Origin of the sequence: Telluria aromaticivorans (assembly GCF_013003915.1) — a bacterium.
GTDB lineage: Bacteria > Pseudomonadota > Gammaproteobacteria > Burkholderiales > Burkholderiaceae_D > Telluria > Telluria aromaticivorans.
Map to the genome: position 1 here is coordinate 171,474 of NZ_JABAIV010000008.1, position 57,147 is coordinate 228,620.

The following is a 57,147-nucleotide window of genomic DNA, read 5'->3' on the forward strand; positions in this document are numbered from 1 at the left end:
GTCGGGCCGAGCAGGCCGAGCTCGCCCATTTCGCGGAAGATCGAGTTATCCATGCGCTCATGGCGGAAGGCCTCGAGGATGCGCGGCTTCAGCTTGTCCTGGCAGTAGGCGGCGGCAGCGTCGCGCACCATGCGTTCCTCATCGGTCAGCTGGCTGTTCAGCAGCAGCGGGTCATCCCAGTGGAAGGCGGCTTTGCGGGGCGAATCGGAACGGTTCATGGGGATCATCCTGTCTCGGTAAGTTCTTGTATCTTGAACGTAAGGCGCACGGGCATGGCCACGGGCTGCGCACAGTCTGGCCATTATAGGGAAGGAGGCGGCGCCGCATCTTTTGAAATGGCGACAATGATTTTCATTTTTGGCCGGGGCGCGTAGCCCGGGGCGCGTAGCCCGGGGCGCGCAGCCCGTCGACAGCGGCGCCCGGCACGGAACCGGCTACTGGCTGAACGACACCGCCTGGGCGAGGCCGGCATTGCGCAGGCGCGACATGTCCCGCGTCGGCGTGTTGCCGAAATGGCGGGCGTATTCGCGGCTGAACTGCGAGGCGCTGACATAGCCGACCCGCTGGCCGGCCAGGTTCGCATCCATGCCGGTGGAGAGCATCAAGCGCCGCGCTTCCTGCAGGCGCAGGGTTTTCTGGAATTGCAATGGGCTCATCGAGGTCAGCGACTTGAATTGCCCGTGCAGCGAGGACGGGCTCATGTGGGCGAGCCCGGCCATGTCGTCGATGCGGATCGGCTGGTCGAAGTTGGCGCGGAGCCAGGCCACTACCTTGCCGATACGGCGCGTTTCGATCCGGCCAAGCTGGGCCAGCCGGGCGCCGAAGGGGCCGCGCAGCAGCCGCAGCATGATTTCCTCGGTGGCCAGCGGCGCCAGCAGCGGGGCGTCGTCCGGCGTCGATGCCAGCGCCAGCAGGCGCGCCGCGGCGTCGACGATCGCTTCGCCCGCCTGGGCCACGTATACGGCCCGCCCTTCGCGTACGGGCGGCACGCCTTGCGGCCATGCTTTCAGGATCAGCTCGGCAAGCCGCTCCTGGTCGAAGTCGAGCCGGAACGAGAGGTAGGGTGCGGCCACGCTGGCTTGCCTGATCATCGCAGCAATCGGCAGGTCGAGCGAGAAGATCATCATGCGGGAAGGGTCGTAGTCGTAGGACTCGCCGCCGAGCATGACGGTCTTTGCGCCCTGCGCGACGATGCACAGCGCAGGCCGGTGCAGGCCATGGACCAGTTCGGTGCTGGCAGTCGAGGTGCGGATGGCGTGCACACCGGGAATGCAGGTCTCGAATGAGCCGTCGTACGGCGCGTTGGCGGCGAGCAGCGTGGCCAGGCGCGCCAGCGGGTTGCCTGGCGCGCCCGGGATAACAAGGGGCGGGACAAGGGTGTTCATGATGGTATCGGAACAGGATACATCATTGCCTTGTCCATGATTCAGGCCGCGTGGTCGGTCGAGCGCGACAGCGCGGACAAGGCAGTCAGCTCGGCGCGCCTGGCATCGATCGCGCCCGTCGCCATCGCCAGTGCGTCGCTGCCTGCCAGGAATTGGCGCGGCGGTTCGGCCATGCCGGCCAGGCGCACCACCGCGGCAGCCAACTTGGCCGGGTCACCGGGTTGCTTGCCCTTGTAGGCGCCATAGGCCGCTTCCACCGAGCCATGGGACGCGTAATCGTCGATCACTTTCTGGCCATAGCGCACCGAGCTCTGGTCGAGGAATTCGGTACGGAAAAAGCCCGGCTCGACCACCGTGACCCTGATGTCGAACTTGGCGACTTCCAGTGCCAGCGAGGCGGACAGGCCTTCGATCGCGTACTTGGTGGCGCAGTAGACCGAGGCGCCGTCGAAGCCGGTGACGCCGGCGATCGAACTGATATTGATGACATGGCCGGAGCGCTGGCTGCGCATCACCGGCAGCACGGCCCGCAGCACATGCATGACGCCATACACGTTGACGCCGAACTGGCGCTCGATCTCGGTGGTCGACACTTCCTCGAAATTGCCCAGCAGGCCGTAGGCCGCATTGTTGACCAGCACGTCGATGCGTCCGAAGCGCGCGACCGCCGCCTGCACGGCCTGTGGCGCATGCGCCTCGTTGGCGACGTCGAGTTCGACCAGTGCGACCTGGCCGGGATTGATCCCGCCGAAGGTATCCCGCAGCTGCGCCAGGTTGCGGCCTGCCGCAACGACATGATCGCCGGCGGCAAGGGCAGCGTGGGCGATCTCGGCGCCGATGCCGCGGCCCGCGCCCGTAATGAACCAGACTTTACGCATGATGTTCTCTCCAGGTGATGCCACGTGAGTGGCGTTAAGGTGGAGAGAATGGTAGGACGTGTGCCGCCCGCGGACTTGCCTGAAACTCCAGGGAGCTGGCGTATTCCTGCAGGTGTGCTCAGCCGGTCTTGCCGAAGCGGCCGCCATGGAACAGCAGCGCGGCCTGCGGGTGCACGGCGCATTGCTCGACCTCGCCGACGAAGATGACGTGGTCGCCTTCGGGGTAGCGGCTGCGGTTATGGCATTCGAACCAGGCCGAGACGCCCTTCAGGATCGGCTGGCCAGTGCGCGAGAGCTCGTAATCCACGCCCTCGAATGGGTTGTCGGTGCGGCGCGAGAAGCGCATGGCCAGCTCTTCTTGCCCGGCGGCGAGGATGTTGATGACGTAATGCGAGTTGCCGCTGAAGATAGGCAGGCTGTTGGCGCCGGCGCCGAGGCTCCACAGCACGAGCGGAGGCTCGAGCGAGACCGAGTTGAAGGAACTGGCGGTCAGGCCGCGGAAACTGCCGTCGGCAAGGCGCGTGGTGATGACGGTGACACCGGTGGCGAATTGCGACAGCGCATGGCGGAAATGCGCCGAATCGAAACCGCGCGACGCGGCGTGGGGGGCACGTGTATTCATTGGAACCTTGAAGGATGGCGCCATTATGCCACTGTCGGGCCCCGGGCCGGTTCCGTATCCCTGCTGCACTGCAGAGGGAGCGGGTTTGCGTTACATTATGAGCTATCAAAACTGACAAACCAAGGTGTGTGATGAGCGAGCAAACAGCAACCGAAGTGGCCATCCTGGGCGGCGGGTGCTTCTGGTGCCTGGAGGCGGTCTACCTGGAAGCGCGCGGCGTGACCCGGGTCGAATCGGGCTATATGGGCGGGCACGTGGTGAACCCGAGCTACGAGCAGGTGTGCGCGGCCACCACCGGCCACGCCGAAGTGGTGCGGGTGGAGTTCGACCCCGGCGTGATTTCCTACCGCGACATCCTGGAGGTGTTCTTCACCATCCACGACCCGACCACCCAGGACCGCCAGGGCAACGACGTCGGGCCGCAATACCGTTCGGTGATCTTTACCACCTCGCCCGAGCAGGAAGCGACCGCGCGCAAGGTGATGGCCGAGATGGCCTCGGTGTGGGACGCGCCGATCGTCACCCAGTTGTTGCCGCAGGAGACCTGGTACAAGGCCGAGGACTATCACCAGAACTATTTCGCGCAGCACCCGTTGCAGGGGTACTGCGCGTTCGTGGTGGCGCCGAAGGTGGCGAAATTCCGGAAGACGTTTACGGAGCGGCTCAAGTAGGGCGAACGTTGCCTGGCCTGATACCATAGCGTGGGCAGGTTTCCTGCCCACGCGGTGAATCGGCGAGATCATCGTTTGCAGCTCAGCACCCGATAACTATCACCGCGTGGGCAGAATCTGCCCACCCTACGATGATCGTGGTATTCAACCGCCAGGGTGCAGTTGTCAGGGGTACATGTAATTGCGTGACCACGGTATCGCCTCCGCATCCCCACCCGCCTTGCCGCACACGATCTGGTACAAACTGATCCTGTCATGCGCGAACGCATACGCGCAGCCGGCCAGGTACAGATGCCAGATGCGGAAGCGCTTCTCGTCGGTCAGCGTCCGGATATGCTCGGCATTGTTCTCGAAATTGTCGGTCCAGAGTGCGCAGGTTTTCGCGTAATGGCGCCGCAAATTTTCCACGTCGCGCACTTCCAGGCCGCCTTCCTGCATCGCCTGCACCACCGTGGCGAGGTGGGCCAGTTCGCCGTCGGGGAAGACGTATTCGTCGATGAAATCGCCACCGCCATACGGCGTTGCGCTGTTGTCCGCATTGGTGGTGGTGATCCCGTGGTTCATCACGACGCCCCCTGGCGCCAGTAATTTGTCCACTTGTAAAAAATACGCCTTCAGGTGCTGCACGCCCACGTGCTCGAACATGCCGACGCTGGTGATACGGTCGAACTGCCCTTTCACGTCGCGGTAGTCCTGCAGCCGGATCTCGACCTGATCCTGCAGCCCGGCGCGCGCGATCCGTTCGCGTGCCAGCGCCGCCTGGTTTTCCGAGAGCGTGACGCCGACGCAGCGTGCCCCGAACTGCTGCGCCGCGCGCAGCACCAGTGCGCCCCAGCCGCAGCCGATGTCGAGCAAGGTCTGGCCGGGCCGCACGTCGATCTTGCGCAGGATGTGGTCGATCTTTTTTTGCTGGGCCGTGGCCAGGTCCTCCATGCCGTTTTCGAAATAGGCGCAGGAATAGACCATGCCGGGATCGAGCCAGGCGCTGTAGAAATCGTTGGAGACGTCGTAGTGGTAGCGGATCGCTTCGGCGTCTTTTTCGCGCGTGTGCGGGGCACGGGGGAAGCCCAGGCGCAGGGCATCGGCGAAGCGGTTGCTTGATCCGGCCAGGTTGGCAGCCAGGGTGTTGCCGACGCTGATGATGTCGGCGGCGCGTCCCTTGATGTCGATGGCGCCTTCGACATAGGCCCGTCCCAGGCTGTAGAGCGAGGGCGAGCGCAGGTAGCGCAGGGCGGAGCGGTCGGGCACGCGGATGGTCACGCGCGGCGTAGCGACGCCCGGAGCGGCACCGCCCGGCAGCTCGGAGGAAAATTCGAGCTGCCGGCCATCCCACAGCTCTACCCGCAAGGGCAGGGACAGCTTGTTACGCAGGCCTGAACTCCAGGCCGACAACATCATCTGTTCGAACACGATCCACCTCCGGCATTGAAGGCCGGCTGCAGTGTCGTGCTGCGACCGGCCTTACGGTTGCAAACGCAGGCGCGTCCAGCTGCCGTCTTCCTGCCGCTCGTAGACGATGCGGTCGTGGAAGCGCGAGCGGCGTCCCTGCCAGAACTCCAGGCGCTCGGGCACGAGGCGGAATCCGCCCCAGTTGCCAGGTCGTGCCGGATCCTCGCCAGCCTGCCGCGCGGTGGCGTCAAAGTTCTCTTCGAGTTCGGCGCGGCTGCCGATGGGAGCGCTCTGTTGCGAGGCGATGGCCGACAGGCGGCTTTTCAGTGGCCGGCTGCGGAAATACCGGTCGCTTTCCTCGGTAGACGTGCGCTCCACGCGTCCTTCAATGCGAACCTGGCGTTCGAGTTCACTCCAGAAGAATAGCAAGGCTGCATGTGGATTATTTTGCAACTCCTCAGACTTTCGACTGTTATAGTTTGTGTACCAGGTGAAGCCGCGCTCATCGAATTGCTTGACCAACACAATGCGCGAACTTGGCCGCCCATCGAGGCCCACGGTGGCCACCGACATCGCATTCGGCTCGTTCACCTCGGCCTTCAAGGCCTGCTCGAACCACTGCGTGAACTGCAGCATCGGGTCGTCCATCACCTCGTTTTCGTTCAGGCTGGCCTGGCCGTAATCCTTGCGCAGGTCGGCCACCGCCTCGCCGACGGAGGAGGCACCGGCTGGGGCTTCGCCGATGCCGCGACGCGCCTGCATCGCCTTGCCCAGTTGCGCCATTTGTTGCGGGCTGAACAGGCGCATGGCCATCGGCGCCATCGTGCTTTCTTCTCGGTCCATGTGGGAAGAATAGCGCTGGCTGAAGCGCTGCACCGCGCTGGCCGACAGCACGCTTGACCTGCCTTCGGCAATCGCCACCAGCTGCTCGTGCAAGTCCTGCCACAGCGCATCCATATCCTTGTGGTCCTGCAGGATCACCGGCGCCAGCGCCTGCAGCGTGGCGGCGTCCTCGCCCTGGGCCACGGCGCGCAGCATCGGGATCAGGTCCTGCTCTTCGTCCTCATGGTGCAGGTGGGCCGCCTTGTCGAAATATTTCAGCACCGCCGCTGCCGCCTGGCGCGCCTGCTCGTCGGCGCCGAACTCCGGCAGGTGGGCCAGCAGCTTGTCGAGGGTGGCGAGCTGCTTGCGGATGCGTCCATGGCAATGCTTGAGGACGGCGATCGGCTGGTCGAAATCGGGGGCGGTTTCGTGGGGGAGTTGGGTCATGGGGCGTTTTGTTAACAGGCGAGAATAATTTGATTGACGAGAAGTTATTTTAGTGCAGATGCGAAACGATCGTCCGTTAAAATGGCGGGATGACGCTTACCGACACCCCCGCTTTCGCAGCCACCCTCAACGATGAAGTCGACTTCGCGCGCCGCTTCGGCGGGATTGCGCGCCTCTACGGCGAGCGTGCACTCGAACGCTTCCGCGCGGCGCACGTTTGCGTGATCGGCGTCGGCGGCGTCGGCTCCTGGATCGTCGAGGCGCTCGCCCGCAGCGCGGTCGGCCACCTGACCCTGATCGACCTCGATAACGTGGCCGAATCGAACATCAACCGCCAGCTGCAGGCGCTCACCTCGACCATCGGCATGGCGAAGATCGAGGCCTTGAGGGAGCGCATCGCGCAGATCAACCCGTTCTGCAAGGTGACCCTGGTCGAGGATTTCATCGACCCGGCGAATATCGAGGCGATGGTGGCCGGCAAGGGGTTTGACTATGTGGTCGATGCCATCGACGGCGTGAAATCCAAGGCGGCCCTGATCGCCTGGTGCAGCGCCAACGCGATGCCCCTGATCGTCATCGGCGGCGCCGGCGGGCAGGTCGACCCGACCAAGATCGAAGTGCGCGACCTGGGCCGTACCGAGCAGGAGCCGCTGCTGAAAAAGGTGCGCAAGCTGCTGCGTTCGCAGTACGGCTTCGCCCGCGGCGAGAAGAACAAATACCACATCGACGCCGTGTTCTCGATGGAGCCGCTGCGCTATCCGGACAGCGGCGACGCCTGCGCGGTCGACCCGAACGGCGTCACCGGCCTGAACTGCGCGGGCTTTGGCTCGAGCATGGTGGTGACGGCAACTTTCGGGATGGTGGCTGCCGGGCACTTGCTGCGCAAGCTGGCCGATGCGGCAAGCGCCGAGCCGCTTGAGAGCGCGCAACTGGAAACTGTGCAAGCGGAAGAGGCCTTGCTATCATAGGATCAGTTAATGATCTTTTGATTGGAAGAGCCCCTATGATCCGTCGTACCGCATTTGCCGCCCTGATGCTGGTGGCCACCGCAGCCAGCGCCCAGGACACCACCGCCCAGGACGCGTCCAAGCCGACTACCCAGCCTGCGCCCGAGCAGCAAACCGTGCCACAGGCAACCCAGCCGCAGGCAGCGCCACAAGCTGCACCGACCCTGCCGCCGCTGCCGACCCCGCAGGTCGAGATCGTCGACCGCGTCGTCGGCAAGGGCAAGGAAGCCACGCTTGGCAGCAATGTCGTCGTCAACTACACCGGCTGGTTCCACAAGCCGCTGGCGCCGAAGCAGCGCGGCCGCAAGTTCGATTCCTCGCTCGACGCCGGCCGCGAGCCGCTCGAGTTCCAGCTGGGCGCGGGCCGCGTCATCAAGGGCTGGGAGCAGGGCGTGGCGGGCATGAAGGTAGGCGGCAAGCGCACCCTGATCATCCCGAGCGCGCTGGCCTACGGCAAGCGCGGCGCCGGCAACGGCGAGATCCCGCCGGATGCGGATCTGATCTTCGACGTGGAACTGCTCAACGTTAAGTAAGTCCACCAAATCATGAGCTTGTGAAAAAAACTCCAGGGCAAGGCGCATCGTCGCTGCGGCGGACCGCGAAGACCGTACGCTAGTACGGCGAGACGAATGCAACGCAGCCATGGAGGAATTTTCCACAAGCTCCAAGGGAGAATGGTATGCGAATTGCAAACGATGTCACTGAGCTGATCGGCAACACCCCCCTGGTCCGGATCCGCAGGCTGGCGCAGGGCGCCGGCGCGGATATCCTTGGCAAGCTCGAATACCATAATCCCGCACACAGCGTGAAAGACCGCATCGGCCTGGCCATGATCGAAGCCGCCGAGCAGGCCGGGCTGATCAAGCCCGATACCGTCATCGTCGAACCCACCAGCGGCAACACCGGCATCGCGCTCGCGATGGTGTGCGCCGCACGTGGCTACCGCTGCAAATTGGTGATGCCCGAAACCATGAGCAGCGAACGCCGCATGCTGCTGCGCGCCTATGGCGCCGAGCTGGTGCTGACCCCGGGCAGCGAAGGCATGCTGGGCGCGATCCGCCGCGCCGAAGAGCTGGTGGCATCCGACCCGACCTATTTCATGCCGCAGCAGTTCAACAATCCGGCCAACCCGGACATCCACCGCCGCACCACCGCCGAGGAAATCTGGGCGGACACCGACGGCAAGGTCGATATTCTCGTGGCCGGCGTCGGCACCGGCGGCACCATCACCGGCGTGAGCGAGATCATCAAGTCGCGCAAGCCGGGCTTCCAGGCGATCGCCGTGGAGCCGGAAGCCTCGCCGATGCTCTCGAAAGGCAGCAAGGGCCCGCACCCGATCCAGGGCATCGGCGCCGGCTTCGTGCCGCAGGTGCTCAATACCCATGCCTACGACGAAGTCATCACCGTGAAGAACGAAGATGCTTTCGAAACGGCACGCGCCGCGGCGCGCGAGGAAGGGCTGCTGGTGGGGATTTCATCGGGAGCTGCCCTGTGGGCGGCGATCCAGGTGGCGCGCCGGCCCGAGAACGCGGGCAAGCTGATCGTGACGATCATTCCGTCGTTTGGGGAAAGGTATTTGAGTACGGCGCTTTACGCGAATCTGGCGGGGTGATTGCGCGCGCTAGCTTGACGCAACGAACTTGGATCCCGGCCTTCGCCGGGATGACGTGCTGATGATATAGGCCTAACGGTAACTCCAGCGCTAATCACCTGCCCAAAAACCGTCGTTCCGGCGAAGGCCGGAACCTAAGTTCGTGGCCTACCCCTAGCCTAACCGCAATCAGTGCGCATGCGCGTGTTCATCATGATGATGCCCATGCCCATGCCCCTCCAGCGCACAATCATGATGCGTCGTGCCTTCCTCCACCTGCAGCGTGCAGTGGTGGATGCCGAAATCGCTCCTCAGCCCGGCCACCATCGCATCGAGCACGCCGTCTCCCGGGTACCCGCCCGGCATCACCACGTGCGCCGTGAGCGCGTTCTCGGTCGTGCTCAGGGCCCAGATGTGCAGGTCGTGCACTTCCTTCACGCCCGGCTGGCCGGCCAGGTAGCCATGCACCGCGCCGGCGTCCACGCCGGGCGGCACGGCAGCCATCGACAGCTGCACCGATTCGCGCAGCAGCGACCAGGTGCCGAGCACGATCACCACCACGATCACCAGGCTCACTGCCGGGTCGATCCACGCCCAGCCGGTGCTCATGATGACCAGGCCCGAGATCACCACGCCCAGCGACAGCGCCGCATCGGCCGCCATGTGCAGGTAGGCGCCGCGCAGGTTCAGGTCGCCCTTGCTGCCGGCCAGGAACAGCCAGGCCGAGAAGCCGTTGACCACCACGCCGATTGCCGCGACGATCGACACCGTCATGCCCTGCACTGGCGCCGGTTCGGTGAAGCGGTGCACGGCTTCCCAGGCGATGGCGCCGCAGGCCACCATCAGCAGCAGGCCGTTGCCCAGCGCCGCCAGGATCGACGAGCCGCGCAGGCCGTAGGTGTAGCGGCCATGCGGAGCGCTTTTCGCCAGCACCGCGGCGCCCCAGGCCAGCATCAGGCCCAGCACGTCGGACAGGTTGTGGCCGGCGTCCGCCATCAGGGCGGTGGAGTGAGCGATGAAGCCGTAGACGAATTCGATGACGACGAACAGTGCGTTGACGCCGATCGCCAGCGCAAAGGCGCGCCCATTGCCGGCCGGGTCGGGCATGTGGTGGTGGTGGCCGAAGCCATGCGAATGGCCATGGTCGTGGTGATCGTGATCGTGGTGGTCGTGTTTGTGGTCGCTCATGCGTCCATCCCGGTGGCTGGTTCGGCGATATGCTCGAACATGTTGGCGAGCAGGCTGCTGATGTGGGCATCGGCGGCCGAGTAGAAGACCTGCTTGCCCTGGCGTTCGGCCTTGACGATGCGGGCCGCGCGCAGCAGGCGCAGGTGATGGCTGACCAGGGAACTGGACAGCACGAGCGAGGCGGCGATGTCGCCCACCGCGGTCGGCTGCGCCAGGCAGGCCAGCACGATGCGCAGGCGGGTGGCGTCGCCGAGCAGGTGGAACAGGTCCGCCAGCTCCTCGACCGCGCCAGCGCCGGGTTCGAATTCAGGATTGTGGGTCATCGGTTCGGCCATATCGTTAAACATATGAAGAGTTGTTCATATGTTAGTCCAAATTGGCGGACGCGGCAAGCGCCGCGTCAACCCAGGCTTATTGCCGGATCAATTGCCCATCACTGTCGCGCAGCTCGGCCGCTCCCAGCCCCAGCGGCTTCAGCTGCGGCAGGATACGCTTGCTGTCGCCCACGGCGACCACGATCATCCGCTCCGGGTCCAGGTGCTTGCGCGCCGCTTCCTGCACCTGCGCGGCGGTGACCGAGGCAATCTGGCTGGGCAGGCGGGTGTAGTAGTCCATCGGCAGCCCGTACAGGAAAATCTCGGCCAGGCTGGCGCCGATGTCGGCATTGGTCTCGAACTGTCCCGGCAGCGACAGCACCTGGGCATCGCGCGCTGCGGCGAGCTCCGCCGGCGGCAGCGCCGCATCGCGCATGGCCTTCACTTCGCGGAAGATCTCGCGCACCGAGGCGCCGGTGGCGTTCTGCTGGACGCTGCCGGCGATGACGAAGGGGCCCGGCGTGCGGTCGTAGCGGAACTCCGAAAACACGCCATAGCTGTAGCCCTTGGTCTCGCGCAGGTTGTTGTTCAGGCGGCTGGAGAACATGCCGCCCAGCGCGCCGTTCATGACCTGCAGCGACGCGAAGTCCGGGGTGTCGCGCGCGACGCCGATGCTGGTCACGCGCAGCACGGTCTGGCCCGCCTCCGGGTGGTCCACCACGATCAGGCGCGCGCTGGTGCCGCTCGGTACGCCCGGGTTGCCTCCGGGGGCGACGGCGCCGGCCCATGCGCCGAAGCGCGCCTCCACCAGCGCCTTCAGTTCGCCCACTGCGATATCGCCCGACACCACCAGCGCCGCATTTTCGGGTACGTAGTGGCGGCGCCAGAAGCCGGCCAGGTCGTCGCGCGTGGCGCTGCGGATCGCCGGCTCGGTACCGAGCTGGCCATAGCCCTTGGGGTGCTTGCTGCCATATAGCGCGCCGGCGCCGGCCACCGAGGCCACGCTCTCGGGGTCGTCGCGCTGCTGGATCAGTTCACCGATGCGGTCGGCGCGCTGGCGCTCGATTTCGGCGACCGGGAAGGCCGGGCGCTGCACGATATCGGCCAGCACGTCCAGCGCCGGGGCGAAGGTCGAGCGCAGCGACAGCAGCGAGACGATCGAGGCGTCGGCGCTGGTGCCGGTTCCCAGGAAGGCGCCGAGCTGCGCGATTTCGTCGGCGATCTGCGGCGCGCTGCGCGTGGCAGTGCCTTCTTCGAGCATCTGCGCGGTGAAGCCGGCCAGGCCGGGCAGGGCGCTTGGGGCGGCGGCGCTGCCGCTACGCACCACCAGCTGGGTCGAAACCAGCGGCAGCGCCGGATTGTAATGGTGGATCAGGGTGAGGCCGTTGGCCAGCCGGAACGACGCGCCCTGCGGCAGCGTGAAGGCCGGGGCCGGACCAGCTTTCGGCGCCTGCGCGCGCCATGGCTCGGGCGCATTGATGCCGCCGCTGTCGCCGCTGCCGGCTTTCGGCGGCTTGGGGGCGCGCGGGTCGTTCACGACCTGCTTGCCGGGCAGGCCCGTAACGACCGCGCGCGCCTGCTGGCCGAGGTAGCTGCGCACGGCGCGCTGCACGTCCGCCGGGGTCACGCGGCGCAGGCGCTCCAGGTCTTTCGCCAGGTAGCCCGGGTCGCCGGTGTACTGGTTGTAGTGGTTGAGCTGGTCGGCCAGCCCGTCGCCGCCCAGCTTGTCGATGGAGCTCAGCAGCGCAGTTTCCAGGCTGTTGCGGGCGCGCTCCACTTCGCGCGCGGTCGGCCCCTGTTCGCGCAGCAGCGCCAGCTCGGCATCGACCGCCGCCTCGAGCTCGCGCGCCTCTACCCCGCTGCGCGCAGTGACGTCGATGACGAAGGTCGAAGTGAGGCCATACGAATTCTGCGAAGCGCCGACTTCCTGCGCGATCTGGCGTTCGTACACCAGCTTCTTGTACAGGCGGCTGGCCTTGCCGCCGCCGAGGATCTCGGCCGCCAGCGCCAGCTCGGCGTCGCCGGCGTGGTAGGCGGGCGGTGTGAGCCAGCCCATGAACACGCGCGGCAGCTCCACCCGGTCGCGTACCACCACGCGCCGTTCGCTGGTGATCGGCGGGGTGACGATGCTTGGGCGCGCCACCGGCGGGCTGCGGCGCAGGCTGCCGAAGTACTTCTCGACTAATGCACGCGCTTTCGGCTTGTCGATGTCGCCGGCGATCACGAGGCTGGCGTTGTTCGGGCCGTAGAAACGCTCGAAGAAGTCGCGCACGTCCTTGAGCCGCGCATTCTGGATGTCGGCGTGCGAGCCGATGATGGAGGCGTGATAGGGGTGGTTCTTCGGGAACAGGGCTTGTGCCAGTGCTTCCTCGACCACGCCATAGGGCTCGTCCTCGACCGTCTGGCGGCGCTCGTTGCGCACCACGTCCTGCTGGTTGGTGAGCGCCTTCTGGTCCAGCACGTCGAGCAGGTAGCCCATGCGGTCGGCGTGCACCCACAGCGCCAGCTCCAGCTGGTTCGAGGGTACGGTGTCGTAGTAGCTGGTGCTGTCATAGCCGGTGCCGCCATTGCTGTCGGTGGCGCCGGCGCCTTCCAGCAGGCGGTCGGCCATGCCGCGCGGGACGTGGCGGGTGGCGTTGAACATCATGTGCTCGAACAGGTGGGCGAAGCCGGCCAGGCCCGGGGTCTCGTTGGCGGGGCCGACGTGGTACCAGAGGTTGACGGCCACGATCGGCAGGCGCTTGTCTTCGACCAGGATCAGCTGCAGCCCGTTGGCGAGGGTGGTTTTTTCGAAGGCGATGGTCGGCAGCGGCGTGGCGGCAGGCTGGGCCTGCGGGTCCTGGGGAATTGCGGTCATGAGTGTGATAAGCAGGGTGAAACGAGCAAAAAATAGGTGGGAAGGCATGCCGGACTCCGGTCGGTGGCAGCTAGTGGTAACTCAGCGACAACTCAGTGACAACTGCTGCGCCCCTGGTCGAGCCGCGCCCCGGCCGGCACCTTGCCCGGGTCGGCCGGCAGGAAGCGCCACTCGTAGGCGCCCTCCAGCAGGCGCAGGGCCAGGACGCCATCATAACTGGCCTCGCGCATTTCGCTGTTCGGCGCGAAGAAAACGAAGGGCGTCGCATAGGCGCCGCCGGTGCCGACCACGAACTGGCGCACGCCGCGCTTGCGGTCGATCCGGCCGTCGGCATCCTGCGGCGCGAAGCGTTCGTAGTCGTGGTCGTGGCCCGACAGCACCAGCTCGGCGCCGGCCGCGTGCAGCAAGGCGTAGGCGTCGCGCATCCGGCCCGGTGGCGGATGCCCGCCCGAACTGTACAGGGGATGGTGCCAGAAGGCGAGGGTGCAGGCGTCCTGCCGTTGTTTCAGTTCGACGCGCAGCCAGTCGATCTGGGCCGCATGCCGCGCGCCCTTCAGGTTGCTGTCGAGCGAAATCACCAGCCAGCTGCCGAGCCGCAGGCTGTAATAACCGCGGCCGGCGCGCTCTCCGAAATAATCGAAATAGGGCCTGGCGCCCGCCGTCGCATATTCGTGGTTGCCGGGCGTCGGCCAGGTGCGCTCGCGAAAGCGCCCCCAGGTCGGGCCGTAGCAATCACGGAATTCGGCCGCGGTGCCGCGCGGATAGGTATGGTCGCCCAGGCTCAGCACCGCCGATTGCGGGTCGGCGCGCAGCAGGCCTTCCACCAGCGTGGCGGTGGCGGCGGCGCCGGACCAGCGCGGGTCCGGGTGCTTGCAGCGCGCGATGTCGCCGGCGGCATAGACGGTGTAGTCAGCCGCCATCGCCGGGCCGGCGCCGGCAAGCAGCGCGAGGCCGGCAAATGCGCCCGACAGGACCCATGAGCGCCGCGCCATGCGCGACATCGCGCGGCCCGCGCTTATTCGATGAAGCGCAGCAGGCCGCGCAGGGCATGCGCCACGGCCTGTTCGCGCACGGATTGGCGGTCGCCCTGGAATACCAGCCGTTCGGTAAAGGTGGTGTCGCCGCGCGCCCAGCCGAAGCAGACCGTGCCCACTGGTTTACCCGGCACCGCGCCGGTCGGGCCGGCGATGCCGGTGGTCGACAGCGAGACGTCGGCCGTGCTGCTGGCCAGCGCGCCCTCGGCCATCTTGCCGGCGACTTCTTCGCTGACCGATCCGAACTGCGCCATGAGCGCGGGCGGCACGTCGAGCAGCTCGGCTTTCGAGGCGTTGGAATAGGTAACGAAGCCGCAGTCGAACCAGCCGGTGGAGCCCGCGATTTCGGTGATGGCCTGCGACACGCCGCCGCCGGTGCAGGACTCGGCGGTGGCCAGGACCAGGCGCTTGGCCTCGAGTGCGCGGCCAACTTTGCTAGCTAGATCGAGAATATCGTTCGTCACGTGAGGCTCCTTTGGGTGCGGGTCCAGGCCAGTTTGAAGGTGAGGCGCACACGAGTGCGCGCAGCTTCATTCTAGCGCGCTCCGCCCCGTCCTGGCACGGCAAGGATCGACAAAATGCTACCCTTCCCGCATAGGTGCCCGACGAAGCGCGATAGCGCGAATCATTAAAAGTTCCGTGCGACATGACACACAACGGTAGGCTATGCTGGGACGCGCGCTGTCCAACCCGGCAGGCGCCACTTTTTCGTCTTTCGTAGGACCCTCGATGCCGCTCGAACGAACTGCGCGTGACCGGATGGGGCCGGCGCATCCGTGCGGCGCGGCTGCCATGGCCTGCCCCGCTTTCCAGCCGATGGACAGGTGCCCAAGGCCGGAGGCCGCATGAGCGCGCGCCATTCGATCCGCACCAAGCTGGTGGCGGCGGTGATGACGACCACGCTGGCCGCGCTGCTGGTGTCGATCGCGATCATCATCGGCTACGACCTGCGCAGCTACCACCGCACCCTGACGAATGACCTTGCGACCCAGGCCGAGCTGGTCGGCCACATGACCTCGGCCGCGCTGACCTTCGACGACCCGCGCCTGGCCAACGAGAACCTGGCGCTGCTGAGCACCCGGCCGCAGGTGCGCGCCGCCGCCATCTACGACGCCAAGGGCGAACTGTTCGCGTCCTACCAGGCGGCCGGCGAAACGCGCGCGATGCCGGGTGTGCTGTCCGGCGCGCCGGGCACCGACGGCGACGACCTGGTCATCCACCAGAGTATCGTCGAGAACGGCGACACCCTCGGCACCGTCTACCTGCGCGCGGAAAACCAGCTGATGGAGCGCACCCTCAACTACCTCAGCATCGCCGCCGGCGTGACCCTGCTGGCGATGGGCGTGGCCTACCTGCTGGTGCGCCGCATGGGCCGCGTCGTGACGGAACCGATCGTCGCCATCACCGAGATCGCGCGCGACGTCGTCGCCACGCGCGACTATTCGCGCCGTGCGCCGCGCATCAGCGACGATGAAGCCGGCGAGCTGGTCGATTCCTTCAACGCGATGCTGACCGAGATCGAGGGCCGCACGCGCGAGCTCGAAACCTCCAGCGCCGAGATTGCGCACGAGGTGCAGGAACGCTCGCGCGCCCAGCAGGAAGTCATGCGCCTGAACGAGCAGCTCGAGCACCGGGTGGACGAGCGCACGCTGCAGCTGGCGCTGGCCAATGCCGAACTGGCCAATGCCATCGAAGAAGCGAGGAGCGCGAACCAGGCCAAGTCGGCCTTCCTGTCGTCGATGAGCCATGAGCTGCGCACGCCGCTGAACGCGATCCTCGGCTTCGCCCAGATCCTGACGTCCGACACGCTGCCCTCGACGCTCGAGCAGAAAAAGGAATTCGCCAACCATATCCTCAAGTCGGGACGCCACCTGCTCACGCTGATCAACGAGATCCTCGACCTGGCCAAGGTGGAATCGGGCACGGTGACGCTGTCGATGGAACCGGTGGCGCTGAGCGACACGCTGCTCGAATGCCGCGCCATGGTGGCGCCGATCGCCGCCGCGCGCGGCGTGCGCGTGCTGTTCCCCGAGGCGCCCGGGGCGGTGGTGCTGGCCGACCGCACGCGCCTGAAGCAGGTGCTGCTCAACCTGCTGTCGAACGCGGTGAAATACAATCGCGAGGACGGCGCGGTCGTGTTGACCTGCGAGCAGGTGGCGCCGAGCAGGCTGCGCATGGCGGTGCAGGACACCGGCATCGGCCTCGATGCCGGCCAGGTGGCGAGCCTGTTCCAGCCCTTCAACCGGCTGGGCCAGGAAGGCGGCAACCAGGAGGGCACCGGCATCGGCCTGGTGGTCACCAAGCGCCTGGTCGAACTGATGGGCGGCGAGATCGGCGTCACCAGCAGCCCCGGGGTGGGCAGCGTGTTCTGGATCGAGCTGGCCACCACCGCGCCGCTGGCCGCCCCGGTGCACGAGGGCAGTGCCCAGGAGCTGCCGCAGGTCGACACCCTGCCGCGCGAAGGCGCATCGCAACTGGAACCGCATGTGATACTTTACGTCGAGGACAACCCGGCCAACCTGCGGCTGATCGAGGAGATCGTGCGCTTCCGCTCCGACCTGCGCCTGCTGTCGGCGCCCGACGGGCATGTGGGCCTGTCGCTGGCGCGCGCCCATCGGCCCGAGATCATCCTGATGGACCTGAACCTGCCCGGCCTGAGCGGCATCGAGGTGCTCAGGCAGCTGCGCTCCGACCCGATCACCGCCGCCATTCCCGTGATCGCCCTGACCGCGAACGCCATGCCGCGCGATATCGCGCGCGGCCAGGCGGCGGGCTTCAACCGTTACCTGACCAAACCGATCGACATCGATAAATTCACCGAAGCGATCAACAGTACGCTGGCAGTGCTCCACCCCATGGGAGCACCACCGGCCGGAAGGAAGGCCGAATGATTTCATTGTCCGACATCCGCCGCGCGCGCATCCTCGTGGTGGACGACGAACCCGTCAACGTGCAGCTGCTCGAATACCTCCTCAAGACCACCGGTTACGAGAACGTCTCGGCTACCTACGACCCGCGCCAGGTGGTGTCGCTGCACCTGAAGCACCGCTTCGACCTGATCATCCTGGACCTGCATATGCCCGGCATGGACGGCTTCGACGTAATGGAAGCGCTCAAGCCGCTCGAGAGCGACTCGTGGCTGCCGGTGCTGGTGGTGACGGCGGAGCCGGACAAGAAGCTCGCCGCGCTGGAGGCCGGCGCGCGCGACTTCATCGGCAAGCCCTTCGACACGGTCGAAGTCATGACCCGCATCCGCAACCTGCTCGAGGTACGGCTGCTGCACCGCGAATCGCAGGACTACGGCGTGGGCCTGGAGCGCCAGGTGCGCGAGCGCACCGCCGAACTGGCGCGTTTCCGTGGCGCGATGGATGCCACACTCGATGCGATTTTCCTGATCGACACCGCCAACATGGCGATCGTCGATGTCTCCGACGGCGCCTGCCGCATGCTCGGCTTCTCGCGCGATGCACTGCTGCGCATCGACCCGGTAGCGCTGGGCCTGGGCACGCGCGAGCTGCTCGAACGCCACCTGGCGGCCGACGCGCCGGCGGCGAAGGCCTTCGCTTCCCTCGGGGTTGCAGTCGAGGACGCCGAGGCCGGGGAACATCACCCGCAATTCGACACCCTGCCGGGCGACATCGTCGAGACCGAACTGCTGCGCGCCGGCGGGCAGGGCGCCGTGCCGGTGGAGATCAGCTGGAAGTTGCAGGATCTTGGCAAGAGCCGCATGCTGATCGCGGTGGCGCGCGACATCAGCGAACGCCTGCACGCGCAGCAGCGCCTGCGCCACATGTCGCACTACGACGCGCTCACCGGCCTGCCGAACCGCACGCTGTTCTTCGAGAACCTGAACGATGCGATCGAACTGGCGCGCGACAAGAACTGGCGCGTGGCGGTGCTGTGCATCACGCTCGACCGCTTCAAGATCATTAACGATTCGCTCGGGACGGAACTGGGCGACGAATTGCTGGGCCAGTTCAGCACCCGCCTGGTGCGCGTCGTGCGCCTGCGCGAATCGGTGGGCCGCCTGGGCGGCGACGAGTTCGCGCTGTTCCTGACCATGACGCGCGACCAGCAGGAAGCCGTCAACATGGCCAACGAGGTGCGCGAGGCCCTGCGCGCGTCCTTCGACCTGCACGGCCAGCAAGCCGCGCTCACGGCCAGCATCGGCATCGCCATGTATCCGGAAGACGCGCTCGATCCGGGCACGCTGGTCAAGTATGCCGATGCGGCGATGGTGCGCGCCAAGGAAGCGGGGCGCGACGGCTACCGCTTCTTCACCGCGGGGATGAACGTGCAGGTGCTGGCCCGCCTCGACCTGGAGCTGGCGCTGCGCGGTGCGCTCGAAGACAGCCAGTTCGTGCTGTACTACCAGCCCAAGCTGGAACTCAATACCGGGCGCGTCTCCGGCGTGGAAGCGCTGCTGCGCTGGAACCGGCCGGGTTTTGGCCTGGTGTACCCGGCCGAATTCGTGCCGATCATGGAAGAGACCGGACTGGTGGTGCGGGTTGGCGACTGGATCGTGGACGAGGCCTGCCGCCAGATCGCCGCCTGGAATTGTGAGGGTGTGCGCGACGTGCGGGTGGCGGTGAACGTGTCGAGCCGCCAGTTCGTCGAGGGCGACCTCGAAGGCGTGATCCGCGCCGCGCTCGACAAGCACGGTGTGGAGCCGGGCATGCTGGAACTGGAGCTCACCGAAAGCGCGCTGATGTCGAATGCCGAGCACACGATCGAGGTGCTGGGACGGCTGCGCGAGCTCGGCATCCGCATTGCGATCGACGACTTCGGCACCGGCTATTCGAGCCTGGCCTACCTCAAGCGCTTCCCGATCGACAAGCTCAAGATCGACATCGCTTTTGTCCGCGACATCGTGACCAACCCGGACGACGCCGCGATCGCGCTGGCCATCATCAGCATGGCGCACAGCCTGCACATGCAGGTGATCGCCGAAGGGGTGGAAACGCGGGCCCAGATGGCCTATTTGCGGCGCAACCGCTGCGACGAGATCCAGGGCTTCCACTTTTCGCGCGCGCTGCCGGCTGCGGAGGTGGCGCGCCTCGTGCAGGAAAACCGCATCCAGCCCGACACGCCGCAGGCCCACGACGACAAGGTGCAGACCCTGCTGATCGTCGACGACGACGTCAACGTGCTCAGTTCCCTGCACCGCCTGTTCAGGCGCGACAATTATCGCGTGCTGACGGCGTCCTCTCCGGCCGAAGGCTTCGAACTGCTGGCGCTGTACAGGGTGCAGGTGATCCTGTGCGACCAGCGCATGCCGGTCATGAGCGGCACCGAATTCCTCAGCAAGGTCAAGGAGATGTATCCGGAAACGATCCGCATCATCCTGTCGGGTCATACGGGCGTGGACACGGTGCTCGATTCGATCAACCGCGGGGCGATTTATCGCTTCTATACGAAGCCGTGGCATGACCTGCAGCTGAGGGAAAATATCCGGCTGGCGTTCCGGCATTACTGGCTGACGTATGGGCCGTATGATGACCGGAAAGCGCCGCGGGAGGATGACGAAGGTAGTCACGAAGAGTACGGCAAATCAGCCTTGCGGTGATGGCTGAAACCATGTAGCGAGTCATGCTTGCGTTGACTGACCGCGTGGGCGGGAAACCCGCCCACGCGGTCAGCTGAAGTGATCCCACCCGCTCAGTTCTAAGTGGAGCGGCGTCCCATCTGCATCAACCAGCCGTAACCCCGCTTCCGCCTCAATCCTCCCAACCCGCGTCACCGCCGTCCCACTCGCACGCCCCGCCTCCAGCACCGCCGCGCGATTGCCCACCGGCGCCGTAAAGCACAACTCATAATCATCCCCGCCCGCCAGCGTGAACCGCCGGCGCAGTGCCAGCTCCTGCCGCGCCAGCACCGGCCCGGCCGGCAGCGCATCGACGTCGAGCGTCGCACCGACCCGCGAGGCGGCCAGGATATGCCCGAGGTCCCCCACCAGCCCGTCCGAGATGTCGAGCGCCGCATGCGCAACCGGCTGCGCGGCCAGCGCCAGCCCGAGCGCCACCCGCGGTGACGGCATGTGCATGCGCTGTGCCGCCTGCGCGTGGTCTGCAGGATCCAGCGTCACTTCCTGCCACGACCCGGCCAGGGCCAGGCGCGCATCGCCCAGCGTCCCCGAAATCCAGATGTCGTCGCCCACTTGCGCCGCATCGCGCCGCAACGCATGCCCCGGCGCCAGATCGCCGACCACGGTGATGCAGATGGTGAGCGGCCCCTTGGTGGTATCGCCGCCCACCAGTTCGCACCCATGCGCATCGCTGAGGGCGAACAGCCCGCGCGAAAAGCCCTCCAGCCACACCGGGTCGGCGGCGGGCAGCGCCAGCGCCAGCGTGAAGGCGCTAGGCCGCGCACCCATCGCCGCCAGGTCCGACAAATTCACCGCCAGGCTTTTATGACCGAGCATGAACGGGTCGGCGCCGGCGAAGAAATGGCGGTCCTCGACCAGCATGTCGCTCGAGATCGCGAGCTGGCGGCCGGGGACAGGCGTGAGCAGGGCGCAGTCGTCGCCGATGCCCAGGGTGGCCCGGCCGGGACGGTCGCGCTTGAAAAACTGCTTGATGAGGTCGAATTCGGAAAGCATGGTCGGATTGTACCGGCAGCCACCGCTGCGCCGAAAGCCTTGGCTAGCGATAACATTATGGATATGGGCAAACGCGCCCAGGTGATCGCACTATTAGCTCAGCAACTAGATCAATATTATATATTTGACAAGCTTATAGATCAGCCTCTTAGCTTGTTGAAAATACGTAGCCTTTGACAAGTGCTCGTCTGATAAAATTGGAGGTTCCCCTCTAGTATCAGGAAGGCTGCCCAGCATGGATTCGTCATCGGACAAAAAAGAAGAATTGCGTCAACAACTGCGTGCTGCAGCGCTCGAGTACCACCAGATTCCTCGCCCCGGCAAGATCAGCGTTACCCCGACCAAGGGCCTGCTGAACCAGCGCGACCTCGCCCTGGCCTATTCGCCCGGCGTGGCCGCGCCGTGCGAAGAGATCGTCAAGGACCCGGCCAATTCGTTCAAGTACACGGCGCGCGGCAACCTCGTTGCGGTGATCACCAACGGCACCGCCGTCCTTGGCCTGGGCAATATCGGCCCGCTGGCCTCGAAGCCGGTCATGGAAGGCAAGGGCGTGCTGTTCAAGAAGTTCGCGGGCATCGACGTCTTCGACATCGAGATCAACGAGAACGACCCGGACAAGCTGGTCGACATCATCGCCTCGCTCGAACCGACTTTTGGGGGCATCAACCTCGAAGACATCAAGGCGCCGGAGTGCTTCTACATCGAGCGCCAGCTGCGCGAGCGCATGAAGATCCCGGTCTTCCACGATGACCAGCACGGCACCGCGATCATCGTCGGCGCGGCCATCCTGAACGGCCTGAAGGTCGTCAACAAAGACCTGAAAAACTGCAAGCTGGTGGTTTCCGGCGCCGGCGCGGCCGCCTTGGCCTGCCTCGACCTGATCGTCGACCTCGGCTTCCCGATCGAGAACATTTTTGTTACCGACCTGGCCGGCGTGGTCTACAAGGGCCGCGCGGAACTGATGGACCCGGACAAGGAACGCTTCGCGCAAGAGACGCCGCACCGTTCGCTGGCCGAGGTGATCCCCGGCGCAGACATCTTCCTCGGCCTGTCGGCCGGCGGCGTCCTGAAGCAGGACATGGTCGCCTCGATGGCGCCGAACCCGCTGATCCTGGCGCTGGCCAACCCGAACCCGGAAATCCTGCCGGAAGACGTCAAGGCCGTGCGCAGCGATGCGATCATCGCCACCGGCCGTTCGGACTACCCGAACCAGGTCAACAACGTGCTCTGCTTCCCGTACATGTTCCGCGGCGCCCTCGATTGCGGCGCCACGACCATCACCCGCGAAATGGAAATCGCGGTGGTGCATGCGATCGCCGACCTGGCCCACGCCGAGCAGTCGGACATCGTGGCCTCGGCCTATGGCATCACCAACCTGTCCTTCGGCCCGGAATACCTGATCCCGATGCCCTTCGACCCGCGCCTGCTGACGCATATCGCCCCGGCGGTGGCCAGGGCGGCGCAGGAAGGCGGCGTGGCAACGCGCCCGATCGCCGACATGGAAGCCTACGCCGAGACCCTGCAGCAGTTCGTCTACCGCAGCGGCACCTTCATGAAGCCGCTGTTCTCGATGGCCAAGGCGGCGCAGGCGGAGACCAAGCGCATCGTCTACGCCGAAGGCGAAGAAGAACGCGTGCTGCGCGCGGTGCAGGTGGTGGTCGACGAAAAGCTCGCGCGCCCGATCCTGGTCGGCCGCCCGGCGGTGCTGGAAAAGCGCATCGAGAAATTCGGCCTGCGCCTGAAGCAGGGCGAGCATTACGACGTCATCAACCCCGACTTCGACGAGCGTTACCGCGACTACTGGCAGACCTACCACCAGATGGTGATGCGCAAGGGCGTGACCGTGGACATGGCCAAGCTGGCGATGCGCCGCCGCCATACCCTGATCGGCGCCATGATGATCCACAAGGGCGACGCCGACGGCATGATCTGCGGCACCTACGGCACCACCTGGACCCACCTGGAGTTCATCGACAAGGTGCTGGGCCGGCGCGCGGGCGCCAACGTGTACGCCGCGATGAACATCATCATCACGCCGGAGCGCCAGCTGGCGATCCTCGACACCCACGTCAACGACAACCCGAACGCCGAGGAAATCGCCGAGATGACCATCATGGCGGCCGAGGAGCTGGAGCGTTTCGGCATCACCCCGCGCGTGGCGCTGCTGTCGCACTCCAACTTCGGCACCTCGAACAGCGAGTCGGCGGTCAAGATGCGCGCCGCGTTGGCGCTGGTGCAGCAAAAGGCCCCTGGCCTGGAAGTCGACGGCGAGATGCATGGCGATGCGGCGCTCGATTCGAAGATGCGCGCCAAGATCATGCCGCAGTCGACGCTCAAGGGCGACGCCAACATGCTGGTGATGCCGAACATCGACGCCGCCAACATCTCGTACAACCTGCTCAAGACGGCTGCCGGCAACGGCATCGCCGTCGGTCCGGTGCTGCTGGGCTGCGCGCGTCCGGTGCATATCCTGACCCCGTCGGCGACGGTGCGCCGCATCGTCAACATGACAGCGCTGTGCGTGGTCGACGCGGTGTCGCAGCGTTAAGCAGCGCTTCACCAAGCACGCAGCAGGCGCCGGGCGTGGTCCCGGCGCCACGAACTGGCGCAGCCGTCATGGGGTGCGTCAGGCCGGAATGTCGGAAAATTTCACCATTTGTCTTCGCGCAAATACAACGGTAACAAACCGTAAGCGGGCGACGAACCCCAGCTGTTTCGAGGCATAATGGCTGGATATCCGTTGCTTTTCTTGCACGACTTTCTATCGTGCAAGGGTGTGAGTTTCCCCTCTCTGTTACAATCCCGGCTCGTCATTGTCTGGCGGCCTGCGAGACCATCTTCTAGAATCCAAGAACATGCAAACAACAAAAAGAGCCCTGATCACTGGCATTACCGGCCAGGATGGCGCGTATCTCGCGCAAATCCTCCTGGAAAAAGGTTACCACGTGACCGGCACCTACCGGCGCTCCAGCTCCGTCAACTTCTGGCGTATCGAAGAACTTGGTATCGAGAAGCATCCGAATTTGTCGCTGGTCGAATACGACCTGACCGACCTGTCCTCGAGCATCCGCCTGGTCGACAAGGCGCAGCCGCACGAGGTCTACAACCTCGCGGCGCAAAGTTTTGTGGGCGTGTCCTTCGAGCAGCCGGTGGCCACCGCCTCGATCACCGGCATCGGCGCGGTCAACCTGCTGGAAGCCATCCGCATCGTCAACCCGAAGATCCGCTTCTACCAGGCGTCCACCTCCGAGATGTTCGGCAAGGTGCAGGCCGTCCCGCAGGTCGAGGACACCCCGTTCTACCCGCGTAGTCCCTATGGTGTCGCCAAGCTGTACGCGCACTGGATGACCATCAACTACCGCGAGTCCTACGACATCTTCGGTTCCTCGGGCATCCTGTTCAACCACGAATCGCCGCTGCGCGGCCGTGAGTTCGTCACCCGCAAGATCACCGATTCGGTGGCCAAGATCGTCCTGAACAAGCTCGACGTGCTCGAACTGGGCAACCTCGACGCCAAGCGCGACTGGGGCTATGCCAAGGAATACGTCGAAGGCATGTGGCGCATCCTGCAGGCCGACCAGCCGGATACCTTCGTGCTGGCGACCAACCGCACCGAGACCGTGCGCGATTTCGTCACCATGGCTTTCAAGGGCGCCAACATCGACCTCGAATTCAAGGGCCAGGGCGAAGACGAAACCGGCCACTGCGCCCGCACCGGCAAGGCGCTGGTGCGCGTGTCGCCGAAGTTCTACCGTCCGGCCGAAGTCGAGCTCCTGATCGGCGACCCGGCCAAGGCGAAAAGCGTGCTTGGCTGGGAGCCGAAGACCACGCTGGAAGAGCTGTGCCAGATGATGGTCGACGCCGACCTGCGTCGCAACGAAATCGGCTTCTCGTTCTGATATGGAGCGCATGGCCACAGGTGACATCCCGGCATTCATCGGCGGGAGGGAAGGCGAGGGGCGCCGCGCGCTCATCACGGGCCTGCGCGGCTTCACCGGCTACTACCTGGCGCAGGAGCTGACCGCTGCCGGCTACCGTGTCTATGGCACCGTCATGCCGGGCGAAGAGCTCGGCCCCGACATCCATGCGCTCGACCTGTGCGACCGCGAGGCCGTGGCCAGAATGGTCGACGAAGTCCAGCCAGACGTCGTCGCCCACCTGGCCGGCATCGCCTTCGTGGCGCATACCAATTCCGAACTGATCTACCGCGTCAACGTGGTCGGCACGCGCAATTTGCTGGAGGCGCTCGCTGCCGGGCAGCACCGTCCCACCAGCGTGCTGCTGGCCTCGTCGGCCAACATTTACGGCAACGCCAACGTCCCCCTGATCGACGAAAACGTCCTGCCTTCCCCGGCCAACGACTACGCCGTCAGCAAGCTGGCCATGGAATACATGGCGCGCCTGTGGATGGACAAGCTGCCGATCACCATCGCGCGCCCGTTCAACTACACCGGCGTGGGCCAGGCCGAGAACTTCCTGCTGCCGAAGATCGTCTCGCATTTCCGCCGCAGCGAGCGCCGCATCGAACTGGGCAACCTGGCGATTGCGCGCGACTTCTCCGACGTGCGCATGGTCTCGCGTGCCTACCGCCGCCTGCTGGCCGTGGCCCCGGCCGGCGAAGCCTTCAACGTCTGTTCGGGCAGCTCGCACTCGCTGGCCAACCTGATCGACATGATGAGCGAGATCGCCGGCTACCACATCGACGTGCACGTCAACCCGGCTTTCGTCCGCGCCAACGATGTGCTTACGCTGGCCGGCAGCAATAGCAAGCTGACCGCCGTCATCGGCCAGCTCGAACCGACGCCGCTGTCCGAGACGCTGCGCTGGATGTACCTGGCGTGAGTGGCGGCGGTCTCACCGTCGGACTCGGGACGACCATGATCGAACCGGGCCTGACCGGCGGCCGCCTCGATGGCATCGGGGTGTATACCCGCGCCCTGATGCGCCACCTCCCACGCACCGGCTGCACCGTCCTGCCGTATTCGTGGCCGCGCATCCGCGGCGGGAGCGCCGGCATCAGCGTCGGCCAGCCGCTGCCGCAATCCTTCGAAGCCGCTTCCCTGGTCGACCTGGCCACGCCCGGCGCCCACCGCGTCCACATGCCGGCCGACCTGTTCCACGTCACCGACTACCGCATCGTGCGCATGGACTGCCCGGTGGTGGCGACGCTGCACGACGCGCTGCCGATCAAGTATCCCGAATGGTGCAACCCGCGCCTGCGCAGCATGAAAAACTGGCTGCAGCGCAAGGCCGCCGCCAAGGCCGACCACGTGATCGCGCTCTCGCATTTCGCGATCGACGAACTGGTGGAGTGCTTCGGCGTGAACCCGCACAGGGTCTCGGTGGTGTATTGCGGCGTCGACGACGAATGGCTCGAGCCGGCGGATGACGCAGCCGTGGCCGCGACCCTGGCCAGTTACAAGCTCACCTCGGGCTACTTCCTCACCGTCGGCACCCTGCAGCCGCGCAAGAACGTCGGCCGCCTGCTGGACGCCTACCTGATGCTGCCGAAAGCGCTGCGCGACGAGCGTGCGCTGGTGGTGGTGGGCGCGCGCGGCTGGCGCTGCGAGGAACTGGTGGCCCGCCTGGAAGGCGCGCGCGCCGATGGCGAGAACATCGTCTGGCTCGACAAGGTGACCGACCCGGCGCAGCTGCGCCACCTGTTCCTGGGCGCCGGCGTGTTCGCCTTCCCGTCGCTGTACGAAGGCTTCGGCATCCCGGTGGTGGAGGCGTTTGCCTCGCACGTGCCGGTGGTGGCCTCGAATGCCAGCTCGCTGCCGGAAGTCACCCAAGGCGCCGCCCTCGACGTCAACCCGCTGGACGCGGGCGAACTGGCCGCCGCCATGCAGACCCTGGCGAACGATGGCATGGAACGCGCGCGCTGCATCGCCGCCGGCCGCGCCCGCGCCGAACAACTCACCTGGCACGCCACCGCACGGCAAACCGCCGAGGTGTACCAAACCGTCCTTTCGCAGTAAGCTCCCAACATGCGTGTCCTTCATTTCTACAAGACGTACTATCCGGACTCGGTCGGCGGCATCGAACAGGTGATCCGCCAGCTGTGCGTCGGCACGACGCGCCTGGGCGTGACCAATACCGTGCTGTCGCTGTCGCGCCAGAAAGACCTGGTGCCGTTCCAGTTCGACGGCCACACCGTGCACCGCGTGCCGCTGAATTTCGAGATCGCCTCGAATGCCTGCTCGATGCAAGCCCTGGGCGCGCTGGCGCGCATGGCCAATGAGGCCGACGTCGTGCACTACCACTTCCCCTGGCCCTTCATGGACATGGCGCACTTCGTGTCGCGCGTGAAGAAGCCGACCGTGGTCAGCTACCACTCCGACATCGTTCGCCAGAAGCACCTGCTGCGTCTGTACCAGCCGCTCAAGCACCGTTTCCTGCGCAGCGTCGACAGCATCGTCGCGGCCTCGCCGAACTACCTGGCCTCGTCGCCGGTGCTGGCGCGCTACAGCGACAAGACGCGCGTGATCACCTACGGCCTGGACAAGACCACCTATCCGGCCGCCGACCCCTGCCGCCTGGCGCACTGGCGCGCGCGGATCGGGCCGAAGTTCTTCCTGTTCGTGGGCGTGCTGCGCTACTACAAGGGCCTGCACATCCTGCTCGAGGCGGCGCAAGGGCTCGACTATCCGATCGTGATCGTCGGCACCGGTCCGGAAGAGCAGGCGCTGAAGGAGCAGGCAGGGCGCCTGGGCTTGACCAACGTGGTGTTCACCGGCGCCCTCGACGAAGCCGACAAGGCGGCGCTGCTCACGCTCTGCTATGCGCTGGCCTTCCCCTCGCACCTGCGCTCGGAAGCCTTCGGCATTTCGCTGCTCGAGGGCGCAATGTACGGCAAGGCCATGATCTCCTGCGAGATCGGCACCGGCACCACCTATATCAACATCGGCGGCGAGACCGGCCTGGCGGTGCCGCCGTCCGATCCGCAGGCCCTGCGCGGCGCACTGCGCACGCTGTGGGGCAACCCCGACCTGGCGCGCCGCATGGGCGCCCAGGCCGAGGCCCGCTACCACGAGCTGTTCACGTCCGAGCAGATGGCGGCGAATTACACGGCGCTGTACCAGGAACTGGTGGCGCGCAAGGCGACTGCCAGTGCGGGGGGAAGTGTCGGTCTGGCCGGGTTACCGCCGACACCGTAGGGTGGGCGGGTCTTCCCGCCCGCGCGTTCAACGATCGGGTGCGTCACCGCGACGCTATTCGAACTCCATCCCGTCACACGCCGGACTCCCACCCCAATCCGCCGAATACACACCGTCACGCACATAGCGTCCGAACGTCGAATACGGCCACGCTGATGCCGTCGTGACCAACCCATGCTTTACCGGATTGAAATGGATGTAATCCAGATGCCGTTCCATATCGTGCTCATCCCGAATCTGGTGTTCCCAGAAGCGGCGCTGCCAAAAGGCCCCTGACCCCCGGCGATGCTGTGACTTCGACCGCACCGTGGGATACAGGTCGCGGCAAACGTAGGAGACGTGGTGTTTGATCTGCGCCCAGCGCGAGGAGAAGTTGCTGTCTCCGTCGGGCAGAGTCCAGATGCAGTGCAGGTAATCCGGCATCAGCACCATGGCGTCGGTGTTGAATGGCAGGCGGCGACGGACCTGTGCGATGGCGTCACGCAGTGCGTTGCGGACCGCGTCGTCGCACAGGATGGGGCGTCGGCGGTGGGTGACGACCGTGAAGAAGAAGGTAGTGCCGGTCAGGGCGCGGCGGTAGTGGGGCATCGGCGCATGGTAGAGCCGGTGCCCAGGTTACGGTGTGCGATGAATCAACCGTTAGTTGAACGCGCGGGCGGGGGACCCGCCCACCCTACGCTTCGGCCCAACGTTGTTGGACGGTGCGCACCGCATCGATCTGTTCCAGGAACAAATCAACCAGCGCCGGATCGAAATGGCGTCCGCGCTGCTCGCGCAGGAAGGCCAGCGCGTCTTCTTCAGTCCAGGCCTTCTTGTACGGCCGCTTCGATGTCAGGGCGTCGAACACGTCGGCGATGGCCACGATGCGCCCGACCAGCGGGATCTCGTCGCCGCGCAGGCCGTGCGGATAACCGCTGCCGTCGTATTTCTCGTGGTGGGTCAGGGCGATCTGGCCTGCCAGCGCCAGCATGCCGCCCTCGTGCTCGCCGATGATCTCGGCGCCGATCGTCACGTGGCTCTGCATGATCTTCCATTCGTCCGCATCCAACGGTCCGGGTTTCTGCAGAATGCGGTCGGGGATGCCGATCTTGCCGACGTCGTGCATCGGCGCGGCGTGCAGCAGGTCGTCGGCTTCGGCCTCGGAGAGGCCGGCGGCGATGCCGAGGATGCGCGAGAAGTGGCTCATGCGGATCACGTGCAGGCCGGTCTCGTTGTCCTTGTACTCGGCCGCGAGGCCCAGGCGCTGGACGATCTCGAGGCGGGTCGCGCGCAGTTCTTCCATGCGCACCAGCGACAGGTGGGTGCGCACGCGGGCGCGCACGATCGGCGGGCTGACCGGCTTGGTGATGTAGTCCACCGCGCCCGCGTTGAAGCCTTCCAGCTCGTCGGCGGTATCGGTCAGCGCGGTCACGAAGATCACCGGGATCGACGCCGTCGCCGGATTTGCCTTGAGCGCGGCGCAGACTTCGTAGCCCGACATCCCCGGCATCATCACGTCCAGCAGGATCAGGTCCGGGTTTTCCTGGCGCACCAGTTCGAGCGCGCGTGCGCCGTCCTTGGCGAACAGCAGGCGGTAGTGGTCTTGCAGGATCTGGCGCAGCAACTGGAGGTTGCTGGCCTCGTCATCGACCGCAAGGATCAGCGGCCGGTTGTTGGGTTGGGTCATGCGCGTGCGTCCTGTCGTGCGTGTGCGTAGTGATGGGGTCTTATTCGCCCAGCGTGGCCATCACGGCCTCGAGCTGTTCCAGGGCGAGGTCGAATTCGAAATCGCCGATCGCGCCCTGGACCTGGGCCACGCGCGGCGCGGCCGGGTGGCCGGCCAGCGAGGCGGCCAGTCCGGCCAGCGCGGCATCGTCGAGGGCGCCGCGGCGCAGCGACTGCAGCAGCACGCCGCCGGCGCGGCGCGCGCGCAGCAGGTCGAAACCGGCGGCGGCGTCAGGCGCCGGCTCCGGCTGGGCGCTGCCGGCACGGATCGCGGCCAGCGCTTCGCCGAGGGCCGCTGTCGAGGTCTCCAGTGCGCCGGCGGCTGCGCGCTCGTCGGTCGGCACCGTGTTGGTCGCCTGCTCGAGCTTCGAGAGCGCATCCGACAGCTGTTCCAGGCCGACGTTGGCGGCCACGCCGCGTACCTTGTGCGCCAGCATGCGCAGTTCCAGGTGGGCGCCGCCGGCCGCATGCATCTGCAGCGTGGTGGCGAGGTCGGCGTACTGGCGGCCGAAGTGGTCCAGCGCCTCGGCGTAGACGTCTTCCTTGTCGGCCCAGCGGCGCAGGCCGACGCGGCGGTTCAGCACTTCGCGCGCCGGACCCGGGATGCCGTCGGTGTCCTTGTCGGGGTTGGCCTGCGACAGGCCGAGCACGCGTGCGATCTCGTGCGACAGGGTGAACCAGTCGACCGGCTTGCTGGCGAAACCGTCCATGCCGACTTCGACACTGGCGCGACGGTGCTCGGCCAGCACGCTGGCGGTCATCGCGATCACCGGCACGCGCGCGCTGCCCGTGGCGGCTTCGTGGGCGCGGATGGCCCGGGTGGCGGAGAGGCCATCGAGCACCGGCATCTGGAAGTCCATCAGGATCAGGTCGAACTCGCCGCGCGCGGCCTGTTCCACCACGGCGGCGCCGTCCGACACGGCCGTCAGCGTATGGCCGCGGCGCGATACCAGCAGCTGCAGCAGTTCCAGGTTCTGCGGCACGTCGTCGGCAGCGAGCACGCGCAACGGCGGCAGCACGGCGGCGCTGCGCACGCGCGGCGCCTGCTGGGCGAAGCGCGCCAGCACCAGCGGCAGGCGCACATGGAAGGTGGTGCCTTTTCCGGGTTCGCTTTCGGCCCAGATCCGGCCGCCCATCAGCTCGACGAGCTGCTTGCAGATCGTGGTGCCCAGGCCGGTGCCGCCGAAGCGGCGCGTCATCGAGGCGTCGGCCTGGGTGAACGGGTCGAAGATCGCCTGCAGGCGGTCCGGCGCGATGCCAATGCCGGTGTCGATGACGGCGATGCACAGCTGGTCGCCATCGGCCGTCACACGCAGGGTGACGGTCCCGGACGGGGTGAACTTGATCGCGTTGTCGATCAGGTTGGTCAGCACCTGGCGCACGCGCAGCTCGTCGCCGCGCAGGCCGGTCGGCAGCGCCGGATCATACTGGATATCGAGGTGCAGGCCCTTGGCGCGCGCGTTCGCGGCCAGGGTCGAGGACAGTTCGTCGATCAGCGACAGCAGGTTGTAGTCGTTCTGCTCGAGCTCCACCGCGCCTTTTTCCAGCTTGGCGGTGTCGAGGATCTCGTTGAGCAGGCGCAGCAGGGCACGGCCGGCGCTGCGGATGGTGTCGAGGTGGCGGCGCTGGTCCTTGTTCAGCTCACCGTCGAGCAGCACGTCGGTGAAGCCCAGGATCGAATTCATCGGGGTGCGGATCTCGTGGCTCATGTTGGCCACGAAGGAGGCGCGTGCGGCCGCGGCCTGCTCGGCCTTTTCCTTGGCTTCGCGCAGCGCTTCTTCCATCAGGCGGCGCTCCGTGATATCGAGAATGACGCCGTCCAGCCAGGACAGTTCGCCCGCATCGTTGCGCACGCCGCTGCCGTTTTCCCACAACCAGCGCACGCCGCCATCGGCATGCAGCAGGCGGTATTCGACCAGGTAGGGGCGCTCTTCCTGCAGCGCGACTTCCACTTCGGCCGCCACGCGCACGCGGTCGGCCGCATGGATCATGGTGCCGAAGGTGCGGCGCGGCGGCGTGCCGGTGAAATCAAGCGCCGGATAGCCAGTGACGCGTTCGACCGCATCGCTGATGAAGACCATGGGCCAGTCGCCGTCGATGGCACTGCGGAAGGAGATGCCGGGGATGTTGCCGATCAGGGAGCGGAACTGCTGCTCGCTGGCGTGCAGCGCCTGCATGATGGCGCGGCGTTCGCTGATGTCGGTGATGAAGCAGACGTACAGATCTTGCTTGTCGAGGCGTGCATGGCCGATCGCGCGGCGCACCGGCACCAGGCTGCCGTCCTTGCGCCGGCCCAGTACTTCGCTGCCTTCCGACAGGGCGGCCGAATGGCCGTTGCGCAGGAAGCCCAGCAGTCCGTCGCGCGCGGACGTGTCTTCGTCGGCGATCAGGAGGCTGACGCTGCGGCCGACGATCTCGTCGCGCCGCCAGCCGAAGATGCGTTCGGCCGAGGTGTTGAATTCGGTGACGATGCCGTCGCGCCCGATCGTGATCACGCCGTCGACCGTGGTGGTCAGGAGGGCGCGCATCCAGGCTTCGCTGCGCTGCAGTTCGAGGAACATCTGGCGGTAGCGCAGCAGGCCGTTCGCGGCCAGCACCAGGCCGGTGAAGATGACGGTGGTGAGCGAGATCGCCAGCGCCAGGAAGGAGCTGTTCGACGAACCGACGCCGCCGGGCGCCACCTGGCCGACGAAACGTGCGGCCGCCATGCCGGTGTAGTGCATGCCGGCGATAGCGCAGCCCATGACGATGGCGGCCAGCAGCAGGCGGCGCGATTCGGACAGCGACTGGAAGCGCGACAGGCCCGAGCGCACGCCCAGCGCCACCGTGGCCAGCACCACCGCGACCACGATCGACAGCGCGAACATGGCCGGGTCATAGCGCAGCTCGAGGCTCATGCGCATGCCGGCCATGCCGGCATAGTGCATGGCGCCGATGCCGGCGCCGACCACGACACCACCGATCAAGAGGCCCATGCGGCCCAGGCGCTGGCGCGAGATCAGCGACAGGGCCACCGCCGAGGCGCCGATGCTCGGCAGGGCCGACAGGATGGTGATCAATGGATCATAAGTGATCGGCGTGCACAGGTTAAAGGCCAGCATGCCGATGAAGTGCATCGCCCAGACGCCTGCGCCCAGCGCCAGGCTGCCACTGCCGAGCACGATGGCGCGGTGGGTTCGGCTGGCGGCGGCCTGGCCGGCGATCTGCAGGCCCATCCACGACGAGAAGATCGCGATCAGGACCGACAACAGCACGAAACTCGATTCGTGGACGCCAAAACTGAGCAGCGACGGGTCATCCGGTACTGAAAATAATTGCAGCATGGGTGGCTTTTTTGCGTAATTTGGGCATGAGGGGGCCCGAAAGTGTCTCAGCAGTATCGCATTTCCGTAGAGAAATGTCTCGTTGAACGCAGGAATCATGCGGGTTTCGCAAGTCTTGTGTAGCGTCGACACCACCTCTTGTCACATGCAGTGTGGAAATTCACGCTGTCCTGATATGCTGTATTTATCGACGCGCAAGCGTTGTCCGGGGTCGTCCGTATGTTGTCCAACCGATTCGTTGCGTTTGTCGCATTTGTCGCGGGAGCGATCCCTGTGGCCTGTGCTGCGCCGGCTGTGGTGTCGGCCGCACCGGCTCGCTTGTACATCACGACCGAACTGTCCGCGCCGTCGGCCATGCTCGACGGGGGACGGGTGGTCGGCATTGCCACCGACAAGGTGCGCGAAGCGATGGACCGCGCCGGGGTTGCCTATACCATCGACATGCTGCCCTGGAAGCGTGCTTACAAAGCGGCACTCGAGCGGCCGAATGGCTGCGTCTATTCCACCACCCGCACGCCGGACCGGGAGCGGCTGTTCAAATGGGTGGGCCCAACCGACATCGCCCAATGGGTGCTGATCGGGCGCGCGGACCGCAAGCTGCAGCTGCGTAATCTCGAGGATGCGCGTGGCCTGCGCATTGGCACGTATAACGGGGATGCGCGCGATGCTTACCTGCGGGAGCGCGGCTTCACTACCGATCCCACGTCCAACGACCTGTCCAATCCGCAAAAGCTGATGTTGGGCCGCATCGACCTGTGGGCTGCCAGCCTGCGCAGCGGCAGCACGGTGCTGGCGCGCTATGGCTACGACAAACAGCTCGTGCCGCTGCTGGTGTTCAATGAAATCGGCGTTTACCTGGCCTGCAACCGGGCCGTGCCGAACGACGTGGTCGGGCGGCTGAACAAGGCGTTCGACCAGATTGCACAGGATGGCACCGGGCGCCGCATCGAGCGCCGCTACGAAAACTGGGTGCCGGCTGCGCGCCGGCGCTGATGAGGTCGGCGCTGATGAAAAAAGGGTGACGCATGCGTCACCCTTTTTCGTCATGCCTGCGTCCTTTATCGGGACGCTTCTGCCTCAAGCGCAGCGCTTGCCGCCACGGCGGCGCAGTACATGGGCGGCGCCGAGTGCGAGCAGGATTTTATTGAGCATGATACGGATGGTATAAGATGGAATGGAACTAATTGTTATGTAATTCAGGTTCGAACAATCTCTCCCGCCGCACTTTCAGGAACTTAAGGATTCGCCAGTGTTGTTCTCGCTTCTAGTGTAAAGTTTATCGACGAAATAGGCCAATGCCCGGCGCAAACGCGAGACACGACCGACGTACTCATCTGAAATCAGGGATGGATCGGGAATGCATGTTCGCGGACATGACATGCCTGCCGTTGGAGGATGCGGCGATGCAGAGCAGTCGGGAAATTCAGAACATTGTCGGGAAAGCTTGCAGCCCGGGAGGGCGCTCACGACGGGAAAGCAGGAGAACTGGGGACTGCGGGATCGTACTTGCTGCTTGGGGTGGTGCCTCCGGCCGGAATCGAACCGGCACGCCTTACGGCGCTTGATTTTGAGTCAAGTGCGTCTACCAATTCCGCCACAGAGGCCCAAGAGCAGCGGCGCATCTTAGCACACCGTTTGCCCCGCTGACCAGTACCGCCGCGCTCCGGGCCCGATCTGGGATAGGAGACCCAGCCTCAGTGGGCAATCCGTTGCTGCAACAGGCGCAGGCTGCCGACGGGGCCAACCACCTGCAAGGCATTCGGCGTGACGGCAACCTCGATGGCCCCTTCGCGGCCGCGCAGCCAGGGACGCGGGCGGAAATAGCTGATGTGGTCAGTCTCGGACGCTGTGCGGCGGTAGCCCAGCGAGGTCAGCGCTTCGTCGAGGGTGCTGATCATGTGGCGGGCGTCGAAACGGGTGTTCATCTCGAAGCGGCCCGGTCCCATCATGGCAACTGGCATGAGCCCGCCAGCCAGCGCCGGCAGCACGATGAAGGACAGCGGGGTCTCCGGATCGATGAAGTGCAGCACCAGCACCAGCAGTGGCAGGCCAAGCGCCAGGGTCAGGGCCCAGGGCAGCAGCTGTCGCCAGGTACCGCGCCGGCCAAGGAAAAAGGGCCGTTCGTGGATCCGGACGATTTCGGAAAAAGTAACGCTATTCATGAGTATCTCCTCGCAGCGCTGCTTGACTGGTTGGGGCCGCATGGAAAAAGCGACCTGCTTTATTCTTACCACCAACCCGGGGGAGCGATTGACGCTCCGCAAACGCACTGCCATTAGGCATAGGTTCTCACATCGGACTGGGGTGCCGCGCACTGCTGGATAAACCATGCAGGAATCGTGCCAGAAAAGCAAAAGCCGCCGGCCTGGCGGCGGGCAGCTTGTCAAACGGAGGAAAACTCAGCGGCTGCGGCGGAACAGGCGGAAGCGTTCGTCGCGATCGGAGGCGCGCCGGCCCTCCCACAGTACGGTGGCGCCGCGCACGCCGTAGCGGCGCGCCAGGTCATTGTCGTCGCGGTTCCGGATGCTGTCCTGGAGCAGCACGTAGTTGCAATCGCCACCGGCCAGGCCGGCGAAGGGCAGGCGGCCGAAGAAGGCGAACGAGGCGCGCTGGGCCGGGCCGACATTGGTGTCGATGCAGCCGGCGTCGGCCGGGAGGCGCGCCGCGATCTGCTGGGCCACGCCGGCGTAGCTCTTGCTGTAGTTCAGGTCCGGCAGGAACAGGGTCATCAGGAGCACCCACACCAGGATCAGGCCGCTCGACGACAGCACCACTGCGCGCCACAGCACGGAAGGCTGGCGCGACAGGCGCCAGTGGACCAGCATGATCCAGCCGATGCTGGCTGCGGCCGCCACCAGGAAGGCGATGATGCCGACTTCCGGCTTGAAGCCGGGCACCAGCTTGAGTGCATTCTTGGCCAGCTGGGCCGGCCAGCCGGTGAGCTTGGCGATCCAGAACAGCCAGATCAGCGCGCCGAGGATGGTCAGCACCATCACCGAGAACCAGTCGATTGCATTGATGGTGCCGCGCTTCATGGTCGGCAAACCAAAAGCGGCCATCAGCGCCAGCGGCGCGAGCATCTTGAGGAAGTCGCCGTTTTCCGGTTCCGGGTCGCACAGCATCAGCAGCGCCAGCGCCACGAAGAACATCACCGGCATCACGATGTGCAGCAGGTGCTGCTGGCGGCGCCAGGCCCAGATCGCCCACAGGGCGAACGGCCAGGCCGGCCAGAAGAACCACACGCCGATGCGGAAGAATCCCTTCAGCGAGGTCAAGCCCGGCAGGGCGACCTGGGCCGCGTTCCAGGCCAGCCAGTCGCCCACCGGCGACAGGCCGAAGGGCTGGACCAGCGTGGCGGGCAGGATCCAGGCCAGGGTGATAAGAAATCCGACACCTGCCGCCAGCCCCAGGTGGCGCAGGGTGGCTGCGGTTTGCAGCTTGAGGTAGCGGGTGCAGGCGAACAGGGCCAGCACCAGCACCACCGGCGGCATGATGCCGCGCGTGAGCGCCAGCGCGCCCAGCGACAGGCCGACCAGTACGGCATTGCGGGTAGTGGCGCTCTCGACATAGCGCACCGCGCGGTACAGGAAAAAGGCGAGCAGGGCACCCTGCAGGGTGGCGGACAACGTCAGGTGGCTCTGCACCAGCAGGCCAAGGCAGCCGAGATAGATCAGGACGGCGGTATCGCCCAGGGTGCGGCCGTAGTCGTCCGGCTCGGGCTGGCCGCCGAAGGCCAGGCGCAGCGGCTGGGCCTCGGCGCGGCGGCCGAGGTGGAATGCGGTGTACCAGAGCGACATGGCGCCGGTAACAAAAATGCCGATGGTCGAGACCCGCGCGGCCAGCACGTCGCCCAGGATCCAGCCGAACAGCTTGATGCACAGCGCGCCGAGCCAGAAGGCCAGCGGGCCTTCCTGGGTGGCCGCGAGGCCGGCGATGTTGGGGTAGAGCCAGTCGTGCAAGCCGCCATGCGCCATCGTCCACATGATGCCGAAGGGGCCTGCGTCTTCCTTCCACGGGTCGCGGCCGATCAGGCCCGGCAGGATGTACAGCATGCCCAGCGCGAGCAGGGCCCAGCGGGGCAGCGCTAGCGTAGCGGCGGCGGGAAGGCGGACGGGTTTCATCGGGTAGTCAGTTGCAGGATGAGAATAGTCGCGTAGTATAGCCGCGAAAAAAAAGAAGCCGGTGAACCGGCTTCTTCTCTGGCAACGCCGGGCGCAGCGGCCCGGGTGTGCATGTCGTGCTTGGGCGAATTAGCCGTTGGCGACGGCGGTCTTCGAACCGACAGCACCGAACTTCTGGCGGAACTTCTCGACGCGGCCAGCGGTGTCGACGATCTTGTGCTTGCCGGTGAAGAACGGGTGCGATTCAGCCGAGACTTCGATCTTGATCAGCGGGTATTCTTTACCTTCGTGCTGGATCGTTTCGCGGGTGTTGATGGTCGAACGGGTCACGAACTTGAAGTCGCACGACAGGTCGTGGAACACAACTTCACGGTAATTTGGGTGGATATCGGTCTTCATGGTATTGCCTTCTAAGAGTTGGTAGCCAAACTGCACTTCGTCGGTCGTCCTGCTTCTTGACCCGATTGCCGATCACTTGCCAGGGGTTGAATACTGCTGAACCCACGATTATAAAACGGTTGCGCTGCCAAGGCAACTCGTGGGGTGGGCGGCTCTGCCCGTGTGTCGGAATTTCGGCGGCCCCGATGCCGCCCGCCCGTTCAACGAACGGCTGGGCGGCGCGGCTGTGCGCAGGATGGTTGAACGCGCGAGCGGCGCCGAAGTGTGCGATGAATCACGCCATCGGGTGGAGCCGCCCACCCTACGGAACCGAAGCCAGGTCATCCCGGCGCAGGCCGGGATCCAAGTTTGCCGCCCGGCCCGTATCGCATTCATCCCACGTTCCAATAAAAAAGCGGCCCGAAGGCCGCCTCTCGCGCGATGCTGCGTCGGCTCTTAGCCGCCGCGGCGCATCATGTCAAAGAATTCGACATTGTTCTTGGTCGCGCGCATCTTGTCGAGGATGAACTCCATCGCTTCGATCTCGTCCATCGAGTACAGCAGCTTGCGCAGGATCCAGATTTTTTGCAGCTGATCCGGCTTGATCAGAAGTTCTTCGCGGCGGGTACCCGACTTGTTCAGGTTGATCGCCGGGTAGACGCGCTTCTCGGCCAGGCGGCGCTCGAGGTGCACTTCCATGTTGCCGGTACCCTTGAATTCTTCGTAGATCACGTCGTCCATGCGCGAGCCGGTTTCGATCAGGGCGGTCGCGATGATGGTCAGCGAGCCGCCTTCTTCGACGTTACGGGCGGCGCCGAAGAAGCGTTTCGGACGCTGCAGCGCGTTGGCGTCGACACCACCGGTCAGCACCTTGCCCGAAGCCGGGATCACGGTGTTGTAGGCGCGCGCCAGGCGGGTGATCGAATCGAGCAGGATGATCACGTCTTTCTTCATCTCGACCAGGCGCTTGGCTTTTTCCAGCACCATCTCGGCAACCTGCACGTGGCGGGTGGCCGGTTCGTCGAAGGTCGATGCGACGACTTCGCCGCGCACCGAACGCTGCATCTCGGTCACTTCTTCCGGACGCTCATCGATCAGCAGCACGATCAGGGTGCAGTCGGGATGGTTGGCGGTAATCGCGTGGGCGATATGCTGCAGGATGACCGACTTGCCCGACTTTGGCGAAGCCACCAGCAGGCCGCGCTGGCCCTTGCCGATCGGCGAAATCAGGTCGATGATGCGGCCGGTGATATTTTCCTGGCCGTTCATGTCGCGCTCGAGGCGCAGCGGCTCGTTCGGGTGCAGCGGCGTCAGGTTTTCGAACAGGATGCGGTGCTTCGAAGCTTCCGGCGATTCGCCGTTGACCTTGTCCACCTTGACCAGCGCGAAGTAGCGCTCGCCGTCTTTCGGCGTACGCACTTCACCTTCGATCGAGTCACCCGTATGCAAGTTGAACCGGCGGATCTGCGACGGCGAGATGTAGATGTCGTCGGTCGAGGCCATGTAGCTGGCGTCGGGCGAGCGCAGGAAGCCGAAGCCGTCCGGCAGCACTTCGAGGGCGCCATCGCCGAAAATCTGTTCGCCGCTCTTGGCGCGCTTCTTCAGGATCGCGAACATCAGTTCCTGTTTGCGCAGGCGTGCTGCGTTGTCGATGTCGAGGCCGATAGCCATCTCCAGCAGCGCGGAGACGTGCATTGCCTTCAGTTCAGATAAATGCATGTTTGTGTGGGTGTCCCGTGACGGGAAAGTAAAGGTAGGGGAGGGAACGACGTGGGTTCGTTAAACTGCGTCAGTTGGGAAGCAACGGAGCCGAGGCTTCCCGACGATGACGGCAACGCGGGCGCGCTGCCGTCGCTAAGAGCTTGTAAAAAATTCCTCCATGGCTGCGTTGCATTCGTCTCGCCGTACTAGCGTACTGGCTTCGCGGTCCGCCGCAGCGGCGATGCGCCTTGCCCTGAAGGTTTTTTCACAAACTTTATGGTATCAGATGTTGCTGTCGATAAACTGGGTCAATTGACCCTTGGCCATTGCGCCAACTTTTTGGGCAGCCGCGACACCGTTCTTGAACAGGATCAGGGTCGGGATGCCGCGGATGCCGAACTTGGCCGGTACTGCCTGGTTCGCGTCGACATCCACTTTAGCGATGATCAGCTTGCCTTCGTATTCTTTTGCGATTTCTTCCAGGATAGGTGCAATCATCTTGCACGGACCGCACCACTCGGCCCAGAAGTCTACCAAAACCGGAAGCTCGGACTTGAGCACTTCGGTATCGAAGTTTGCATCGCTGATGTGTTTAATGTTTTCGCTCATAGGTTCCTCAAAAGAGGTAAGGATCAATTAACGCCTGGCGGCCAATGCCGATCCTGCGTCGTCCCGGCCGCCTTCCGTGCATCGCTTATCGCGCATTGCCACTGAATGACTAACCGCTACACAATGGTGGAGGCACTGTGTGCACAATTCAATATGGAAGGACGGCAAGGGGGTGTCAGGCGGGGATGTGCCGAATAATACCCCATTTTTTTAAAAAGTGTGGGCAGGTTTGTACAAAATCTTAACATTGCACCGCACGGCGCAGCTCCTCGGCAGCGACCGGCTTGCGGAAGGCGCCCGTCACCTGAAGCCCGAGGGCGCGCGCCAGGCCGGTGGCCGCGTCGCGCACGCCGTCTTCCAGCGCAGACACCACGATCACCCGGCCGTTGTATCCCTGGCCGGCCGCGGCCTGCAGGAATTCGATGCCATCCATGTCGGGCATTGCCAGGTCGCAGATCACGAGGTCTGGCGCATGGCGCGGCAGCTCGGCCAGCGCACTGCGCGCATCGAACTCGACGTGCACGTCGAAGGGACCGAAGCCGTCCAGCATGTCGCGCAGCACCGCCAGCATGAAGCGGTCGTCGTCGAGCAGCAGCACGCGCTGGGGCGCGGCAGCGTGCAGCGAGGACGAAAGGGCTGGCATCATGAGTGGAAAAGAACGATGGGATGGACCGCAACCATTATGGCGAAGTTTTCCACTCCCGTGGAATTATTGAACAACTAGTGTTGCGCGAGAGTTGCTCGAAAGTCGCGCAGCCGGCGCTCAAACGCTGCCGGTGAAACGCGCCAGGTGGCCCGGGTGCCACATCGTCGCCACCGAGGCCACCCGTCCGCCGGAAGTGGTGCGGCGGTGCAGCACCAGGCAGGGCAGGCCGGCCTCGATGGTCAGCATGGCGGCGATCACGCCGGGCGCCGGCTGGGCTTCGATGCCGTAGGTGGCGCCCTGCAGCGGCGCGGCCACCATCAGGTGTTCGTTCGGCGTGATGGTGCTGAAATCCTGTTCCAGGTAGCTTGGCGCGCAGGCCGGGTTGACCCAGCGGTCTTCCACCTGGATCGGCACGTCGTTCTCGAAGTGGACGATGATCGAGTGGTAGAGCCGGGTACCTGGGGCCAGCTCGAACTCGGCGGACAGCGCGTCGTCGCAGGTTTCCTCGCGCAGCAGGCGCAGGTGGCTGCGGTGGGCGCGCCCGCGCGAACGAATCTCGTCGGCGATGTTGCGGATCTCGACCAGCGTGGCCTGGTATTTTTGTGGGGCCACATACGTGCCCGACCCCTGGCGCCGCGTCAGCACACCCTCGGCAGTGAGCTCGCGCACCGCGCGGTTGACGGTCATGCGCGAGACCCCGAACTGGCGCACCAGCGCCTGCTCGGAGGGCACCAGGTCGCCTTCTTTCCAGCGCGCGGCCGCGATCTCGCCCACCAGGAAATCCTTGATGCGCTGGAAAATGGGAGTGCTGTCTTGCGCGATACGTTCTTCCAAACTACTCTCCGAAATGAGGCGCTGCGGCCAGGCATGCCATGATCATCGATTCTAGCACCGCAATTCGAAAGCAAGACCCGGAGTGCCGGGGGCGCAGCGGAGGTTTAGGCTGTCTCCATCGCCCCTCACCTGGAATCCACCATGAACGCCATGACCAGCATCTACGACAGTGACGACGCACGCTGGGCCGCCGTGCAGCGGCGCGACCCGGACGCCGACGGCCAGTTCTATTATTCAGTGCGCACGACCGGCATCTACTGCCGGCCCTCCTGCCCGTCGCGCGGCGCCTTGCGCGCCAACGTCGCCTTCCATGCCAGCTGCGCCGCTGCGGAAAGCCAGGGCTTCCGTGCCTGCCAGCGCTGTCATCCGACCCTGCCGCCGTTGGCCGAACGCCAGGCGCAGGCGGTGGCGCGCGCCTGCCGGCTGATCGACGAAGCCGAAGATGTGCCCGACCTCGACACCCTGGCGCAGGCAGTGGGCATGAGCCGCTTCCACTTCCACCGCGTGTTCAAGGCGCAGACCGGCATCACGCCGAAGGCCTATGCCAGCGCGCGCCGCACCGCGCGCCTGCAGCAGGGACTGGCCGGGGCGCCCAGCATCACCGATGCGCTCTACGATGCCGGCTATGGATCGAGCGGCCGCTTCTATGAAGCCAGCGCCGGCGAGCTGGGCATGACGCCGGGGCGCTACCGCGCGGGCGGACAGGGCGAGACCATTCGCTTCGCGGTGGGCGCCTGTTCGCTCGGCGCGATCCTGGTGGCGGCGACCAGCCGCGGCATCTGCGCGATCCTGATCGGCGACGAGCCGGAGCCGCTGGTGCGCGATTTGCAGGAGCGCTTCCCGCAGGCCGAACTAGCGGGCGCGGAGCCTGAATTCGAACGCACGGTGGCGCAGGTGGTGGGTTTGGTCGAGGCGCCGCGCCTCGGGCTCGACCTGCCGCTCGACGTGCGCGGCACCGCCTTCCAGCGCCGCGTGTGGGAAGCCCTGCGCGCGGTGCCGGCCGGCTCCACCGTCAGCTATGCCGAACTGGCCGAGCGCATCGGCTTGCCGCTAGGCGCCCGCGCCGTGGCCGGCGCCTGCGCGGCGAACCCGGTGGCAGTGGCGATTCCCTGCCACCGCGTGGTGCGCCTTGACGGCGCGCTGTCCGGCTACCGCTGGGGCGTGGAGCGCAAGCGCACGCTGCTCGAGCGCGAGGCGGGCCAATGATAGACGTGGACTGGGAGCGCGTTGCCGGCGAGCTCGATGCCTTCGGCTGCGCGCTCATTCCCGGGCTGCTCCGGCATGCGGACTGCATGGCGGCGGCGGCGTTGTACGACCGGCCCGCGCTGTTCCGCAGCCGGGTGCTGATGCAGCAGCACGGGTTCGGGCGCGGCCAGTACCAGTATTTTGCCTATCCGCTGCCGGCGCCGCTGGCTGCGCTGCGCACTGCGCTGTATCCGCCGCTGGCAGGGATCGCCAACCGCTGGCACGAGCTGCTCGGGATCGACACGCGCTTCCCGGCCGATCACGAAGCCTACCTGGCGCGCTGCCATGCGGCCGGGCAGGTGAAGCCGACCCCGCTGCTGCTGCGCTACCGCGAGGGCGACTACAACTGCCTGCACCAGGATTTATATGGCGAGCTGGTATTCCCATTGCAGGTGGCGGTGCTGCTGTCGACACCCGGCGTGGATTTCGAAGGCGGCGAATTCGTCCTGACCGAGCAGCGCCCGCGCATGCAGTCGCGCGCCGAAGTGGTGCCGCTCGGGCAGGGCGACGCGGTCGTGTTCGCGGTCAATCATCGGCCGGTGCAGGGCACGCGCGGCGTCTACCGCGTGGCGATGCGCCATGGCGTCAGCCGCCTGCGCAGCGGCACCCGGCATACGCTGGGGATCATCTTCCACGACGCCCTCTGAGCGCTTCTCCCGCTGCTCCCATTCCTATACACTTCTCCGTGCCACGCCCACAAGGCGTCGAACCCATTCAACACGGAGAAAAAAAGCCTATGCGCGCGCGCCGGATCCCCCTGTCTTCCCTGATTGTCCTTGCCGGCCTCGGCGTCCTTGGTGTGGCGACATCGGCCCATGCCGACACCGTCATCACCAACGCCAACGGCTACACCCTCAACAGCAAGGGCGAGCTGGTGCAGTTCAGCGCGCTGGCCTACGACGACAAGGGCCGCATTACCGCCGTCGGCACTGCCGCCGAGGTCGCGGCAAAAGCAAAGGGCGCGCGCCAGGTCGACATGGGCGGGCGCACCGTGCTGCCGGGCCTGATCGACGCCCACGGCCACGTGTTCGGCCTGGGCCAGCAGCTGACCCAGCTCGACCTGTCGAGTACCACCTCGCTGGCGGATGCGACCCGTGCCATCGCCACCTATGCGCGCTCGAATGCGGGCCTGGCCTGGATCCGCGGCCGCGGCTGGAACCAGGAAAACTGGAAGCTGGGCCGCTTCCCGATCGCTGCCGATCTCGATCCGGTCGAATCAAGCCGCCCGGTATGGCTGGAGCGCGTCGACGGCCACGCGGGCTGGGCCAACAGCCGCACGCTGGCGCTGGCCGGCATCACCAAGTCGACGCCGGATCCGGCCGGCGGCAAGATCATGCGCGACGCGAACGGCGAAGCGACCGGCGTGCTGGTCGACGCCGCGCAGGAACTGGTGACCAAGGTCATGCCGGCGCAGACCGAAGCCGAGGGCCGCACGATGCTCGATCGCTCGTTGCAGGAGCTGGCGCGGGTCGGCCTCACCGCCGTGCACGATGCCGGCGTCGGCGTGGCGGAAGACCGCCTGTACCGCGACTACGCCGACAACAAGAAGCTGACCGCACGCGTCTACGGCATGATCGGCGGCACCGACAAGGATTTTGACCAGTTGGCAAAAAACGGGCCGCTGCGCGATTATGCGGACGGCATGTACGCGCTGCGCGCCGTGAAGCTGTATTCCGACGGCGCCCTGGGCAGCCGCGGCGCGGCGCTCATCAAGCCGTACAGCGACGAGGCGCACTCGCACGGCCTGCTGTTCTTCAAGACCGCGCAGATGGACGCCATGATGACCAAGGCCATGCGCAAGGGCTACCAGGTCAACGTGCACGCCATCGGCGACGCCGGCAACAAGCAGATCCTCGACATCTACAAGAAGGAAGTCGGTGCGACGAAGAGCGGCGCCCAGCGCCACCGCATCGAGCACGCCCAGGTCGTGGCGCTCGAGGACATCCCGCGCTTCAAGTCGCTCGGCATCATCCCGTCGATGCAGCCGACCCACGCGACCTCCGACAAGAACATGGCCGAGACCCGCGTCGGTCGGGAACGCATCAAGGGCGCCTACGCCTGGCGCAGCTTCCTGCACCAGGGCTCGCGCATCGCCTGCGGTTCCGACTTCCCGGTGGAGTCGCCGAATCCCTTCTTCGGCATCCACGCGGCGGTGACCCGCATGGACGCCGCCGGCCAGCCGGTGGCCGGCTGGTACCCGAACCAGGCGATGTCGCTGAAGGAAGCCTTCCGCTGCTTCACGCTGGACGCAGCCTACGCGGGCCACCAGGAAAACACCCTGGGCTCGCTGGAGCCGGGCAAGCACGCCGACTTCATCGTGATCGACCGCGATTTGTTCCGCATGCCGACGTATGACATCCACAAGACCGGCGTGCTGGAGACGTGGGTCGCGGGTAAGCAGGTGTTCAAAAAGTAATCGACATCCCGTAGGGTGGGCGGCTTCGCCGCCCACGCGTTCAAACATCGTATGAAACGCCGATCCGTTTGATCACCCGCCGATTGAACGCGCGGGCGGGAAACCCGCCCACCCTACGAAGAGCATCAACGCAAGCACCACCAAAACCGGTTGACTTGGTTGTATAGACAACCTAGACTTCATCGCACTTCCATTAGGAGCCGCCATGACCCAGCCAACGTCCACAGACCCGCGCTTCGACCCGACGCGCTCCATCCGCGCCCCGCGCGGCACCGAACTTTCCTGCAAGAGCTGGCTCACCGAAGCCGCCTACCGCATGATCCAGAATAACCTCGACGCCGAGGTCGCGGAAAACCCGCAGGCGCTGGTGGTCTACGGCGGCATCGGCCGCGCCGCGCGCAACTGGGAATGCTACGACCAGATCCTGGCTTCGCTGCGCGAACTCGAAGACAACGAAACCCTGCTCATCCAGTCCGGCAAGCCGGTCGGCGTGTTCCGCACCCACCCGGACGCGCCGCGGGTGCTGCTGGCGAATTCCAACCTGGTGCCGAAATGGGCCAACTGGGAACACTTCAATGAGCTGGACCGCAAGGGGCTGTTCATGTACGGCCAGATGACCGCCGGCAGCTGGATTTATATCGGCACCCAGGGCATCGTGCAGGGCACCTACGAGACCTTTGCCGAAGCCGGCCGCCAGCACTTCGGCGGCGACATGGCGGGCCGCTGGGTCCTGACTGCAGGCCTGGGCGGCATGGGCGGCGCCCAGCCGCTGGCCGCGACCTTTGCGGGCGCGGTATCGCTCACGGTCGAATGCCAGCAAACCAGCATCGACTTCCGCCTGCGCACCCGCTACCTCGACAAGCAGGCGAAGGACATCGACGAAGCGCTGGCCATGATCAAGGACGCAGTCGAGAAACGCGAAGCCGTCTCCATCGGCCTGCTCGGCAATGCCGCCGACGTGCTGCCGGAACTGGTGCGCCGCGCGCAAGCGGGCGGCATCAAGCCGGACCTGGTCACCGACCAGACCTCGGCGCACGACCTGATCAACGGTTACCTGCCGAGCGGCTGGACGGTGGAAGAATGGAAGGCCGCCCAGCAGGATCCGGCCCAGCATGCGCGCCTGAAGAGCGCGGCCGCGGCATCCTGCGCGACGCACGTGCGCGCCATCCTCGACTTCAAGGCGATGGGCTGCCACGCGGTCGACTACGGCAACAACATCCGCCAGGTGGCGAAAGACGAAGGCGTCGAGAATGCCTTCGACTTCCCCGGCTTCGTGCCGGCCTATATCCGTCCCCAGTTCTGCGAGGGCCGCGGCCCGTTCCGCTGGGTGGCGCTGTCGGGCGACCCGGAAGATATCTATAAAACCGACGCCAAGATCAAGGAGCTGTTTCCGCATCACGCGCAGGTGCACCGCTGGCTCGACATGGCGCGCGAGCGCATCGCCTTCCAGGGCCTGCCGGCGCGCATCTGCTGGCTGGGACTGGGCGAGCGCCACATCGCCGGCCTCGCCTTCAACGAGATGGTGCGCACGGGCGAACTGAAGGCGCCGATCGTGATCGGCCGCGACCACCTGGATACCGGCTCGGTCGCCAGCCCGAACCGCGAAACCGAAGCCATGCGCGACGGCACCGATGCAGTGTCCGACTGGCCGCTGCTCAATGCGCTGCTGAACACCGCCGGCGGCGCCACCTGGGTCTCGCTGCACCACGGCGGTGGCGTGGGCATGGGCTATTCGCAGCACTCCGGCGTGGTGATCGTGGCCGACGGCACCGACGCCGCCGCCGAACGCCTGGCGCGCGTGCTGGTGAACGACAGCGGTTCGGGCGTGATGCGCCATGCCGATGCCGGCTACGAAACCGCGATCGACACGGCCAAGCGCAACGGCCTGAACCTCCCGATGATCAAGTAAGGCAGTAACGATATGAACGAATCGAACCACGGCATCAACCTGAATCCTGGCCAGCTGGCCTTGAGCGACCTGCGCGCGGTCTGGGCCGGCCATGCGCCGCTGACCCTTGCCTCCACCGCCTGGCCGGCGATCAAGGCCTCGCTCGCCCTGGTCGATGCCATCGTCGCCAAGGGCGACCCGGCCTACGGCATCAACACCGGCTTCGGCATCCTGGCCAAGGCCCATATCCCGAACGACCAGCTGGCTACCCTGCAGCGCAACCTGATCCTGTCGCATGCGGTCGGCACCGGCCCGCTCATCGAGGACAACATCGTGCGCCTGATCGTGCTGACCAAGATCGGCAGCCTGGCGCGCGGCTATTCGGGCGTGCGCCCGGTGATCATCGAAACCCTGATCGCGCTATACAACGCGGGCATCATGCCGGCCATTCCCTGCCAGGGCTCGGTCGGCGCTTCGGGCGACCTGGCGCCGCTGGCCCACATGACGCTCGCCATGCTCGGCGTGGGGCCGGTGCGTTACAAAGGCGAGATTGTCGAGGCGAGTGAGGCTTTGAACGCCGCCGGCATCGAACCGGTGACCCTGGTCGCCAAGGAAGGCCTGGCCCTGATCAACGGCACCCAGGTCTCGACCGCGCTGGCCCTGCACGGCCTGTTCATGGCCGAACGCGTGCTGGAAGCGGGCATGGTGGCCGGCTCGCTGTCGCTCGACGCCGCCCGCGGCAGCGATGCCCCGTTCGACGCGCGCATACACGCGGTGCGCGGCCAGCCGGGCCAGATCACCGCCGCCGGCATCTACCGCGAACTGGTGGCGGGCAGCGCCATCCGCGCCTCGCACCTGGTGGGCGACGAGCGCGTGCAGGACCCGTACAGCCTGCGCTGCCAGCCGCAAGTCATGGGCGCGGCGATGGACATCATCGCCAACGCCGGCCGCACTTTGCTGATCGAAGCCAATGCCGTGACCGACAACCCGCTGCTGTTCCCGGCGGGGCCGGATGTTGCCGCGTCCGGCGACATCCTCTCCGGCGGCAACTTCCACGCCGAGCCGGTGGCCTTTGCCGCCGACACGCTGGCCCTGGCGATTGCCGAGATCGGCGCGCTGTCCGAGCGCCGCATCGCGCTGCTGATCGATGCCAACCTGTCCGGCCTGCCGGCCTTCCTGGTGCGCGAGCCGGGCCTGAATTCCGGCTTCATGATCGCCCACGTCACTGCGGCCGCGCTGGCGTCGGAAAACAAGTCGCTGGCCCATCCGGCCAGCGTCGACAGCCTGCCGACCTCGGCCAACCAGGAAGACCATGTCAGCATGGCCACCTTCGCGGCGCGCCGTCTGGACCAGATGGCGCACAATACGTCGGTGATCGTGGGAATCGAGCTGCTGGCCGCGGCGCAGGGCATCGAATTCCACCGCCCCTTGAGGACGTCGACCCACCTCGAGCACGTGCATGCCCAGCTGCGCGAGAAGGTTGCCCCGTATGACGCGGACCGCTTCTTCGCCCCGGACATCGAGGCTGCGCGCAGGATGGTGGTGAACGGCGAGCTGTCGGCATCAATCAAGGAACTGTTTGTAGCATTACACCCATAAGCACCGACCCTTCACAATCTACCCAGGAGAGGCAATGGATTTTCGGTTCAAGGCAGGCAGGCTTCCGGTGCTCGTGTCGATGCCCCATGCGGGCACCGACATCCCGGACGAGGTAGCGAGCACGATGGCGCCCTGCGCCGCTGCGCGCGCGGACACCGACTGGCACCTGCCCGAACTGTACGGCTTCCTGGAAGAGATGGGCGTGTCGACCATCTCGGCGCGCTGGTCGCGCTACCTGATCGACCTGAACCGCCCGCCCGAGAACACCAATCTCTACCCGGGCATGGATACCACCGGGCTGTGCCCGGTCGACACCTTCGGACGCGAAAGCCTCTACTTGCCGGGCAGGGCGCCGGACGAAGCCGAGGTGCAGCGCCGCCTGCAGCACTACTGGATGCCCTACCACGTCCAGCTGCGCGCGGAACTCGACCGCCTGAAGGCCGAGTTCGGCCGCGTGGTGCTATGCGACGCCCACTCGATCGCCTCCACCGTGCCGCGCTTCTTCGAAGGCCGCCTGCCCGACCTGAACTTCGGCACCGCCGACGGCACGTCCTGCGCGCCGGGCCTGGAACAGGCGGTGGTGGGCCTGGCCCGTGCGCAGGACCGTTTCAGCATGGCCGTCAACGGCCGCTTCAAGGGTGGCCACATCACCCGCAAATACGGCCAGCCGCACGATAACGTGCACGCGATCCAGCTCGAGATGTGCCAGTGCCTGTATATGAACGAAGCGGCGCCTTTCGACTACCGTCCCGATGTGGCGGCTGAAGTGCAGCCGCTGCTGCGCGCCATGATCGGCTCCGCCGCCGAATGGGTGCGCACATGAGGGCCTTGTTTGCCCGCCATGCGTTGCTCCCACAGGGGTGGCAGCGCGACGTGCTGCTCGAATGGGACGTGCACGGCGACCTGACCCGGGTGGTGCCCCAGGCCGCGCCGCCGCTGGGCGTCGCGCGCGCCGACTACGTGGTGCCGGGCATGGTCAACCTGCACTCGCACGCCTTCCAGCGCGCGCTGGGCGGGCTTACCGAGCGTGCCGGCGAGGGTCCGGACAGCTTCTGGACCTGGCGCGACCTGATGTACCGCTTCGCCGCCCGCATCACGCCGGAACAGATCGAGGCCATCGCCGCCCAGCTGTTCGTCGAATGCCTGCGCCACGGCTATACCTCGCTGTGCGAATTCCACTACCTGCAGCGCGGTCCGGATGGGGAAACCTATGCCCGCCCGGCCGAAACCGCCGAGCGGGTCGCAGCCGCCGGCCATGCCACCGGCATGGGGCTGACCCTGCTGCCGGTGCTGTACAGCCACGCCGGCTTCGGCGAACAGCCCCTGCGCGCAGAGCAGCGGCGCTTCCGCACCGGTGTCGACGACATTCTCGGCATCGTCGATGCGCTGGGCGCCCTGCGCGGCCCCCAGCTCGAAGTCGGCGCCGCGCCACATTCGCTGCGCGCGGCGACCATCCGGCAGGTGCGCGAGCTGGCCGCCGGACTGCCTGCGGGACGTCCGCTGCACATCCATATCGCCGAGCAGCAGGCCGAAGTCGACCAGAGCATCGCCTTTGCCGGGCGGCGTCCGGTCGAATACCTGATGGAGCAGGTCGCCGTGGACGAACGCTGGTGCCTGGTGCATGCCACCCACTTGAACGACGAAGAAGTGCGCGCGCTGGCCGCTAGCGGCGCGGTGGCCGGCCTGTGCCCGACCACCGAAGCCAACCTCGGCGACGGCCTGTTCCCGCTGCAGCCTTTCATCGAGGCCGGCGGGCGCTTCGGCATCGGCAGCGACAGCCACGTGTCGCAAAGCCCGGTCGAAGAATTGCGCTGGCTGGAATACGGCCAGCGCCTTAGGCACCAGCGCCGCAATATCGCGTCCACACCCGAACAGCGCGACATCGGCCAGTACTTGTGGCAAGCTGCGTTGCGCGGCGGTGCGCAAGCCACCGGCCGCAAGGTCGGCGCGCTGGAAGAAGGCCGGCGTGCCGACCTGCTGGTGCTGGACGGGACCCATCCGAACCTGGATGGCGTGGCGGACGAGGATGTCCTCGGCCGCTTCCTGTTCTGCGGTAACGATAACCTGGTGCGCGACGTGCTGTGCGGCGGGCGCTGGGTGGTGCAGGCAGGCCGCCACATGGCGCAGGACGCGATCGCGCAGCGCTACCGACAAGCCGTTCATGAATTACGCGAGGTGAGCCAATGACCGTACTGATTCCATTCGCAGGTCTGACCCCGGTTCCGTGGAAAAACGGCGGCGGCAGCACGACCGAAATCGCCATCGGCCCGCCGGATTCCGGGTTCGAGGATTTCGACTGGCGTGTCAGCCTGGCCACCATCGAGAAGGACGGCACCTTCTCGCAGTTCCCGGGCGTCGACCGCACGCTGGCGCTGGTGGAAGGCCACGGCATGCTGCTTGACATCGACGGCGATCCGGTGCTGGTTACCGACGGCGATCCGGTGATCGCCTTCGACGGCAGCTCGAACGTCACGGCGAAGCTGAGCCGCGGCGGCAGCACCGACTTCAATGCGATGACGCGCAGCGACCGCTGCTACCACACCTTCGGGCGGCGCCGGCTCACCGGCATCTCCACGTTTGTTGCGCGCGCCGACATCACCGTGCTGTTCCTGGCCGAAGGCGAAGCGCTGGAGCTGCGCAACGAAAAAGAGCGCATCGGCCTTGTGCGCTTCGATGCCGTGGTGCTCGAAGCGGGCTCGGTCTGGAAGCTGGAGGCAGGGCAGGCGATGATTTATATCGTCGACGTCTACTACCACAGCGAAGAGGACGAAGAGTCGTATGAGTAAGGTGGTGGACCTGCTGTTCACCAACGTGCGCCTGGCGACGATGGTGGAAGGCTACGGCGAGATGCAGGATGCCGCGCTCGCCGTCAAGGATGGCCGCATCGCCTGGCTGGGCGCGCGCAGCGATGCGCCGGCGGCAAGCGCTGAACACGACTGCGGCGGCATGTGGATGACGCCGGGCCTGGTCGACTGCCACACCCACATCGTCCACGCCGGCAACCGCAGCAACGAATGGGAGGCGCGCCTGAACGGCGCCACCTACGAAGACATCGCGCGCCAGGGCGGCGGCATCATGTCCACGGTGCGCGCCACTCGCCAGGCCGATGTCGAGGCGCTGCTGGCGCAAAGCCTGCCGCGCGTGGCGCAGCTCCTGTCCGAAGGCGTGACCACCATCGAGATCAAGTCAGGCTATGGCCTGGAGCTGGCGGCCGAAGGGTGCATGCTGCGCGCCGCACGCCAGGTGGCGCAGCGCCTGCCGGTGCGTGTCGCCACCACTTTCCTGGGCGCCCATGCGCTGCCGCCGGAATTCGCCGGCCGGCCCGAGGCCTATGTCGATGAATTATGCGAACGGATGCTGCCGCAGCTGGCGGAACAGGGGCTGGTCGATGCGGTGGACGCTTTCTGCGAGCGCATCGGTTTCAGCTATGCCCAGACCGAACGCCTGTTCGCCGCCGCGCGCACGCTCGGGCTGCCGGTCAAGCTGCATGCCGAGCAGCTATCCGACCAGGGCGGCGCCGAACTCGTCGCGCGCTATGGCGGCCTGTCGGCCGACCACCTCGAACACCTGACGCCAGAAGGCATCGACGCCATGGCACGCGCCGGCACGGTGGCGGTGCTGCTGCCGGGTGCTTACTACTTCCTGCGCGAGACCGTGCCGCCACCCATCGCCGCACTGCGCGAGGCCGGTGTGCCGATGGCCGTGGCCACCGACTGCAATCCCGGCACCTCGCCGATGTCCTCCCTGCTGCTGGCGATGAACATGGCGTGTACGCTGTGGCGCCTGACGCCGCAGGAAGCGCTGCAGGGAGCTACCACCCAGGCTGCGCGTGCGCTCGGTCTCCAGAGCGAGATCGGGACGCTCGAAGTAGGGAAGGTGGCCGACCTGGCCCTGTGGGACATCGCCCGTCCGGCCGACCTGGCCTATGCAATGGGCTTCAATCCCTGCCGCGCCGTGGTGAACGGCGGCGTGCTGCGTCCGGCGCATATCTCAGCCGCTTGACGCCTGTTTGATGCGCCGCGCAGATGGCTGCGGCGCGTATTCGTCACGCATGCTCCACTAATCTTCGGCTGACCTTGCTTTTCTTGATTGGCGTCAAGCCGCCAGATTCCAGCTCGGGAATTATTACTTAAACGGTCGCAATAATAGTAACCGCCGGTAAAGATTAATCCCGGATTAAGGAAGCACACTTATAGTCTAGCTGTGTGTTTCACTATCTCCCCTCCCCATTTGTAAAAATGGGTTCGCCCACGGCGCCCTCCAGGCCCGTGGGTTTTTCTTTGTGCTTCAGCTTTGGCGTTCGGCCATGGCGGTGAGGGTGTCGCCGGTCAGGCGGCAGATGCGCCAGTCGGGCATGACGTCCGCGCCCATCGACTTGTAGAACTGGATGGCCGGCTCGTTCCAGTCCAGTACCGACCATTCGAAGCGGCCGCACTCGCGTTCGACCGCGATCTGCGCCAGGCGGGCCAGCATCTTCGTGCCGTAACCATTGCCGCGGTGCGACTGCAGCACGTAGAGGTCTTCCAGGTACAGGCCCTTCTTCGTGAGGAAGGTCGAGAAATTGTGGAAGAACAGGGCGAAGCAGACGACCTCGCCGTTCTCTTCGCCGACGATGGCTTCGCACGACGGGCGCGCGCCGAACAGGCCTTCGTGCAGCAGGGCTTCAGTGGATGCCACGAGGTGTTCGAGTTTCTCGAATACGGCCAGCTCCAGGATCATGGCCTGGATGTGGACGACATCTAGTGGCGTGGCAGGGCGGATGGCAAATTGGGTCATGGGGTTTCGATGGCGTTGTTCAGGTTTGCGGATTGCACCGGTTTCGCTGCGGGCGCGCGCAGGGCCCAGGCCACGCTGGCCAGGCACAGGATCATGCCGGCGAATTCGACCGGGCCGGGACGGTAGCCCTCGAGCTGGATCGAGAGCAGCACCGACAGCACCGGCGTGACGACGCCGATATACACGGTCTTCTGCGCACCGATGCGGTTGATGAGGGTGAAGTAGGCGAAGAAGGCGATCACCGAACCGAAGATCGACAGGTAGACCAGCCCACCCCAATACGTCGCGCTGGAAGGTAGCACGAAGCTGTCGCCATGGAGCAGCGACCACACGGTGACCAGCGACGCACCCCACAGCATCGACCAGGCCATGGTGAGCGGCAGGTTCGAGCACTCCTGCTGCACCTTGCTGACCACGATGCTGCCGGCCGAACTGGCGATGGTCGCCACCAGCGCCAGGATCACGCCGGCGATGAATTTGGCGCTGCCCCCTGCTTGGTAATCGTTCCAGGCGGTAGTGAGCGAATGCGAGAACAGCAGCACGACGCCGGCGATGGCCACCACGCCGCATGCGATCGTGCGTGTCGAGATGCCGGTACCGAAGAACAGGCGGCTCAGGAGCGGCGTCCAGAACACCATCAGGGCGAACATCACGGCCACCAGCCCCGACACCACGTACTGCTCGGATTCGTAGGTGCAGAGGTAGGAGATGCAGAAGGTCAGTACGCCCTGCAGCGCGATCCAGCCGTGGGTGCGCAGCGGAAGCGCCAGGCGGTCGCGCCGTACGATGCAGATGATGAACAGCGTGGCCGCGGCAAGGAAGAAGCGGTAAGCCACCGACACGGCGGGCGGGGCTTCTCCCAGCTGCAGGGTGATGGCAAAGAAGGTCGAGCCCCAGATCAGCGAGGCGACGGTAAAGAGGACGGAAGAGGGCATCGCGGGAGTATACGTGCTTAGCCGGTTTCCCGCACGGCGCGATGCTATGGGGCGCCGCGTTTCTCGTCCGGCCCAAACCGCGATGCGGCCCGCCTTTGTAGGGTGGGCGGGTTCCCCGCCCGCGCGTTCAACGAACGCTAAACAACCACGGTGCGTCTTTGCGGACGTGATTTGAACGCGCGGGCGGGAGACCCGCCCGCCCTACGTTAATAGGCGAGCTTGAAGCGCCGATACAGGAAGCTCAAAACAAACAGGGGCCCGATCAACAGGAACCGCAGGTCGTCAAAAAACGACGGCTTCTTCCCCTCGATCTTGTGCCCGATGAACTGCCCGATCCACGACACGACGAAGACCGCAATCGACACCGGCAGCACCGTCATCGCCGGCATCAGCGCCAAAATCCCCAACATCACGGCGCTCATCACGCCCATCCCGATCGCAAACCCACGCGACAGCTTGGTGTAGTAATAGAGCGAGCCAAGCGTGACGGCCACCGCCACCACCGGATGGATCGCCCACAGGATCCCCAGCAGGCTGAAGACGATCAGCGGGATGCACACGAAGTGGATGATCTCGTTGGTGTGGTCCTGGTGGCTGTCGCCATAGCGCGCCAGCAAAATGTCGATGTTACGGGGTTGCGAGCTGTAGTCCATGCTTGTCTCCGGCATTGTTGTGGCCTGCTTTCGAGCAGGCCCTTTTCGCCCGATTCTACACCGTCTCCAGCACGGTGGCACTGCTGGCCACCACCGCTTTCGGCGCCTGCAGCCGCAAATTCGGATGCCCCGCAAACAGCTCGGACACCCATTCCACGAACACCCGCACCTTGGCCGACAGGTGGCGGTTCTGCGGATAGACGATGTGCACCGGAAGCGGGTCGATGCTCCAATCGGGCAGGACCTGGACCATGCGCCCGGCCGTGATGTGCTCGATCAGCAGGTAGTCGGTCATCATGATCACGCCCAGCCCGGCCAGGCCCGCCTGCACATAGGCGTTCGAATCGTTCAGGGCGATGGCGCCGGGCAGTGCCACCTCGATGCGCTCGCCGTCGCGGGTGAAATCCCAGTTGAGGATCTTGCCGGTCTTGGCCGAGAAATAGTTGACGCAGCGGTGGCGCTCGAGGTCGCGCGGGTGCTGCGGCATCCCGTGGCGTTCGAGATAGGCGGGCGAGGCACAGGTGACGAAATTGATCACGCCGATGCGGCGCGCGATCAGGTTCTGGTCCAGCAGTTCGCCGCCGCGCACCGCGCAGTCGACGCCTTCCTCGACCAGGTCGATCACGCGGTCGGTGCTGCCCAGCTCCATCGTGATGTCCGGATAGCGCTCGAAGAAGGCGGGCAGGGCGGGTATCAGGATTTCCGACGACAGCCCGGTGGGCGAATCGACGCGCAGGCGCCCGCTCGGGCTAAGCCGGTGGCGCGACAGAGATTCCTCGGCGTCGCGCACGTCCGACAGGATCTGGATGCAGCGCTCGTAATAGGCGGCGCCGTCGGAGGTGATCATCACCTGCCGCGTCGTGCGGTGCAGCAGCTTGACCGAGAGCGTGGTCTCGAGCGTCTGGACCAGGGTCGAGACCGTGGCCTTGGGCAGGTTCAGCATCTCGGCCGCCTTGGTAAAGCTGCCGCAGTCGACGACCTGGATGAAGACTTCCATGGCCTGGAGCTTGTTCATGTTGGACTCCTTTGTCCAGTTTGATGCGATTGTTCGGAAATCTGAACAATCAATTCGATATTGCCATCTTTATCCGATTGTAGATGAAGACTATATTGTGTGCATCGCAGCAAAAAGTAAACACATGGAGCAGCTCATGAGCATCCGGAACTCACTCTTCAACACGGTCACCGTCGCCCTCGGCGGGCTGGCACTCGCGGGCCTGCTGGGAACCGACGTCTATTCGCAGGCCGCCGGCGCCGAAGCGCGCGGCCTGAAGGCGCTCTCGCTGCAGGTGGAGATGAGTTGCGACGACTGCCCTGATGGCGATGCGAACCGCCTGGCGCTGGCGCCAAACCGGAGCCAGCCATGAGCGCAGTGCTGGAACAGGCCAGCGCAGTCGTGGTGCGCGAGCTCGAAGTGGGCGGCGCCCAGGGCCCGTTGGCCGCCCGCCTGTACCTGAAAAACGCGGTCGGCGCCCAGGTCAAGCGCGACACGCTGATCGTGTTCTTCCATGGCGGCGGTTTTGTCGACGGCGACCTGCAGGAAGCCGACGAATTCCTGCGCCACCTGGCCGAATGCAATGACGAGCGCGTGGTGCTGGCCTCGAACTACACGCTCGCCACCGTCAGCCCGTTCCCGGCCGCGGTGGAAGATGCCCACGCCGTGCTGCTGTGGACCACGAAGAACAAGGCGAAGCTTGGCTGGACCGGCAAGAAGCTGGTGGTGGCCGGCATCGAGGCCGGCGCCAACCTGGCCGCCGTGTGCGCCCTGATGGCGCGCGACCGCGCCGCGCCCAAGCTGGCCGGCCAGATCCTGATCATGCCGATGCTCGACCCTGGCTTGTCCACCGGCTCGATGCGCCAGCTGAACGGCTGCCCGGACCGCGAAAAGCTGAGCACCGATTGCGCCGCCGCCTACCGCGGCTACCTGCCGCATGCGGCCGACCGCGCGCACCCGTACGCTTCGCCACTGCGTTCGACGCGGTTGAAGAACCTGCCGCCGGCCCTGATCCTGTCCGCCGAAGACGATCCATTGTGCGACGAGGCCGAACAATACGGCGCCAAACTGATTAACGCCGGCGTGCGCACGACGGTGCGTCGCATGCCGCCGGCCCCGCTGCAAGACCCGAACGGGCGCAATGAATGTGCATGCAAGGTGCACGCGCTCGCGGAGATGGCGACCTTCCTTGCCGGACTGGATCGCTGACCGGCCAGCACCAGCTTTAACCCTTAGCGCCTCCCCAACCACCGTGCCTTCCAGGCGCGGGGAGGCCCCGTTTTTCCCAAAATTCGCCGCCTCGCGCGGCGTGAGGGACCCATTTCAAGAAAGAGGTGAGCCATGAACAAGGCATCTGCACCCCGC

At 65.8% G+C, this 57,147-nt stretch carries 49 protein-coding genes and 1 tRNA gene (1 of these 50 cut by a window edge); 23 read left to right on the plus strand and 27 right to left on the minus strand.

Going from position 1 to position 57,147, the window contains the following annotated elements:
• From HGB41_RS19735 to HGB41_RS19750, 4 genes are all read right to left on the minus strand, one after another.
• On the minus strand, window positions 1-218 hold the start of the coding sequence (locus HGB41_RS19735) for an acyl-CoA dehydrogenase (RefSeq protein ID WP_171087639.1). Its footprint begins 976 nt before the window's first position; only the first 218 of its 1,194 coding nucleotides appear in the window; the start codon lies at window positions 216-218; its stop codon lies beyond the left edge, outside the window.
• A 216-nt stretch (window positions 219-434) separates the two neighbouring features.
• Window positions 435-1,385, minus strand: a complete 951-nt coding sequence (locus tag HGB41_RS19740) for an AraC family transcriptional regulator (RefSeq protein ID WP_171087641.1) — start codon at window positions 1,383-1,385, stop codon at window positions 435-437.
• 41 nt (window positions 1,386-1,426) lie between these two features.
• On the minus strand, window positions 1,427-2,263 hold the full coding sequence (locus tag HGB41_RS19745; RefSeq protein ID WP_171087643.1) for an SDR family NAD(P)-dependent oxidoreductase: 837 nt from the start codon (window positions 2,261-2,263) through the stop codon (window positions 1,427-1,429).
• Window positions 2,264-2,381: 118 nt separating this feature from the next.
• The gene (locus HGB41_RS19750) at window positions 2,382-2,885 is read right to left on the minus strand and encodes a flavin reductase family protein (RefSeq protein ID WP_171087645.1); all 504 of its coding nucleotides are present in this window, start codon (window positions 2,883-2,885) and stop codon (window positions 2,382-2,384) included.
• Window positions 2,886-3,016: 131 nt separating this feature from the next.
• Between HGB41_RS19750 and msrA the strand changes: the two genes are divergently transcribed.
• Window positions 3,017-3,556, plus strand: a complete 540-nt coding sequence (gene msrA, locus HGB41_RS19755) for a peptide-methionine (S)-S-oxide reductase MsrA (RefSeq protein WP_171087647.1) — start codon at window positions 3,017-3,019, stop codon at window positions 3,554-3,556.
• A 165-nt stretch (window positions 3,557-3,721) separates the two neighbouring features.
• Here the strand turns inward: msrA and HGB41_RS19760 are convergent, their stop codons facing one another.
• Complete coding sequence (locus HGB41_RS19760) at window positions 3,722-4,966, minus strand: class I SAM-dependent methyltransferase (protein WP_371868558.1); 1,245 nt, start codon at window positions 4,964-4,966, stop codon at window positions 3,722-3,724.
• 51 nt (window positions 4,967-5,017) lie between these two features.
• Window positions 5,018-6,214: a pyridoxamine 5'-phosphate oxidase gene (gene pdxH / locus HGB41_RS19765; RefSeq protein ID WP_171087649.1), complete on the minus strand. Its 1,197-nt coding sequence runs from the start codon at window positions 6,212-6,214 to the stop codon at window positions 5,018-5,020.
• Window positions 6,215-6,303: 89 nt separating this feature from the next.
• On the opposite strand from pdxH, the gene tcdA reads away from it, so the two are divergent.
• From tcdA to cysK, 3 genes are all read left to right on the plus strand, one after another.
• Window positions 6,304-7,182 (plus strand): tRNA cyclic N6-threonylcarbamoyladenosine(37) synthase TcdA, encoded by an 879-nt coding sequence (tcdA, locus tag HGB41_RS19770; protein ID WP_171087651.1) that lies wholly within the window; start codon window positions 6,304-6,306, stop codon window positions 7,180-7,182.
• Window positions 7,183-7,217: 35 nt separating this feature from the next.
• Window positions 7,218-7,754 (plus strand): FKBP-type peptidyl-prolyl cis-trans isomerase, encoded by a 537-nt coding sequence (locus tag HGB41_RS19775; protein ID WP_171087653.1) that lies wholly within the window; start codon window positions 7,218-7,220, stop codon window positions 7,752-7,754.
• A gap of 146 nt (window positions 7,755-7,900) precedes the next feature.
• Window positions 7,901-8,833, plus strand: coding sequence for a cysteine synthase A (cysK, locus tag HGB41_RS19780; protein ID WP_171087655.1), 933 nt, complete (start codon window positions 7,901-7,903; stop codon window positions 8,831-8,833).
• Window positions 8,834-9,001: 168 nt separating this feature from the next.
• On the opposite strand, the gene HGB41_RS19785 is transcribed toward cysK, so the two are convergent.
• The 5 genes from HGB41_RS19785 to HGB41_RS19805 form a co-directional block, all read right to left on the minus strand.
• Window positions 9,002-10,000, minus strand: a complete 999-nt coding sequence (locus HGB41_RS19785; RefSeq protein ID WP_171087657.1) for a cation diffusion facilitator family transporter — start codon at window positions 9,998-10,000, stop codon at window positions 9,002-9,004.
• Window positions 9,997-10,323 carry an ArsR/SmtB family transcription factor gene (locus tag HGB41_RS19790; protein ID WP_171087659.1) on the minus strand — a complete coding sequence of 109 codons (327 nt, stop codon included), beginning with the start codon at window positions 10,321-10,323 and terminating at the stop codon, window positions 9,997-9,999. Before HGB41_RS19790 ends, HGB41_RS19785 begins: the two co-directional genes overlap by 4 nt.
• An 88-nt stretch (window positions 10,324-10,411) precedes the next feature.
• Window positions 10,412-13,171, minus strand: a complete 2,760-nt coding sequence (locus HGB41_RS19795; protein ID WP_229423125.1) for a M16 family metallopeptidase — start codon at window positions 13,169-13,171, stop codon at window positions 10,412-10,414.
• 92 nt (window positions 13,172-13,263) lie between these two features.
• On the minus strand, window positions 13,264-14,163 hold the full coding sequence (locus HGB41_RS19800) for a metallophosphoesterase family protein (protein WP_229423126.1): 900 nt from the start codon (window positions 14,161-14,163) through the stop codon (window positions 13,264-13,266).
• A 23-nt stretch (window positions 14,164-14,186) separates the two neighbouring features.
• Window positions 14,187-14,669: a CinA family protein gene (locus HGB41_RS19805; protein WP_171087665.1), complete on the minus strand. Its 483-nt coding sequence runs from the start codon at window positions 14,667-14,669 to the stop codon at window positions 14,187-14,189.
• Window positions 14,670-15,050: 381 nt separating this feature from the next.
• Here HGB41_RS19805 and HGB41_RS19810 point away from each other — a divergent pair, with 381 nt between their 5' ends.
• Together HGB41_RS19810 and HGB41_RS19815 are read left to right on the plus strand one after the other, a co-directional pair.
• Window positions 15,051-17,096, plus strand: coding sequence for a sensor histidine kinase, YfiR-like protein-associated (locus HGB41_RS19810; protein ID WP_171087667.1), 2,046 nt, complete (start codon window positions 15,051-15,053; stop codon window positions 17,094-17,096).
• The gene (locus HGB41_RS19815) at window positions 17,093-19,771 is read left to right on the plus strand and encodes an EAL domain-containing protein (protein WP_171087670.1); all 2,679 of its coding nucleotides are present in this window, start codon (window positions 17,093-17,095) and stop codon (window positions 19,769-19,771) included. Before HGB41_RS19810 ends, HGB41_RS19815 begins: the two co-directional genes overlap by 4 nt.
• A gap of 69 nt (window positions 19,772-19,840) precedes the next feature.
• Here the strand turns inward: HGB41_RS19815 and thiL are convergent, their stop codons facing one another.
• Complete coding sequence (thiL, locus tag HGB41_RS19820; protein ID WP_171087672.1) at window positions 19,841-20,803, minus strand: thiamine-phosphate kinase; 963 nt, start codon at window positions 20,801-20,803, stop codon at window positions 19,841-19,843.
• Window positions 20,804-21,038: 235 nt separating this feature from the next.
• Between thiL and HGB41_RS19825 the strand changes: the two genes are divergently transcribed.
• The 5 genes from HGB41_RS19825 (at window position 21,039) to HGB41_RS19845 (ending at window position 27,960) form a co-directional block, all read left to right on the plus strand.
• The gene (locus HGB41_RS19825) at window positions 21,039-23,351 is read left to right on the plus strand and encodes an NADP-dependent malic enzyme (protein WP_308788944.1); all 2,313 of its coding nucleotides are present in this window, start codon (window positions 21,039-21,041) and stop codon (window positions 23,349-23,351) included.
• Window positions 23,352-23,658: 307 nt separating this feature from the next.
• Window positions 23,659-24,702, plus strand: a complete 1,044-nt coding sequence (gene gmd / locus HGB41_RS19830) for a GDP-mannose 4,6-dehydratase (RefSeq protein WP_171087674.1) — start codon at window positions 23,659-23,661, stop codon at window positions 24,700-24,702.
• A gap of 10 nt (window positions 24,703-24,712) precedes the next feature.
• The gene (locus HGB41_RS19835) at window positions 24,713-25,645 is read left to right on the plus strand and encodes a GDP-mannose 4,6-dehydratase (protein ID WP_229423127.1); all 933 of its coding nucleotides are present in this window, start codon (window positions 24,713-24,715) and stop codon (window positions 25,643-25,645) included.
• Between the two features lie 35 nt (window positions 25,646-25,680).
• Entirely contained in the window at window positions 25,681-26,781 is a 1,101-nt protein-coding gene (locus HGB41_RS19840; protein WP_171087679.1) for a glycosyltransferase family 4 protein, read from the plus strand.
• Between the two features lie 9 nt (window positions 26,782-26,790).
• Window positions 26,791-27,960, plus strand: a complete 1,170-nt coding sequence (locus tag HGB41_RS19845) for a glycosyltransferase family 4 protein (RefSeq protein WP_171087681.1) — start codon at window positions 26,791-26,793, stop codon at window positions 27,958-27,960.
• Between the two features lie 54 nt (window positions 27,961-28,014).
• Here HGB41_RS19845 and HGB41_RS19850 read toward each other — a convergent pair whose 3' ends face one another.
• The 3 genes from HGB41_RS19850 to HGB41_RS19860 form a co-directional block, all read right to left on the minus strand.
• Complete coding sequence (locus HGB41_RS19850; protein WP_171087682.1) at window positions 28,015-28,548, minus strand: REP-associated tyrosine transposase; 534 nt, start codon at window positions 28,546-28,548, stop codon at window positions 28,015-28,017.
• Window positions 28,549-28,633: 85 nt separating this feature from the next.
• The gene (locus tag HGB41_RS19855; protein ID WP_171087684.1) at window positions 28,634-29,626 is read right to left on the minus strand and encodes a response regulator; all 993 of its coding nucleotides are present in this window, start codon (window positions 29,624-29,626) and stop codon (window positions 28,634-28,636) included.
• A 40-nt stretch (window positions 29,627-29,666) separates the two neighbouring features.
• Window positions 29,667-32,987 carry an MHYT domain-containing protein gene (locus HGB41_RS19860; protein WP_171087686.1) on the minus strand — a complete coding sequence of 1,107 codons (3,321 nt, stop codon included), beginning with the start codon at window positions 32,985-32,987 and terminating at the stop codon, window positions 29,667-29,669.
• 318 nt (window positions 32,988-33,305) lie between these two features.
• On the opposite strand from HGB41_RS19860, the gene HGB41_RS19865 reads away from it, so the two are divergent.
• Window positions 33,306-33,980 carry a substrate-binding periplasmic protein gene (locus HGB41_RS19865; RefSeq protein WP_229423128.1) on the plus strand — a complete coding sequence of 225 codons (675 nt, stop codon included), beginning with the start codon at window positions 33,306-33,308 and terminating at the stop codon, window positions 33,978-33,980.
• A 526-nt stretch (window positions 33,981-34,506) separates the two neighbouring features.
• On the opposite strand, the gene HGB41_RS19870 is transcribed toward HGB41_RS19865, so the two are convergent.
• The 8 genes from HGB41_RS19870 to hutC form a co-directional block, all read right to left on the minus strand.
• Window positions 34,507-34,591 (minus strand) — tRNA-Leu (locus tag HGB41_RS19870).
• A gap of 90 nt (window positions 34,592-34,681) precedes the next feature.
• On the minus strand, window positions 34,682-35,149 hold the full coding sequence (locus tag HGB41_RS19875) for a hypothetical protein (protein ID WP_171087690.1): 468 nt from the start codon (window positions 35,147-35,149) through the stop codon (window positions 34,682-34,684).
• 237 nt (window positions 35,150-35,386) lie between these two features.
• Window positions 35,387-37,108 carry an ArnT family glycosyltransferase gene (locus HGB41_RS19880; RefSeq protein WP_171087691.1) on the minus strand — a complete coding sequence of 574 codons (1,722 nt, stop codon included), beginning with the start codon at window positions 37,106-37,108 and terminating at the stop codon, window positions 35,387-35,389.
• Window positions 37,109-37,237: 129 nt separating this feature from the next.
• Complete coding sequence (locus tag HGB41_RS19885) at window positions 37,238-37,507, minus strand: type B 50S ribosomal protein L31 (protein WP_171087693.1); 270 nt, start codon at window positions 37,505-37,507, stop codon at window positions 37,238-37,240.
• Window positions 37,508-37,942: 435 nt separating this feature from the next.
• Window positions 37,943-39,205, minus strand: a complete 1,263-nt coding sequence (rho, locus tag HGB41_RS19890; RefSeq protein ID WP_171087695.1) for a transcription termination factor Rho — start codon at window positions 39,203-39,205, stop codon at window positions 37,943-37,945.
• Window positions 39,206-39,469: 264 nt separating this feature from the next.
• Window positions 39,470-39,796: a thioredoxin TrxA gene (gene trxA / locus HGB41_RS19895; protein ID WP_171087765.1), complete on the minus strand. Its 327-nt coding sequence runs from the start codon at window positions 39,794-39,796 to the stop codon at window positions 39,470-39,472.
• 241 nt (window positions 39,797-40,037) lie between these two features.
• Window positions 40,038-40,442, minus strand: a complete 405-nt coding sequence (locus tag HGB41_RS19900; protein WP_229423129.1) for a response regulator — start codon at window positions 40,440-40,442, stop codon at window positions 40,038-40,040.
• A gap of 117 nt (window positions 40,443-40,559) precedes the next feature.
• Complete coding sequence (gene hutC, locus HGB41_RS19905) at window positions 40,560-41,276, minus strand: histidine utilization transcriptional repressor HutC (RefSeq protein ID WP_171087698.1); 717 nt, start codon at window positions 41,274-41,276, stop codon at window positions 40,560-40,562.
• A gap of 141 nt (window positions 41,277-41,417) precedes the next feature.
• Here hutC and ada point away from each other — a divergent pair, with 141 nt between their 5' ends.
• The 9 genes from ada to hutI all read left to right on the plus strand — a co-directional run bounded on the left by ada (window position 41,418) and on the right by hutI (window position 52,426).
• The gene (gene ada, locus HGB41_RS19910; RefSeq protein WP_371868559.1) at window positions 41,418-42,482 is read left to right on the plus strand and encodes a bifunctional DNA-binding transcriptional regulator/O6-methylguanine-DNA methyltransferase Ada; all 1,065 of its coding nucleotides are present in this window, start codon (window positions 41,418-41,420) and stop codon (window positions 42,480-42,482) included.
• A complete protein-coding gene (locus tag HGB41_RS19915; protein ID WP_171087700.1) occupies window positions 42,479-43,168 on the plus strand; it encodes a 2OG-Fe(II) oxygenase in 690 nt (229 codons plus the stop codon). Before ada ends, HGB41_RS19915 begins: the two co-directional genes overlap by 4 nt.
• 89 nt (window positions 43,169-43,257) lie before the next feature.
• Window positions 43,258-44,937 (plus strand): amidohydrolase, encoded by a 1,680-nt coding sequence (locus tag HGB41_RS19920; protein WP_171087702.1) that lies wholly within the window; start codon window positions 43,258-43,260, stop codon window positions 44,935-44,937.
• A 205-nt stretch (window positions 44,938-45,142) separates the two neighbouring features.
• Window positions 45,143-46,846 carry a urocanate hydratase gene (gene hutU / locus HGB41_RS19925; RefSeq protein ID WP_171087704.1) on the plus strand — a complete coding sequence of 568 codons (1,704 nt, stop codon included), beginning with the start codon at window positions 45,143-45,145 and terminating at the stop codon, window positions 46,844-46,846.
• Window positions 46,847-46,858: 12 nt separating this feature from the next.
• Window positions 46,859-48,424, plus strand: coding sequence for a histidine ammonia-lyase (gene hutH, locus HGB41_RS19930; RefSeq protein ID WP_171087706.1), 1,566 nt, complete (start codon window positions 46,859-46,861; stop codon window positions 48,422-48,424).
• 34 nt (window positions 48,425-48,458) lie between these two features.
• Window positions 48,459-49,247 (plus strand): N-formylglutamate deformylase, encoded by a 789-nt coding sequence (gene hutG / locus HGB41_RS19935; RefSeq protein ID WP_171087708.1) that lies wholly within the window; start codon window positions 48,459-48,461, stop codon window positions 49,245-49,247.
• A complete protein-coding gene (locus HGB41_RS19940) occupies window positions 49,244-50,611 on the plus strand; it encodes a formimidoylglutamate deiminase (protein WP_171087710.1) in 1,368 nt (455 codons plus the stop codon). The genes hutG and HGB41_RS19940 overlap by 4 nt, the downstream gene beginning before the upstream one ends.
• Window positions 50,608-51,210, plus strand: a complete 603-nt coding sequence (locus HGB41_RS19945) for a HutD/Ves family protein (RefSeq protein ID WP_171087712.1) — start codon at window positions 50,608-50,610, stop codon at window positions 51,208-51,210. Before HGB41_RS19940 ends, HGB41_RS19945 begins: the two co-directional genes overlap by 4 nt.
• Entirely contained in the window at window positions 51,203-52,426 is a 1,224-nt protein-coding gene (gene hutI / locus HGB41_RS19950) for an imidazolonepropionase (RefSeq protein ID WP_171087714.1), read from the plus strand. Before HGB41_RS19945 ends, hutI begins: the two co-directional genes overlap by 8 nt.
• A gap of 285 nt (window positions 52,427-52,711) precedes the next feature.
• On the opposite strand, the gene HGB41_RS19955 is transcribed toward hutI, so the two are convergent.
• From HGB41_RS19955 to HGB41_RS19970, 4 genes are all read right to left on the minus strand, one after another.
• A complete protein-coding gene (locus HGB41_RS19955; protein WP_171087716.1) occupies window positions 52,712-53,200 on the minus strand; it encodes a GNAT family N-acetyltransferase in 489 nt (162 codons plus the stop codon).
• A complete protein-coding gene (locus HGB41_RS19960; RefSeq protein WP_171087718.1) occupies window positions 53,197-54,135 on the minus strand; it encodes a DMT family transporter in 939 nt (312 codons plus the stop codon). Before HGB41_RS19960 ends, HGB41_RS19955 begins: the two co-directional genes overlap by 4 nt.
• A 206-nt stretch (window positions 54,136-54,341) precedes the next feature.
• Window positions 54,342-54,788 carry an Mpo1 family 2-hydroxy fatty acid dioxygenase gene (locus tag HGB41_RS19965; RefSeq protein WP_171087720.1) on the minus strand — a complete coding sequence of 149 codons (447 nt, stop codon included), beginning with the start codon at window positions 54,786-54,788 and terminating at the stop codon, window positions 54,342-54,344.
• Between the two features lie 55 nt (window positions 54,789-54,843).
• A complete protein-coding gene (locus tag HGB41_RS19970; RefSeq protein ID WP_171087723.1) occupies window positions 54,844-55,803 on the minus strand; it encodes a LysR family transcriptional regulator in 960 nt (319 codons plus the stop codon).
• Window positions 55,804-55,939: 136 nt separating this feature from the next.
• Here HGB41_RS19970 and HGB41_RS19975 point away from each other — a divergent pair, with 136 nt between their 5' ends.
• Together HGB41_RS19975 and HGB41_RS19980 are read left to right on the plus strand one after the other, a co-directional pair.
• Window positions 55,940-56,155, plus strand: a complete 216-nt coding sequence (locus HGB41_RS19975; protein ID WP_171087725.1) for a hypothetical protein — start codon at window positions 55,940-55,942, stop codon at window positions 56,153-56,155.
• Window positions 56,152-56,991, plus strand: a complete 840-nt coding sequence (locus tag HGB41_RS19980; protein WP_171087727.1) for an alpha/beta hydrolase — start codon at window positions 56,152-56,154, stop codon at window positions 56,989-56,991. The genes HGB41_RS19975 and HGB41_RS19980 overlap by 4 nt, the downstream gene beginning before the upstream one ends.
• The last annotated feature ends 156 nt before the right edge of the window (window positions 56,992-57,147 follow it).

What these genes read in the sequence shown, in the direction of transcription:
- trxA (WP_171087765.1), bottom strand. Translation starts at nt 39,796, where the DNA reads ATGAGCGAAAACATTAAACACATCAGCGATGCAAACTTCGATACCGAA.
- tcdA (WP_171087651.1), top strand. Translation starts at nt 6,304, where the DNA reads ATGACGCTTACCGACACCCCCGCTTTCGCAGCCACCCTCAACGATGAA.
- hutG (WP_171087708.1), top strand. Translation starts at nt 48,459, where the DNA reads ATGGATTTTCGGTTCAAGGCAGGCAGGCTTCCGGTGCTCGTGTCGATG.
- HGB41_RS19750 (WP_171087645.1), bottom strand. Translation starts at nt 2,885, where the DNA reads ATGAATACACGTGCCCCCCACGCCGCGTCGCGCGGTTTCGATTCGGCG.
- HGB41_RS19740 (WP_171087641.1), bottom strand. Translation starts at nt 1,385, where the DNA reads ATGAACACCCTTGTCCCGCCCCTTGTTATCCCGGGCGCGCCAGGCAAC.
- HGB41_RS19880 (WP_171087691.1), bottom strand. Translation starts at nt 37,108, where the DNA reads ATGAAACCCGTCCGCCTTCCCGCCGCCGCTACGCTAGCGCTGCCCCGC.
- HGB41_RS19970 (WP_171087723.1), bottom strand. Translation starts at nt 55,803, where the DNA reads ATGAACAAGCTCCAGGCCATGGAAGTCTTCATCCAGGTCGTCGACTGC.
- HGB41_RS19840 (WP_171087679.1), top strand. Translation starts at nt 25,681, where the DNA reads ATGATCGAACCGGGCCTGACCGGCGGCCGCCTCGATGGCATCGGGGTG.
- HGB41_RS19875 (WP_171087690.1), bottom strand. Translation starts at nt 35,149, where the DNA reads ATGAATAGCGTTACTTTTTCCGAAATCGTCCGGATCCACGAACGGCCC.
- HGB41_RS19965 (WP_171087720.1), bottom strand. Translation starts at nt 54,788, where the DNA reads ATGGACTACAGCTCGCAACCCCGTAACATCGACATTTTGCTGGCGCGC.
- HGB41_RS19885 (WP_171087693.1), bottom strand. Translation starts at nt 37,507, where the DNA reads ATGAAGACCGATATCCACCCAAATTACCGTGAAGTTGTGTTCCACGAC.
- gmd (WP_171087674.1), top strand. Translation starts at nt 23,659, where the DNA reads ATGCAAACAACAAAAAGAGCCCTGATCACTGGCATTACCGGCCAGGAT.
- HGB41_RS19850 (WP_171087682.1), bottom strand. Translation starts at nt 28,548, where the DNA reads ATGCCCCACTACCGCCGCGCCCTGACCGGCACTACCTTCTTCTTCACG.
- cysK (WP_171087655.1), top strand. Translation starts at nt 7,901, where the DNA reads ATGCGAATTGCAAACGATGTCACTGAGCTGATCGGCAACACCCCCCTG.
- HGB41_RS19955 (WP_171087716.1), bottom strand. Translation starts at nt 53,200, where the DNA reads ATGACCCAATTTGCCATCCGCCCTGCCACGCCACTAGATGTCGTCCAC.
- HGB41_RS19835 (WP_229423127.1), top strand. Translation starts at nt 24,713, where the DNA reads ATGGCCACAGGTGACATCCCGGCATTCATCGGCGGGAGGGAAGGCGAG.
- hutU (WP_171087704.1), top strand. Translation starts at nt 45,143, where the DNA reads ATGACCCAGCCAACGTCCACAGACCCGCGCTTCGACCCGACGCGCTCC.
- rho (WP_171087695.1), bottom strand. Translation starts at nt 39,205, where the DNA reads ATGCATTTATCTGAACTGAAGGCAATGCACGTCTCCGCGCTGCTGGAG.
- ada (WP_371868559.1), top strand. Translation starts at nt 41,418, where the DNA reads ATGAACGCCATGACCAGCATCTACGACAGTGACGACGCACGCTGGGCC.
- HGB41_RS19900 (WP_229423129.1), bottom strand. Translation starts at nt 40,442, where the DNA reads ATGATGCCAGCCCTTTCGTCCTCGCTGCACGCTGCCGCGCCCCAGCGC.
- HGB41_RS19845 (WP_171087681.1), top strand. Translation starts at nt 26,791, where the DNA reads ATGCGTGTCCTTCATTTCTACAAGACGTACTATCCGGACTCGGTCGGC.
- HGB41_RS19975 (WP_171087725.1), top strand. Translation starts at nt 55,940, where the DNA reads ATGAGCATCCGGAACTCACTCTTCAACACGGTCACCGTCGCCCTCGGC.
- HGB41_RS19920 (WP_171087702.1), top strand. Translation starts at nt 43,258, where the DNA reads ATGCGCGCGCGCCGGATCCCCCTGTCTTCCCTGATTGTCCTTGCCGGC.
- HGB41_RS19745 (WP_171087643.1), bottom strand. Translation starts at nt 2,263, where the DNA reads ATGCGTAAAGTCTGGTTCATTACGGGCGCGGGCCGCGGCATCGGCGCC.
- HGB41_RS19960 (WP_171087718.1), bottom strand. Translation starts at nt 54,135, where the DNA reads ATGCCCTCTTCCGTCCTCTTTACCGTCGCCTCGCTGATCTGGGGCTCG.
- HGB41_RS19790 (WP_171087659.1), bottom strand. Translation starts at nt 10,323, where the DNA reads ATGACCCACAATCCTGAATTCGAACCCGGCGCTGGCGCGGTCGAGGAG.
- HGB41_RS19940 (WP_171087710.1), top strand. Translation starts at nt 49,244, where the DNA reads ATGAGGGCCTTGTTTGCCCGCCATGCGTTGCTCCCACAGGGGTGGCAG.
- HGB41_RS19915 (WP_171087700.1), top strand. Translation starts at nt 42,479, where the DNA reads ATGATAGACGTGGACTGGGAGCGCGTTGCCGGCGAGCTCGATGCCTTC.
- HGB41_RS19795 (WP_229423125.1), bottom strand. Translation starts at nt 13,171, where the DNA reads ATGACCGCAATTCCCCAGGACCCGCAGGCCCAGCCTGCCGCCACGCCG.
- msrA (WP_171087647.1), top strand. Translation starts at nt 3,017, where the DNA reads ATGAGCGAGCAAACAGCAACCGAAGTGGCCATCCTGGGCGGCGGGTGC.
- HGB41_RS19785 (WP_171087657.1), bottom strand. Translation starts at nt 10,000, where the DNA reads ATGAGCGACCACAAACACGACCACCACGATCACGATCACCACGACCAT.
- HGB41_RS19980 (WP_171087727.1), top strand. Translation starts at nt 56,152, where the DNA reads ATGAGCGCAGTGCTGGAACAGGCCAGCGCAGTCGTGGTGCGCGAGCTC.
- HGB41_RS19815 (WP_171087670.1), top strand. Translation starts at nt 17,093, where the DNA reads ATGATTTCATTGTCCGACATCCGCCGCGCGCGCATCCTCGTGGTGGAC.
- HGB41_RS19945 (WP_171087712.1), top strand. Translation starts at nt 50,608, where the DNA reads ATGACCGTACTGATTCCATTCGCAGGTCTGACCCCGGTTCCGTGGAAA.
- HGB41_RS19860 (WP_171087686.1), bottom strand. Translation starts at nt 32,987, where the DNA reads ATGCTGCAATTATTTTCAGTACCGGATGACCCGTCGCTGCTCAGTTTT.
- thiL (WP_171087672.1), bottom strand. Translation starts at nt 20,803, where the DNA reads ATGCTTTCCGAATTCGACCTCATCAAGCAGTTTTTCAAGCGCGACCGT.
- hutI (WP_171087714.1), top strand. Translation starts at nt 51,203, where the DNA reads ATGAGTAAGGTGGTGGACCTGCTGTTCACCAACGTGCGCCTGGCGACG.
- pdxH (WP_171087649.1), bottom strand. Translation starts at nt 6,214, where the DNA reads ATGACCCAACTCCCCCACGAAACCGCCCCCGATTTCGACCAGCCGATC.
- HGB41_RS19825 (WP_308788944.1), top strand. Translation starts at nt 21,039, where the DNA reads ATGGATTCGTCATCGGACAAAAAAGAAGAATTGCGTCAACAACTGCGT.
- HGB41_RS19775 (WP_171087653.1), top strand. Translation starts at nt 7,218, where the DNA reads ATGATCCGTCGTACCGCATTTGCCGCCCTGATGCTGGTGGCCACCGCA.
- HGB41_RS19800 (WP_229423126.1), bottom strand. Translation starts at nt 14,163, where the DNA reads ATGGCGCGGCGCTCATGGGTCCTGTCGGGCGCATTTGCCGGCCTCGCG.
- HGB41_RS19810 (WP_171087667.1), top strand. Translation starts at nt 15,051, where the DNA reads ATGAGCGCGCGCCATTCGATCCGCACCAAGCTGGTGGCGGCGGTGATG.
- HGB41_RS19855 (WP_171087684.1), bottom strand. Translation starts at nt 29,626, where the DNA reads ATGACCCAACCCAACAACCGGCCGCTGATCCTTGCGGTCGATGACGAG.
- hutH (WP_171087706.1), top strand. Translation starts at nt 46,859, where the DNA reads ATGAACGAATCGAACCACGGCATCAACCTGAATCCTGGCCAGCTGGCC.